This window comes from Cupriavidus sp. 2KB_3 (genome assembly GCF_052115685.1).
Lineage (GTDB): Bacteria > Pseudomonadota > Gammaproteobacteria > Burkholderiales > Burkholderiaceae > Cupriavidus > Cupriavidus campinensis.
In genome coordinates this window covers 57,672-106,142 of the sequence record NZ_JBFRHD010000023.1, presented here as the reverse complement: position 1 = coordinate 106,142, position 48,471 = coordinate 57,672, and the positions used below count along the sequence as shown (strand labels likewise).

At 66.4% G+C, this 48,471-nt stretch carries 44 protein-coding genes (1 of these 44 cut by a window edge); 28 read left to right on the top strand and 16 right to left on the bottom strand.

The window, feature by feature from the left end; genetic code table 11:
• Positions 1-183: 183 nt before the first annotated feature.
• From AB4120_RS22905 to AB4120_RS22885, 5 genes are all read right to left on the bottom strand, one after another.
• Positions 184-831 (bottom strand): C40 family peptidase, encoded by a 648-nt coding sequence (locus AB4120_RS22905; protein ID WP_149135763.1) that lies wholly within the window; start codon positions 829-831, stop codon positions 184-186.
• 71 nt (positions 832-902) lie between these two features.
• Entirely contained in the window at positions 903-1,385 is a 483-nt protein-coding gene (locus tag AB4120_RS22900) for a hypothetical protein (RefSeq protein WP_149135764.1), read from the bottom strand.
• Positions 1,386-1,560: 175 nt separating this feature from the next.
• A complete protein-coding gene (locus AB4120_RS22895) occupies positions 1,561-3,276 on the bottom strand; it encodes a PhoH family protein (RefSeq protein ID WP_149135765.1) in 1,716 nt (571 codons plus the stop codon).
• A gap of 336 nt (positions 3,277-3,612) precedes the next feature.
• Positions 3,613-4,074, bottom strand: a complete 462-nt coding sequence (locus AB4120_RS22890; protein WP_149135766.1) for a peroxiredoxin — start codon at positions 4,072-4,074, stop codon at positions 3,613-3,615.
• A 177-nt stretch (positions 4,075-4,251) separates the two neighbouring features.
• Positions 4,252-4,638, bottom strand: coding sequence for an Mth938-like domain-containing protein (locus AB4120_RS22885; protein ID WP_149135767.1), 387 nt, complete (start codon positions 4,636-4,638; stop codon positions 4,252-4,254).
• 243 nt (positions 4,639-4,881) lie between these two features.
• Here AB4120_RS22885 and AB4120_RS22880 point away from each other — a divergent pair, with 243 nt between their 5' ends.
• The 11 genes from AB4120_RS22880 to clpB all read left to right on the top strand — a co-directional run bounded on the left by AB4120_RS22880 (position 4,882) and on the right by clpB (position 17,614).
• Positions 4,882-6,111, top strand: a complete 1,230-nt coding sequence (locus AB4120_RS22880) for a pyridoxal phosphate-dependent aminotransferase (protein ID WP_144200690.1) — start codon at positions 4,882-4,884, stop codon at positions 6,109-6,111.
• Between the two features lie 54 nt (positions 6,112-6,165).
• On the top strand, positions 6,166-7,476 hold the full coding sequence (locus AB4120_RS22875; RefSeq protein WP_149135768.1) for a homoserine dehydrogenase: 1,311 nt from the start codon (positions 6,166-6,168) through the stop codon (positions 7,474-7,476).
• Between the two features lie 13 nt (positions 7,477-7,489).
• Positions 7,490-8,935, top strand: coding sequence for a threonine synthase (gene thrC / locus AB4120_RS22870; protein ID WP_149135769.1), 1,446 nt, complete (start codon positions 7,490-7,492; stop codon positions 8,933-8,935).
• A 176-nt stretch (positions 8,936-9,111) separates the two neighbouring features.
• On the top strand, positions 9,112-10,320 hold the full coding sequence (locus AB4120_RS22865; RefSeq protein WP_262389644.1) for a molybdopterin molybdotransferase MoeA: 1,209 nt from the start codon (positions 9,112-9,114) through the stop codon (positions 10,318-10,320).
• Positions 10,321-10,338: 18 nt separating this feature from the next.
• Positions 10,339-10,596 (top strand): molybdopterin converting factor subunit 1, encoded by a 258-nt coding sequence (gene moaD, locus AB4120_RS22860; protein ID WP_441642894.1) that lies wholly within the window; start codon positions 10,339-10,341, stop codon positions 10,594-10,596.
• A 1-nt stretch (position 10,597) separates the two neighbouring features.
• Positions 10,598-11,128, top strand: a complete 531-nt coding sequence (locus AB4120_RS22855) for a molybdenum cofactor biosynthesis protein MoaE (protein ID WP_149135772.1) — start codon at positions 10,598-10,600, stop codon at positions 11,126-11,128.
• Positions 11,129-11,509, top strand: coding sequence for a fluoride efflux transporter CrcB (gene crcB / locus AB4120_RS22850; protein ID WP_149135773.1), 381 nt, complete (start codon positions 11,129-11,131; stop codon positions 11,507-11,509). It abuts the gene before it with no gap.
• Positions 11,510-11,819: 310 nt separating this feature from the next.
• Positions 11,820-13,994 carry a 3-hydroxybutyrate oligomer hydrolase family protein gene (locus AB4120_RS22845; protein WP_441642893.1) on the top strand — a complete coding sequence of 725 codons (2,175 nt, stop codon included), beginning with the start codon at positions 11,820-11,822 and terminating at the stop codon, positions 13,992-13,994.
• A 165-nt stretch (positions 13,995-14,159) separates the two neighbouring features.
• The gene (locus AB4120_RS22840) at positions 14,160-14,642 is read left to right on the top strand and encodes a DUF2778 domain-containing protein (protein ID WP_149135774.1); all 483 of its coding nucleotides are present in this window, start codon (positions 14,160-14,162) and stop codon (positions 14,640-14,642) included.
• Positions 14,639-14,929 carry a hypothetical protein gene (locus tag AB4120_RS22835; RefSeq protein WP_149135775.1) on the top strand — a complete coding sequence of 97 codons (291 nt, stop codon included), beginning with the start codon at positions 14,639-14,641 and terminating at the stop codon, positions 14,927-14,929. Before AB4120_RS22840 ends, AB4120_RS22835 begins: the two co-directional genes overlap by 4 nt.
• A gap of 96 nt (positions 14,930-15,025) precedes the next feature.
• Positions 15,026-17,614, top strand: coding sequence for an ATP-dependent chaperone ClpB (gene clpB / locus AB4120_RS22830; protein ID WP_441642892.1), 2,589 nt, complete (start codon positions 15,026-15,028; stop codon positions 17,612-17,614).
• Positions 17,615-17,682: 68 nt separating this feature from the next.
• On the opposite strand, the gene AB4120_RS22825 is transcribed toward clpB, so the two are convergent.
• The 7 genes from AB4120_RS22825 to AB4120_RS22795 all read right to left on the bottom strand — a co-directional run bounded on the left by AB4120_RS22825 (position 17,683) and on the right by AB4120_RS22795 (position 25,802).
• Positions 17,683-18,018: a type II toxin-antitoxin system RelE/ParE family toxin gene (locus AB4120_RS22825; protein ID WP_149135777.1), complete on the bottom strand. Its 336-nt coding sequence runs from the start codon at positions 18,016-18,018 to the stop codon at positions 17,683-17,685.
• On the bottom strand, positions 18,015-18,287 hold the full coding sequence (locus tag AB4120_RS22820; protein ID WP_149135778.1) for a type II toxin-antitoxin system Phd/YefM family antitoxin: 273 nt from the start codon (positions 18,285-18,287) through the stop codon (positions 18,015-18,017). The genes AB4120_RS22825 and AB4120_RS22820 overlap by 4 nt, the downstream gene beginning before the upstream one ends.
• Before the next feature lie 79 nt (positions 18,288-18,366).
• Complete coding sequence (locus AB4120_RS22815; protein ID WP_441642891.1) at positions 18,367-19,167, bottom strand: enoyl-CoA hydratase/isomerase family protein; 801 nt, start codon at positions 19,165-19,167, stop codon at positions 18,367-18,369.
• A complete protein-coding gene (locus tag AB4120_RS22810) occupies positions 19,164-20,399 on the bottom strand; it encodes a CaiB/BaiF CoA transferase family protein (protein ID WP_441642890.1) in 1,236 nt (411 codons plus the stop codon). Before AB4120_RS22810 ends, AB4120_RS22815 begins: the two co-directional genes overlap by 4 nt.
• A 71-nt stretch (positions 20,400-20,470) precedes the next feature.
• A complete protein-coding gene (locus AB4120_RS22805; protein WP_441642889.1) occupies positions 20,471-21,448 on the bottom strand; it encodes a Bug family tripartite tricarboxylate transporter substrate binding protein in 978 nt (325 codons plus the stop codon).
• An 83-nt stretch (positions 21,449-21,531) separates the two neighbouring features.
• Positions 21,532-22,452 (bottom strand): LysR family transcriptional regulator, encoded by a 921-nt coding sequence (locus AB4120_RS22800; RefSeq protein WP_149135781.1) that lies wholly within the window; start codon positions 22,450-22,452, stop codon positions 21,532-21,534.
• Between the two features lie 152 nt (positions 22,453-22,604).
• Positions 22,605-25,802 (bottom strand): YadA-like family protein, encoded by a 3,198-nt coding sequence (locus AB4120_RS22795; protein ID WP_441642888.1) that lies wholly within the window; start codon positions 25,800-25,802, stop codon positions 22,605-22,607.
• Positions 25,803-26,369: 567 nt separating this feature from the next.
• On the opposite strand from AB4120_RS22795, the gene AB4120_RS22790 reads away from it, so the two are divergent.
• From AB4120_RS22790 to aceA, 16 genes are all read left to right on the top strand, one after another.
• Complete coding sequence (locus AB4120_RS22790) at positions 26,370-27,374, top strand: sulfate ABC transporter substrate-binding protein (RefSeq protein ID WP_441642887.1); 1,005 nt, start codon at positions 26,370-26,372, stop codon at positions 27,372-27,374.
• 294 nt (positions 27,375-27,668) lie between these two features.
• Positions 27,669-28,709 (top strand): sulfonate ABC transporter substrate-binding protein, encoded by a 1,041-nt coding sequence (locus tag AB4120_RS22785; RefSeq protein WP_441642886.1) that lies wholly within the window; start codon positions 27,669-27,671, stop codon positions 28,707-28,709.
• Positions 28,710-28,752: 43 nt separating this feature from the next.
• Positions 28,753-29,916: an FMNH2-dependent alkanesulfonate monooxygenase gene (gene ssuD, locus AB4120_RS22780; protein ID WP_149135786.1), complete on the top strand. Its 1,164-nt coding sequence runs from the start codon at positions 28,753-28,755 to the stop codon at positions 29,914-29,916.
• Positions 29,917-29,935: 19 nt separating this feature from the next.
• On the top strand, positions 29,936-30,730 hold the full coding sequence (gene ssuC, locus AB4120_RS22775) for an aliphatic sulfonate ABC transporter permease SsuC (protein ID WP_441642885.1): 795 nt from the start codon (positions 29,936-29,938) through the stop codon (positions 30,728-30,730).
• A gap of 31 nt (positions 30,731-30,761) precedes the next feature.
• Complete coding sequence (locus AB4120_RS22770; protein WP_441642896.1) at positions 30,762-31,682, top strand: ATP-binding cassette domain-containing protein; 921 nt, start codon at positions 30,762-30,764, stop codon at positions 31,680-31,682.
• 46 nt (positions 31,683-31,728) lie between these two features.
• On the top strand, positions 31,729-32,583 hold the full coding sequence (locus tag AB4120_RS22765) for an EAL domain-containing protein (RefSeq protein ID WP_149135788.1): 855 nt from the start codon (positions 31,729-31,731) through the stop codon (positions 32,581-32,583).
• Complete coding sequence (locus AB4120_RS22760) at positions 32,580-33,269, top strand: RBBP9/YdeN family alpha/beta hydrolase (RefSeq protein ID WP_149135789.1); 690 nt, start codon at positions 32,580-32,582, stop codon at positions 33,267-33,269. Before AB4120_RS22765 ends, AB4120_RS22760 begins: the two co-directional genes overlap by 4 nt.
• A gap of 108 nt (positions 33,270-33,377) precedes the next feature.
• Positions 33,378-34,322 (top strand): sulfate ABC transporter permease subunit CysT, encoded by a 945-nt coding sequence (gene cysT / locus AB4120_RS22755; protein ID WP_441642884.1) that lies wholly within the window; start codon positions 33,378-33,380, stop codon positions 34,320-34,322.
• Between the two features lies 1 nt (position 34,323).
• The gene (cysW, locus tag AB4120_RS22750; protein ID WP_149135791.1) at positions 34,324-35,256 is read left to right on the top strand and encodes a sulfate ABC transporter permease subunit CysW; all 933 of its coding nucleotides are present in this window, start codon (positions 34,324-34,326) and stop codon (positions 35,254-35,256) included.
• Positions 35,253-36,335: a sulfate/molybdate ABC transporter ATP-binding protein gene (locus tag AB4120_RS22745; protein WP_149135792.1), complete on the top strand. Its 1,083-nt coding sequence runs from the start codon at positions 35,253-35,255 to the stop codon at positions 36,333-36,335. Before cysW ends, AB4120_RS22745 begins: the two co-directional genes overlap by 4 nt.
• Before the next feature lie 52 nt (positions 36,336-36,387).
• Positions 36,388-37,335: a CysB family HTH-type transcriptional regulator gene (locus tag AB4120_RS22740; protein WP_144200634.1), complete on the top strand. Its 948-nt coding sequence runs from the start codon at positions 36,388-36,390 to the stop codon at positions 37,333-37,335.
• 322 nt (positions 37,336-37,657) lie between these two features.
• Complete coding sequence (locus tag AB4120_RS22735) at positions 37,658-38,815, top strand: sensor histidine kinase (RefSeq protein WP_441642883.1); 1,158 nt, start codon at positions 37,658-37,660, stop codon at positions 38,813-38,815.
• 35 nt (positions 38,816-38,850) lie between these two features.
• Entirely contained in the window at positions 38,851-39,666 is an 816-nt protein-coding gene (locus tag AB4120_RS22730; protein WP_149135794.1) for a LytR/AlgR family response regulator transcription factor, read from the top strand.
• A gap of 81 nt (positions 39,667-39,747) precedes the next feature.
• Positions 39,748-40,164, top strand: coding sequence for a gamma-glutamylcyclotransferase family protein (locus tag AB4120_RS22725; RefSeq protein WP_149135795.1), 417 nt, complete (start codon positions 39,748-39,750; stop codon positions 40,162-40,164).
• A gap of 133 nt (positions 40,165-40,297) precedes the next feature.
• Complete coding sequence (locus tag AB4120_RS22720; protein ID WP_441642882.1) at positions 40,298-41,305, top strand: alpha/beta fold hydrolase; 1,008 nt, start codon at positions 40,298-40,300, stop codon at positions 41,303-41,305.
• A gap of 299 nt (positions 41,306-41,604) precedes the next feature.
• Positions 41,605-42,900: an isocitrate lyase gene (gene aceA, locus AB4120_RS22715; protein WP_149135797.1), complete on the top strand. Its 1,296-nt coding sequence runs from the start codon at positions 41,605-41,607 to the stop codon at positions 42,898-42,900.
• A 90-nt stretch (positions 42,901-42,990) separates the two neighbouring features.
• Here the strand turns inward: aceA and AB4120_RS22710 are convergent, their stop codons facing one another.
• From AB4120_RS22710 to AB4120_RS22695, 4 genes are all read right to left on the bottom strand, one after another.
• A complete protein-coding gene (locus AB4120_RS22710) occupies positions 42,991-44,313 on the bottom strand; it encodes a glucoamylase family protein (RefSeq protein WP_441642881.1) in 1,323 nt (440 codons plus the stop codon).
• Positions 44,314-44,670: 357 nt separating this feature from the next.
• Entirely contained in the window at positions 44,671-46,287 is a 1,617-nt protein-coding gene (locus AB4120_RS22705; protein ID WP_441642880.1) for a DUF3131 domain-containing protein, read from the bottom strand.
• Positions 46,288-46,492: 205 nt separating this feature from the next.
• Positions 46,493-46,927 carry a universal stress protein gene (locus tag AB4120_RS22700; protein ID WP_092289374.1) on the bottom strand — a complete coding sequence of 145 codons (435 nt, stop codon included), beginning with the start codon at positions 46,925-46,927 and terminating at the stop codon, positions 46,493-46,495.
• A gap of 135 nt (positions 46,928-47,062) precedes the next feature.
• A complete protein-coding gene (locus AB4120_RS22695) occupies positions 47,063-48,019 on the bottom strand; it encodes a LysR family transcriptional regulator (protein ID WP_144200620.1) in 957 nt (318 codons plus the stop codon).
• 155 nt (positions 48,020-48,174) lie between these two features.
• Here AB4120_RS22695 and AB4120_RS22690 point away from each other — a divergent pair, with 155 nt between their 5' ends.
• Positions 48,175-48,471: the 5' portion of a haloacid dehalogenase type II gene (locus AB4120_RS22690; RefSeq protein ID WP_441642879.1), read on the top strand. The gene runs 405 nt beyond the window's last position; only the first 297 of its 702 coding nucleotides appear in the window; it begins with the start codon at positions 48,175-48,177; its stop codon lies off the right edge, out of view.

The following is a 48,471-nucleotide window of genomic DNA, read 5'->3' as shown; positions in this document are numbered from 1 at the left end:
TGTCTATTTCATGGCGTTTGGCGATCTCACCATAGCCTGCCTGACCGTCCAGGTAGCTCTGGATAACTGTCAGCCTGAACTGCTCCGAGTACCGATACATGAAAAAACACCCCAAAAGTTGGTGTCCAACTTTTGGGGTGCAGTTCATCGCGCCTGGCTTTTTTTACGCCTTCTACTAGCGGATTATTGCCGTGCGAAGGCGGCGATGGGGTCGTCGTCTTCCGGCGCGGGCGCAGGCGCGGGCGAGGGGGCCGCTGGCGCGGGCGCCGGCATCATCGGCAAATTACTAGCAGCCACTACGCGGCGGGCACCGTTGTAGCGGGAGGCCCAGTAAGACTTGCCCATGTCCTCGAGCCGCACCGTGCCGCCGGTGGCGGGCGCGTGGACGAAGCGGTTCTGGCCGACATAGATGCCCACGTGGGAATTGGCGCGTCCCGTGGTGTTGAAAAACACGAGGTCGCCGGAGGCCACCTGGCTGCGGTCCAGCGACGAGCCGCGCTGGCCCATCTGCTCGGTCGTACGCGGCAGGTTCACGTTGGCGGCGCGCTGCACCACGTAGCGGACCAGGCCGCTGCAGTCGAAACCGGAATCGGGGGTGTTGCCGCCGTAGCGGTAGGGCGTGCCGACCAGCGACATCGCCTGGATCGAGATTTCCTCGAGTCCGGCGCTCGGGTCGATCATTGGCTTGCCGGGCGCCCGGGGCACGGATGCGCCTTGCCGGGCCGGCGGTCCGCCGGCGCATGCCGCCAGCAGCAGCGCGGCGGCGCTCACTGCGAGGGCCGCGGTGCGGGAGGCATCGAGAGAGAAAAGGCGAAGCGGGCGCTGCGGCATCCTTCTTTTTGTTTGGTTGCCGGGTCACGCGTCCGCCCGCGGTGTAGCGCGGCTAGCGCATCGTTAAAGCATTACCAGCGAAGCTGGGCGTTGCGCGTGCCGGTGCTGATCTTCATGGACTTGGCCTGACCCTTGTAGGTCGCTTCGATATTGTAGCTGCCTTCAGGCGCACGTATCAGGCAGCGGGGGCCGCCAGCCTTGAAATTGGCTACCGGCTGGCCGTCGCGTGTCAGATTGACGTCAACTTCCGACAGATACTCGCCATTCGGGCCCTGCGTGAACAGGATGCCCATATTGAAGTTCTTTTCCTGCTCGGCCAGTTTGGCGCGCTCGTCCTCGGCCACGCCGCCGCACACATAGCTGACCGGGCCCATGGTGCGGATAACCATTTCCTCGGCTGCCCGGGCCGGACGCCAGGTGGCGGCGATAACCAGCGAGGTACCGATCAGCGTTGCCGCCAGGATACGGCGCCGCCGTGTGGCGCGCGATTGGCGGGAAAACAGGGTCCGTGGATTGCCGGACAGGTAGGGATTGAACGACTGTGGCTTGTCCATCGACGCCTCCGTATCGACATGAACACCGGACGATCATAGCGCTGCCGCCGCATTTTGGCTGTCAGCCAAAGCCCGACGCGAGATGGCGATATGGCCGGGCATCCACGTGGACGCCCGGATCCGGGTAAAAAAGGAGACGAACGCCGCCCGGCGGACAATGCCGGGCGGACGGTACTTAAAGAACGTCCGCCGCGTGGTCGGCCAGGCGCGAGCGTTCGCCGCGCGCCAGCGTGACGTGGCCGCTGTGGCTCCAGCCCTTGAAGCGGTCCACCACGTAGGTCAGGCCCGACGAGCCCTCGGTCAGGTACGGCGTGTCGATCTGGGCGATGTTGCCCAGGCAGACGATCTTGGTGCCGGGGCCGGCGCGTGTGACCAGCGTCTTCATCTGTTTCGGCGTCAGGTTCTGGGCCTCGTCGATGATGACGAACTTGTTCACGAATGTGCGGCCGCGCATGAAATTCATGCTCTTGACCTTGATGCGCGAGCGGATCAGCTCCTGCGTGGCCGCGCGGCCCCAGTCGCCGGCGGAGTCATCGCTCTTCTGCAGGACTTCGAGGTTGTCGTCGAACGCGCCCATCCAGGGCTGCATCTTCTCTTCCTCGGTGCCCGGCAGGAAGCCGATGTCCTCGCCCACGGGCACGGTGGCGCGGGTGACGATGATCTCGTTGTAGAGCTTCTGGTCCAGCACCTGCTCCAGGCCGGACGCCAGCGCCAGCAGCGTCTTGCCGGTACCGGCCTGACCCAGCAGCGTGACGAAGTCGATGTCCGGGCTCATCAGCAGGTTCAGCGCGAAGTTCTGCTCGCGGTTGCGGGCCACCACGCTCCACACGTTGTTCTTGTTGTGGGTGTAATCCTTCAGCGTCTGGAGCAGGGCGGTCTTGCCGTTGATTTCCTTGACCTGCGCGTACAGCGGCAGGCTGCCGTCCATCGGCTCCAGGTAGACGAACTGGTTGACCAGGAACGACGGCACCAGCGGCCCCGTCAGGCGGTAGAACATGGCGCCGGACTTCGGGTCCTGCCAGCTTTCCACGCCCTTGCCGTGCTTGGCCCAGAAGTCGTTGGGCAGCTGCATCACGCCCGCGTAGAGCAGGTCCTTGTCTTCCAGGACTTGGTCGTTGAAGTAGTCCTCGGCCGGCAGCCCCAGCGCGCGCGCCTTGATGCGCATGTTGATGTCTTTCGACACCAGCACGACCTGGCGCTCCGGGAACTGCTGCTGGAGCGCGCTGACCACGCCCAGGATCTGGTTGTCGGCCTTGCCCTGCGGCAGGCCCTCGGGCAGCTTGATCTCGTTCAGGCGGGTCTGGAAGAACAGCTTGCCCTGCGCGTCACGGTTGCCGAGCGTGGCCAGCGGCAGCCCGTCGTCGAGCACGCCGTCGGTGCCGCCGACCAGCGAGTCGAGCGTGCGGCTGACCATCCGCGCGTTGCGGGCGACTTCGCTCATGCCCTTCTTGTGGTTGTCCAGCTCCTCGAGCGTCATCATCGGCAGATAGATGTCGTGCTCCTCGAAGCGGAACAGCGAGCTCGGGTCGTGCATCAGCACGTTGGTGTCCAGCACGAACAGCTTGCTGGGCCCCTCGGACTTGCGTGCGCGGCGCGTGGGGCCGGCCGCCGGCTTGACCAGGCTCACGGCCGGCGCGGACGGGGCGGTCGTGGCTGGCGCCGGGGTATCGGGGGTGCGGGCGCGCGTGGTGCTGCCGGCGCGGCCGCGCGTGGCGGGCGCCTGGAGGTCGCCCGTGTCACCGTTCGGGCCTGACTCGAGCAATGCCTCGCGCTCGAGCGCCGGCACAGGTTTCTTACCCTGCGCGGCTTTGGCCTTGGGCAGTGAGACCGGTGCGAATTCGCTCGGGTCCAGCAGTTGGGCAGGCTTGGCGGGCATGGTAGGCAGCGGCATGCTTGGACATCCTTTCAGGGGGGCGGAAAAGGGCGGGCAGCGGGGCGACGCGCGGGAACTGGCGCACGCTTCGGTGCATGCCGGGGCGCGACGGCCGCAAACAAAAAAGCCGCCATGCCTGGTGAACAGGTGTGGCGGCTTCTTCGCGGACCCCGGACACGGCAGGTCCGCTACCAGCCCGGGGACTTTCTCTCCTGGGCCGGAACGGTACAACAGCGTGGCAACTGGGATCTGAACGCATTACGGGCCAATGTATCCGAACGTTTTCGGTTTGGCAATGACCCTGCGGACGGAGTGTTGCGCGGTGTTGCAGCCGTGCCAGTGGCGCCCGGCGGACTAGATCTTGCGGATGAGTTCGAGGACTTCGTCCACGTGGTTCGGCACCTTGATGCCGCGCATCTCGTGCCGCAGGATGCCCTTGCCGTCGAGGATGAAAGTGCTGCGCTCGATCCCGCGCACTTCCTTGCCATACATCTTTTTCATCTTGATGACGTCGAACAGGCTGCAGAGCGCCTCGTCGGCGTCCGAGATCAGCTCGAAGGGCAGTTCGAGCTTGGTCTTGAAGTTCTCGTGAGACTTCAGGCTGTCGCGCGAGATGCCGAACACCACGGCGCCGGCCGCCTCGACCTCGGCGTACTGGTCGCGGAAGTTCATCGCTTCGGTGGTGCAGCCCGGCGTGTTGTCCTTCGGGTAGAAGTACAGGACCACGGTCTTGCCGCGCTGGCCGGCAAGATGGAACTCCCCGCCGGTAGCGGGGGCGCGGAAGTCCGGAACGGCCTGGTTGAGACTGACTGTCATGCTGGTGGCTCTCCTGGATGGCGGTGCATCATCGGTGATGGCGGCCCGTTTGTTGTGGGGGTGGACCCGGGCTTGTGCCATGGCGGGTGCAGTTTGGGGCAGTCGGCCAGACTTCAAGCGTGGCGTGCGCTCAACCTCGGCAGGTTGTCGGCCGATATTCGCACCAGGGGGCCGGCTCTAGGCCTCGTCGACCGGCTCCACCAGCAGGATCGCTGCCACCTTGCGGCCCTCGGCCATCAGGATATTGTAGGTGCGGCATGCAGCCTGGAGATCCATGGCGTCCACGCCGATGTGGCGGCGGGCCAGCGCGGCGGTCAGGCGCGGGTGAGGAAAACGCAGCTTGTTGCCGGTGCCCAGCAAGACCACTTCTGCCTGTTTATCGAGCAGGACGTCGAAATGGGCGGGTTCCAGGTCCTCGAAACGGGCCACCGGCCACGGCTCGACCGGGCCTTCCGGCATGACCAGCACGGACTGGTCGTGGCGGACCAGGTTGATTTCGATATACCCGGGACCGTAGCTGGTCACGGTATTGAGATTGTTGGGTTTGTCGGCGTGGAGTTTCAAGAGGGGGCTCGCGGTGGCAGGATCGTGCGCCCGGCGCGGGAAAGCGTCGCTGCAATGCAAGAATCCATGCCGAAGTCTGTCATAATCCGATAAATTATAGCTTTTGCCTCCCTGTCTGCCACGCGCCGGGCACATCACCGCGGATGCGCCGCCTTCCGCCAGACTTGCCAGGACATTCCAGAAGATTCCGAAAATCCGCTGCCACGGAGACCGGCAGCCTGCCCTGACATCGCCAACACCGCCGTGAAACCCATCCAGAAATCGAACAAGCTCCAGAACGTTTGCTATGACATCCGCGGCCCGGTGCTGGAAAAGGCCCGGCAGATGGAGGAGGAAGGGCACAAGATCATCAAGCTGAACATCGGCAACCTGGCCGTGTTCGGTTTCGATGCCCCGGAAGAGATCCAGCAGGACATGATGCGCAACCTGCCCAATTCGGCCGGTTACTCGGACTCCAAGGGCATCTTCGCGGCGCGCAAGGCCATCATGCACTACACCCAGGAGAAGAAGATCCAGGGCGTGGGGCTGGACGACATCTACGTGGGCAACGGCGCCTCCGAGCTGATCGTGATGTCGATGAACGCGCTGCTCAACAGCGGCGACGAGGTGCTGGTGCCGGCGCCGGACTACCCGCTGTGGACCGCCGCCGTGAGCCTGTCCGGCGGCACCCCGGTGCACTATATCTGCGACGAGGCCGACGACTGGATGCCGGACCTCGACGATATCCGCAGGAAGATCACCCCGAACACCAAGGCGATCGTCGTCATCAATCCGAACAACCCCACCGGGGCGCTGTATTCGGACGAGCTGCTGCAGGAGATCGTCGCCATCGCGCGCCAGCACGGCCTGATCATCTTTGCCGACGAGATCTACGACAAGGTGCTGTACGACGGCCATTCGCATACCTCGATCGGCGCGCTGTCCACGGACGTGCTGACGGTGACCTTCAACGGCCTGTCGAAGAACTACCGCTCGTGCGGCTACCGCGCCGGCTGGATGGTGGTGTCGGGCGACAAGCGCCCGGCGCAGGACTATATCGAGGGCCTGAACATGCTGTCCTCGATGCGCCTGTGCGCCAACGTGCCGGGCCAGTGGGCCATCCAGACCGCGCTGGGCGGCTACCAGAGCATCAACGACCTGGTGGCCGAGGGCGGCCGGCTGCGCCGCCAGCGCGACCTGGCCTATGAGCTGATCACCCAGATCCCCGGCGTGAGCTGTGTCAAGCCCAAGGCCGCGCTGTACCTGTTCCCCAAGCTCGACCTGTCGATGTACCCGATCCAGGACGACCAGGAATTCATCTACGAACTGCTGCAGGAATCGAAGGTGCTGCTGGTGCAGGGCACTGGCTTCAACTGGGGCGCGCCGGATCACTTCCGGATCGTGTTCCTGCCGCATGAGGAAGACCTGCGCGAGGCCGTGACCCGCGTCGGCCGCTTCCTCGAAACCTATAGAAAACGTCACGGCACGGCCTGAGCCGCCGCGGCGCCCCCGTTCATCCCGCATCAAGCAACCCAGAGTCAGACGTCCATGCAACCCATTAAAGTCGGCCTTCTCGGCATCGGTACCGTTGGTAGCGGCACGTTCAACGTGCTCAAGCGCAATCAGGAAGAAATTCGTCGCCGTGCAGGCCGCGGCATCGAGATTGCGATGGTGGCCGACCTCAACACCGAGCGCGCCCGGGAACTGACCGGCGGCGAGGTGGAAGTCGTCAGCGATGCCAACGAGGTGGTCACCCGCCCCGAGATCGACATCGTGGTGGAGTTGATCGGCGGCTACGGCATTGCCCGCGAGCTGGTTCTAAAGGCCATCGAGAACGGCAAGCACGTGGTCACCGCCAACAAGGCGCTGCTGGCCGTGCATGGCAACGAGATCTTCGAGGCCGCACGCCGCAAGGGCGTGATCGTGGCGTTCGAGGCCGCCGTGGCCGGTGGCATCCCCATCATCAAGGCGCTGCGCGAGGGCCTGACCGCTAACCGCATCCAGTGGATTGCCGGCATCATCAATGGCACGACGAACTTCATCCTGTCCGAAATGCGCGACAAGGGCCTGGACTTCGACGTGGTGCTCAAGGAAGCCCAGCAGCTGGGCTATGCCGAGGCCGACCCGACCTTCGACATCGAGGGCATCGACGCCGCCCACAAGGTCACGCTGATGAGCGCCATCGCCTTCGGCATGCCGGTGCAGTTCGACAAGGCCCACGTGGAAGGCATCACCAACCTGTCCGCCACGGACATCAAGTACGCCGAGGAACTGGGCTACCGCATCAAGCTGCTCGGCATCACGCGCCGCCGCGAAGAGGGTGTGGAGCTGCGCGTGCATCCCACGCTGGTGCCGGCATCCCGCCTGATCGCCAATGTGGAAGGCGCGATGAACGCCGTGCTGGTGCAGGCCGACGCCGTGGGCGCCACGCTGTACTACGGCAAGGGCGCCGGCGCCGAGCCGACCGCCTCGGCCGTGATTGCCGACCTGGTAGACGTGACGCGCCTGCATACGGCCGATCCGAACCATCGCGTGCCGCACCTGGCGTTCCAGCCGGACGAGCTGTCCAGCGTGCCGGTGCTGCCGATCGAGGAAGTCACCAGCTCCTACTACCTGCGCATGCGCGTGTCCGACGAGACCGGCGTGCTGGCCGAGATCACGCGCATCCTGGCCGAAGGCGGCATCAGCATCGACGCGATGCTCCAGAAGGAGTCGCGCCAGGGCGAGCCGCAGACCGACATCATCATCCTGACGCACCTCACGCGCGAGAAGCACGTGAACGCCGCCATCCGCGGCATCGAGTCGCTGCCGACGGTGCTGTCCGCCGTGACGCGCCTGCGCATGGAAGAACTGAACTAAGACGCCCTCGCTCATGCAATACCAATCGACGCGCGGCCATGACATGCCGCAATCGTTCTCCGAGATCCTGCTGGGCGGCCTGGCGCCGGACGGCGGGCTCTACCTGCCAAAGCAGTACCCGCAGGTTACGGCCGACGAACTGGAAGCCTGGCGCAAGCTGTCCTACGCCGACCTGGCGTTCGAGGTGCTCTCGCGCTTCTGCGATGACATCCCCGCCGACGACCTGCGCGCGCTGACGCGCAAGACCTACACCGCCGAGGTGTACTGCAACGCACGTCCGGGCGACAACACGGCGGACATCACCCCGCTGCGCACGCTGGGCGAGGAAGGCGGCACGCCGCTGCAACTGCTGGGCCTGTCGAACGGCCCGACGCTGGCCTTCAAGGACATGGCGATGCAACTGCTCGGCAACCTGTTCGAGTACGCGCTGCGCCGGGCCGGCCTGAAGCTGAACATCCTCGGGGCAACCTCCGGCGACACCGGCAGCGCGGCCGAGTACGCGATGCGCGGCAAGGATGGCATCCGCGTGTTCATGCTGAGCCCGCACCGCAAGATGAGCGCGTTCCAGACCGCGCAGATGTTCAGCCTGCAGGACCCGAACATCTTCAACCTGGCCATCGAAGGCGTGTTCGACGACGCCCAGGACATCGTCAAGGCGGTGTCGAACGACCACGCGTTCAAGGCGCGCCAGTCCATCGGCACGGTCAATTCGATCAACTGGGCGCGCGTGGTGGCCCAGGTGGTCTACTACTTCAAGGGCTGGCTGCTGGCCACCGATGGCCCCGGCCAGAAGGTGTCGTTCTGCGTGCCGTCGGGCAACTTCGGCAATGTCTGCGCCGGCCATATCGCGCGCATGATGGGCCTGCCGATCGACAAGCTCGTGGTTGCTACCAACGAGAACGACGTGCTGGACGAGTTCTTCCGCACCGGCACCTACCGCGTGCGGACCTCGGCGCAGACTTACCACACGTCGAGCCCGAGCATGGACATCTCCAAGGCCTCGAACTTCGAACGCTTCGTGTTCGACCTGCTCGGCCAGGACGGCGACAAGCTTGCCGAGCTGTTCCGCGACGTGGACACCAAGGGTGGTTTCGACCTCTCCGGCACGCCGGAATTCGACCGGATCCGCCAGTTCGGCTTCGTCTCGGGCCGCAGCACGCATGAGGACCGCCTGGCCACCATCCGCGACGTGCATACGCGTTACGGCGTGACCATCGACACCCATACCGCCGATGGCGTGAAGGTGGCGCGCGAGTACCTGACGCCGGGCGTGCCGATGGTAGTGCTGGAAACGGCACTGCCGGCCAAGTTCGCCGACACGATCCGCGAGGCGCTGGGCCATGAGCCCGAGCGGCCCGCCGCGTTCGATGGCATCGAGGCGCTGCCGCAGCGGTTCGAGGTGATGCCGGCGGACGCCGCGCAGGTCAAGGCGTATATCGCCCGCCACACCGGGCTGTAAGCGACACCCCCTCGGCGACCGACCGGCGCCCAACTCGCTACAATCGGGTTTGCCGGGCCCGCTGCCACGGCCCCCAGGCTTCACGCCGGGGGCTGTTTTTCATGGGCCAACCTGATTTCAGTCACGCTCACATGACCCAAGCCCCCACCCAAACTGCTGCCGCCAACCGTCCGCCGATGCTGACCATGGCCGAGGCCCTCGCGGCCCTGATGGCCGGCGTGCGTCCGCTGACCGCCACCGAGACCGTCGACACGCTCGACGCCAACGGCCGCGTGCTGGCCGCGCCCGTGACCAGCACGCTGCGCGTGCCGCCCGCCGACAATACCTCGATGGATGGCTACGTGATGCGCGCCGCCGACGTGCCCGCGCCGGGCACGCGCCTGCCGGTCTCGCAACGGATTCCGGCCGGCCACGTGGGCACGGCGCTGGCCGCCGGCACCGCCGCACGCATCTTCACGGGCGGCCTGATCCCGCCGGGCGCCGATGCCGTGGTCATGCAGGAGCAATGCGTGGCCGATGGCGACGCGGTCATCGTCAATCATGTGCCGGCTTCGGGCGAATGGATTCGCCGCGCGGGCGAGGACATCGAGACCGGCGCAGAAATCTTGCCGGCCGGCACGCGGCTGACGCCGCAGGCGCTGGGACTGGCGGCCTCGGTGGGGCAGGCGAAGCTGGACGTGGTGCGCCGCGTGCGCGTGGCCGTGTTCTTTACCGGCGACGAACTGGCGATGCCCGGCGAGCCGCTCAAGCCGGGCGCCATCTATAACTCCAACCGCTTCACGCTGCGCGGCCTGCTCGAAAACCTGGGCTGCGAAGTGTCCGACTTCGGCATCGTGCCGGACACGCTGGCCGCCACGCGCGACACCCTGTGCCGCGCTGCCGAGGGGTGTGATCTGATCATCACGTCCGGGGGTGTCTCGGTGGGCGAGGAAGACCATATCCGGCCGGCCGTACAGGCCGAAGGGCGACTGGACCTCTGGCAGATCGCCATCAAGCCCGGCAAGCCACTGGCCTTCGGTCAGGTGGCGAACGGCTCGGATAGCCCGGCGCACTTCCTCGGCCTGCCGGGCAACCCGGTGTCGAGCTTCGTGACCTTCCTCCTGTTCGTGCGGCCGTTCATCCTGCGCCTGCAAGGCGTGGCCGATGTCACGCCGCGCCGCCTGCCGCTGCGCGCCGATTTCGACCTCGAACGCGGTGACCGCCGCAACGAATTCCTGCGCGCGCGTCTGAACAACGCGGGCGGCCTGGACCTGTTCCCGAACCAGAGTTCGGGCGTGCTGACGTCCACGGTCTGGGGCGACGGGCTGATCGACAATCCGCCCAACCAGACCATCCGCCGCGGCGACACCGTGCAATTCATCCCGTTCGACGGCCTGCTGGGCTGACGCGCGGAGCCAACCATCATGCAAATCGAACTCCGATACTTCGCCAGCGTGCGCGAGCAGGTGGGGCAGGGCGCCGAGCGCGCCGAGGTGCCCGCCAGCGTACGCACCGTGGGCGACCTGCGCGGCTGGCTGCGCGAGCGCGGCGGCCACTGGGCCGAGGCGCTGGCCGAAGGCCGCGCCCTGCGCATGGCCGTGGACCACGCCGTGGCCCGTGCCGACACCCCGCTGGCCGACGGCTGCGAGGTGGCGTTCTTTCCGCCCGTGACCGGAGGCTGAGATGAGCGCACGCGTACAGCACGACGATTTCGACCTCGGCGCGGAAGTGGCGGCGCTGCGGGCCGGCAATCCGGGCGTGGGCGCCGTGGCCAGCTTTATCGGCACCGTGCGCGACGTCACGCACGGCACGGCGGTGCGCACGATGGAACTCGAGCACTATCCGGGCATGACCGAGAAGTCGCTGGAGCGCATCGAAGCCGCCGCGCGCGAGCGCTGGCCGCTGCTTGGCGTGACCATCGTGCATCGCGTGGGGCTGTTGCAGCCGCTGGACCAGATCGTGCTGGTGGCCGTGGCCTCCGCGCACCGGGGCGATGCCTTCGCCGCATGCGAGTTCATCATGGACTACCTGAAGTCCGAGGCGCCGTTCTGGAAGAAGGAAGAAACGCCCGAGGGCGCGCGCTGGGTCGATGCGCGGGTCTCGGACGATGCGGCGCTGCGCCGCTGGGGCATCGAATCGTTTAACGCCGACTCATCGAGCAACGCATCGAACAACGCATCAAACAACACGTCGAACAATAACAAGGAAGGCTGAATGGGTCCGCTTGGATTTGTGGCGGTGGGCGCCGGCGCTGCCGTGGGCGCCTGGCTGCGCTGGGGATTTTCCGTGCTCTGGAATGCGGCCAACCCGGCGTTGCCGTATGGCACGCTGGCCGCCAACCTGGTGGGTGGCTATCTGGTCGGGATCGCGGTGGCGTTCTTCCAGTCGCACCCGGGCCTTTCGCCCGAATGGCGGCTGCTGGCCGTCACCGGCTTCCTGGGCGGTCTGACCACGTTCTCGACGTTCTCGAGCGAGGTGGTCGGCAACCTGATGGCGGGCGACTATCGCTGGGCGCTGGCCCACGTGGTGATGCACCTGGGCGGCTCGCTGGTGCTCACGGCCCTCGGCATCTGGACCTGGCGCACGCTCGCCTGAGCGTTTTTCCTTTTCCGTCAAGCACTTGGCCGGCCCGATGCCTGTGTATCGGGTCGCACATACAGGTTCCGGCAATGGCGCTATAGCTGGCATTCGACTGACTGCCTGCTCGCATCCAAACGCCTGAACCGTCTACTATGTCCCGGGAGGGACGCATACGGCGCTCCGCGCGGGCGTGTTCCCGATCGCCCCCCGTCGCACCTCGGCGCCCCTCGTCGTATTGCATTTGCGGTCTGCAGTTTGCGGTTCGTTGGTTTTGTTTCTGTTTTACCGATCCGGCCCCGCCGGCATACATAACAGGAGACACCCCATGACGCACAGCCTTGCAACGCGCGCAGGAAAACTACTAGTCGATCCACGATGCCAGACTGCCATCGCCGCCGCCGTGGCGGTGCTGCTGATTGGCGCCTGCGGCGGGGGCGGCGACAACAATAACGGCGGAGGCGGGGGCGGCCCCACGACGCAGAACCCGAACAACCGGCCGACCTTCGTAGTGGGCACCATCGGCGTGCAGAACTACGACGGCAATACCGACGACCTGCTGACCGCCGGGCTCGGCAAGGACGGCCTGATCGCCACGGCCACCGCGCCGGTGCCGGCCGATCCCGCCGCGCCCACGGCGGCCGAGCTGCGCCGCATCGCCATCTTCAATAACTACCGCGCCATCGTCGATACCAACCCGCTGGGCGGCTACGGCTCGCTGTACGGGCCGAACGTCGATGCCCAGGGCAACGTCACGGCCAGCCAGGGCAAGGTGCCCGGCACCGAGTACATCGCTTTTGCCGACGATGGCAGCGGCCAGCAGAATGTAACGGTCATGGCGCAGATCCCGACCAATTTCGATCCCGCCAATCCGTGCCTGATTTCGGCTACCTCGTCGGGCTCGCGCGGCATCTACGGCGGGATTTCGGTCGGCGAATGGGGCCTCAAGCGTGGCTGTGCCGTGGCCTACACCGACAAGGGCACCGGCGCGGCGCCGCACGACCTCGACTCGGACACCGTGCCGCTGATCAACGGCACCCGCCAGGCCCGTACCGGCGCCGGCAAGCTGGCCCAGTTCGCGGCGCAGCCGGGCGCGCAGTCGCTGGCGGACTTCACCACCGCCAATCCGCACCGGCTGGCCTACAAGCATGCCCACTCGAAGCAGAATCCGGAAGCCAACTGGGGCCTGAACACGCTCCAGGCCATCGAATTCGCCGTCTGGGCGATCAACGACAAGTTCGGCACCGTGGGGTCGGACGGGGTGCGGCAGGCATCCATCGGCAAGGACAAGATCCTGGTCATTGCCTCGGCCGTCTCCAACGGCGGCGGCGCGGCCATCGCGGCAGCGGAGCAGGATACGAACGGCCTGATCGACGGCGTGGCCGTGGGCGAGCCGAACGTGAACATGCCCGCCGTGCCGGCCATCACGGTGAAACGCGGCGGCGTGACGGTAGGGTCATCGGGCCGGCACCTGTACGACTACACCACCACGGCGAATCTGTTCTCGCTCTGCGCGGGACAAAAAACTCTACCGGCACCGTTTACGACCAGCCCGGCGCTACAGGGTGGCAATCGATGTACGTCGCTGGTGAGCGGTGGCCAGTTGGTGGGCGCGGATCTCATCACCCAGTCCAGTGATGCCTTGGACCGGTTGCACGCCGCCGGCTGGGAGCCAGAGTCGGATGTGCTTCATGCATCGCTTTCATCGCTCGAAGTGGCTAGTTCGATCTCGGTGACGTACGCCAACTCCTACTCGCGTGCCAGCGTGACCGACAAGCTGTGCGGCTACACGTTCGCCTCGCCGGGCGGCGGCACTCCCACCCCTGTGACCATCCCGCCCAACACATTGGCCCTAACCTTCGCCAACGGCAACGGTGTGCCGCCGAGCACGGGGGCGACGCCGACCACGGGGATCACGCTAATGAACGAGAGCGCCCAAGGTGGCGCGATCCGCGACTTCGTCTCGATCAATGCTGACGGCACTCAGGACGCCAACCTGCCCGGCGCCAACTGCCTGCGCGACCTGCTGACCAACAGCGCCGCGCTCCAGGCGGGCATCGGCCAGACGCTGCGCACCGGCAACCTGCGCGGCAAGCCGGCGATGATCGTGCATGGCCGCAGCGACGGCCTGCTGCCGGTCAACCACACCTCGCGGCCCTACCTGGGGCTGAACAAGGTGGCGGAGGGCACCGCCAGCAAGCTCTCTTATATAGAGGTGACCAACGGCCAGCACTTCGACGCCTTCATCGACGTGCTGCCCGGCTACGCCAACACCTTCATCCCGCTGCACGTGTACCTGAACCGGGCGCTGGACGCCGTGTACGCCAACCTGCGCAGCGGCACCACGCTGCCGCCGTCCCAGGTGGTGCGCACCACGCCGCGCGGCGGCACCGCCGTACCGGCACCGCAGATCCTGCCCGCCAACGTCCCCCCGATTGCCGCCACCCCGGCTGCGGGGGATGTGATTTCGGTGAGCGGATCGACGGTTAACGTGCCGAACTAGTCCTGTAAGTGCTTTAAGCGCAACGTTTCCCATCGAGATGCTCGCCACCTCGATGGGAGCGTTCTGATCTGCGTCAGTTTGACGGGCAGCTTCGAACAGGTCCTATGGGGGCGGGCGCGCCCCTAAGCCAACCTCGATGCTCTTTTCACAAAGGCGCATCGAGTCATGATCGATCTGACGTTTTATCTCAACGACCGGCCCATGAGTCGGCTTCGGGCCGGCGTACTCGATGTGCCGGCATTCTCGGGACGAGATGGGGACATCAATAGTTATCTTGCCGCCTGTCGCAAGAACTCCGGTCCGATCACGCCTGGCACTTATTACGTGTTAGACCGGCCCTCTGGCGGGCGTTTGAGATGGTTTCGGGAGCAAAATCCGTTTTCGACCGACAGGCGCAGGTGGTTCGCCCTCTTCGCCGCGGATGGAAGAGTGGACGATGTCTCGCGATTCTGTGCCGAAGTGGAGCGCGGGGAGTTTCGCCTCCACCCTAACGGTTCGCAAGGCATCAGTGAAGGTTGCATTGCTGTCAACTGCCACACCGATTTTGACCGCCTGAGGGCTTTGCTCAAAGCATCGACTGTCTGCCGGATTCCCAACACGGATATTGCCTGCTACGGCAGACTCACGGTCAAGAGGTCCACGCCGTGACGGCGGTCTTAAAGGCACTTGTCAAAGTCGTGTTGCTGGCCGCGTGGCTTGTGCTTTTTCCTCTGTACCTGACTGCCAAGTGGCTGGATTACTCGGAGGTCATTTCTATTCCTCCGTGGCTCGGACAGTGGTTGTTCGACCATTACCGGCGTTTCGATCCCGCTGAGGACGGATACAACTTCGAAGCGTTGTTGTATTGGCTTCCCTCGTTTCTGACGACGCTGGTGGTCACTGCGGTCGCCATATGGCTTTGGCGCCACCGCTCAAAATCTGCCCGTCAGCCTTGAAATGTCAAGTCAAAGCCCTATCTTTCCGAAGTAACGTGTCCGGGCCGGGCCATCCCGCGCAACAGGACACACTTTCCTAGAGAGAGAGGGATCCGAATGCGACTCGATAAATTCACCACCCGGTTCCAGGAGGCGCTTGCTGACGCGCAGAGCCTGGCGCTGGGGCATGACAACCAGTACATCGAACCGGTGCACCTGCTGCGCGCGCTGCTGGCGCAGAACGATGGCGCCGCGCGCACGTTGCTGGCGCGGGCCGGCGTGAACGTCAGCGGCTTGCAGACCGCGCTGGACGCCGCCATCAAGCGGCTGCCGCAGGTGCAGGGCACCAACGAGGTCCAGGTGGGCCGCGACCTCAACAACCTGCTCAACGCCACCGAGAAGGAAGCCATCAAGCGCAATGACCAGTTCATTGCCAGCGAGCTGTTCCTGCTTGCCGTGGCCGACGACAAGGGCGAGGGCGGCCGCATCGCGCGCGAGCATGGGCTGTCGCGCAAGTCGCTCGAGGCGGCCATCCAGGCCGTGCGGGGCGGCGACACGGTGCAGAGTGCCGATGCCGAATCGCAGCGCGAGGCGCTCAAGAAATACACCGTTGACCTGACCGAGCGCGCCCGCGCGGGCAAGCTCGACCCGGTGATCGGCCGTGACGACGAAATCCGCCGCGCCATCCAGATCCTGCAGCGCCGTACCAAGAACAATCCGGTGTTGATTGGCGAGCCGGGCGTGGGCAAGACCGCCATCGTCGAAGGGCTGGCCCAGCGCATCGTCAACGGCGAGGTGCCCGAGACGCTCAAGAACAAGCGCGTGCTGGTGCTCGACATGGCCGGCCTGCTGGCTGGCGCCAAGTATCGCGGCGAGTTCGAGGAGCGGCTCAAGGCCGTGCTGAACGACGTGGCCAAGGACGAAGGCCAGACCATCGTCTTCATCGACGAAATCCACACCATGGTCGGCGCGGGCAAGGCCGAGGGCGCCATCGATGCCGGCAACATGCTCAAGCCGGCGCTGGCGCGCGGCGAGCTGCACTGCATCGGCGCGACCACGCTCAACGAGTACCGCAAGTACATCGAGAAGGACGCCGCACTGGAGCGCCGCTTCCAGAAGGTGCTGGTGGAAGAGCCGAGCGTGGAGGCGACCATCGCCATCCTGCGCGGCCTGCAGGAAAAGTACGAACTGCACCACGGCGTGGAGATCACCGACCCGGCCATCGTCGCGGCGGCGGAACTCTCGCACCGCTACATCACGGACCGCTTCCTGCCGGACAAGGCCATCGACCTGATCGACGAGGCCGGCGCGCGCATCAAGATGGAGATCGACTCCAAGCCGGAGTCGATGGACAAGCTCGAGCGCCGCACGATCCAGCTCAAGATCGAGCGCGAAGCCGTGAAGAAGGAGAGCGACGAGGCGTCGCGCAAGCGGCTGGAGCTGATCGAACAGGAAATCGAGCGGCTCGGGAAGGAATATGCCGACCTGGACGAGATCTGGCGCGCCGAGAAGGGCGCCGCCCAGGGCGCGGCCGCGCTGAAGGAGGAGATCGAGAAGATCAAGCTCGAGATCACCCGGCTGCAGCGCGAGGGCAAGCTCGACAAGGTGGCGGAACTCCAGTACGGCAAGCTGCCGGAACTGGAAGGCAAGCTGCAGGCGGCGACCAAGGCAGAGGCCAGCGAGCAGAAGCAGCCGAACAAGCTGCTGCGCACGCAGGTGGGTGCCGAGGAAATCGCCGAGGTGGTCAGCCGCGCCACCGGGATTCCGGTCGCCAAGATGATGCAGGGCGAGCGCGACAAGCTGCTGAAGATGGAAGACCGGCTCCACGCCCGCGTGGTGGGCCAGGACGAGGCCGTGCGGCTGGTGTCCGACGCCATCCGCCGCTCGCGCGCCGGCCTGGCGGACGAGAACAAGCCCTATGGCTCGTTCCTGTTCCTGGGGCCGACCGGCGTCGGCAAGACCGAGCTGTGCAAGGCGCTGGCCGAGTTCCTGTTCGACTCGGAGGACCACCTGATCCGCATCGACATGAGCGAATTCATGGAGAAGCACAGCGTGAGCCGGCTGATCGGCGCACCCCCGGGCTATGTCGGCTACGAGGAAGGCGGCTACCTGACCGAGGCGGTGCGCCGCAAGCCGTACGCGGTGATCCTGCTCGATGAAGTCGAGAAGGCGCACCCGGACGTGTTCAACGTGCTGCTGCAGGTGCTGGACGATGGTCGCCTGACCGACGGCCAGGGCCGTACGGTCGATTTCAAGAACACGGTGATCGTGATGACCAGCAACCTGGGCTCGCACCTGATCCAGTCGATGTCCGGCGAGCCGCAGGACGTGGTGAAGGGTGCGGTCTGGCAGGAGGTGCGCACGCATTTCCGGCCCGAGTTCCTGAACCGGATCGACGAAGTGGTGGTGTTCCACGCGCTGGACCAGCAGCACATCGAGTCCATCGCCCGCATCCAGCTGCAACGGCTGCAGGCGCGCCTGGCACGCATGGACATGACGCTGGACGTGACCGAGGCGGCGCTGGAGAAGATTGCCAGCGCAGGCTACGACCCGGTGTTCGGCGCCCGGCCGCTGAAGCGCGCGATCCAGCAGCAGATCGAGAACCCGGTGGCCCGCGCCATCCTCGAAGGCAAGTTCGCCGCCAAGGACGTGGTGCCGGTGGACTACGCCGACGGCGAGTTCACGTTCGGGAAGATGGTGGACTGAGCGGCCGGCTAACCTGCTGGTACAGAAAAGCCGCCCGGAGGGGATACCCTCCGGGCGGCTTTTCGCATCTAGTTGCCTTCTGGAACGGCTCGCAGAAGCCTGCGGGAAAGGAAGGTGCGCATGTCGCGGCGTACGTCGCAGACGATGTGGATGTACAGCACGTCGGCCCTGACCTCGTAGAGGATTCGGTTCATGCCAGAAATGACCTGCCGGTACTGCCGGAGGCCCAGGTCCGCCAGTTCCTCAGGGATGGCGCCGCCTTCAGGAAAGGTCTGGATCGAGCGAACGGAGTCCTTGATGCCCTGCAAGGTCTCCTGCCAGCTTGCCTTGCCGAAGCGCCGGACGATGTAGCGGCGCAGTTCGTGCAGATCCTCTTCCGCCGCTGCAAGGAAGACGGCCCTCACGCGGTATCGTCCCCATCCAGGTCGGCGAAGACATCCTCCGCATCACGAAAACGCTTGCGCTCGATGTCCCGGGCGCCCATCGCCAGCAGCTTTAGCAGGGCCAGGGTTTCTTCCTGTTCCTCAAACGTGCGCACATCCATGACCACGAGCTTGGCCTCGCCGTTCTGAGTGATCAGCATCGGCTCGCGCGACGCCGAGATGTCTTTGACAATCTCGGCGGCGTGGCTCTTTAGGTAGCTGATAGGTTTGACCTGGGTGGAGAATTTCACGGCTTGGCTCCCGCGGTCCATGGTTGATGGGGCCAAATATAGACCAAATATGGTCTTGTCCGCAAGATTCTCTTCAGCGTCAGCTTCCCCGCCACACCGGCGAGCGCCGGTTCACGAACGCATCCACCCCTTCGCGGAAGTCTTCGCTGCCATAACACTGCCGGACCAGGTCGTCGGTGTCCGCTACGGCGGCCACGGTCTGGCGGCGCAGGGCTTCCTTGACCACGGTCTGGGTGACGGGGGCCAGGGCGCCGAGGCGGTCGCACAGGGCGGCGACTTCGGCTTCCAGCGCTTCGGGCGCGTGCACGCCTTCGAGGAAGCCGCAGGCCAGGGCGGCGTCCGCGTCGAGGATCTGGGCCAGCAGCAGCATGCGGCGCACCGGTTGCAGGCCCCAGGCGGCACGCAGGCGGGTCAGGTTCAGTGCCGACAGCGTGTTGCCCAGCGTGCGCGCGATCGGCACGCCGAAGCGCGCCTTGGGCGTGGCGAGGCGGAAGTCGCAAGCCGTGACGATGGCAAGCCCGCCGCCCACCGCCCAGCCTTCGACGACCGCCACGGTAGGCATCGGCAGTTGTTCGACCAGCCGGATGCCTTCGTCAATGCGTGACTCGTAATCCACGCCATCGTCGCCACTGGAAAACTGCTGGAACTGGGCGATGTCGGTGCCGGCCACGAACGCCTCGCCGCCGGCGCCGCGCAGCACCACCACGCGGGCGCCGGCCGTGCCCTGCGCGGCCAGCGTGCGGCAGTGCCCGGCCAACTGCTCATACATCGCCCAGGTCATCGCGTTGCGCGCGGCGGGGCGGTCGAAGGTGAGCGTGGCGATGCCGCCCGCCACCGTCAGCGTGACCTGCCCGTCCGGGGACGGCAGCGGGGCGCTCATGATCCGAACGCGCCGGCCGTCGCCAGCGACTCTTGTTCGTCCTTCGAGAGGCCCAGCTCGGCCAGGATTTCCGCGGTGTGCTGGCCCAGCAGCGGCGGCGGGCGCCGCACCTGCTGGGGCGTGCCGCCCATCTTCACTGCGAAGCCGATATTGGGCACCTTGCCCTCGATCGGATGGTCGATCTCGATGCGCATCTGGCGATGCTTGCCGTGCTCGCTGTCGAACGCCTGCGGGTAGGTCAGGATCGGCCCCGCCGGGATGCCCACGGCGAGCAGCCGCTCGATCCATTCATCGCAACTCGCCTTGGCGAAGCTCTGCTCCAGCTCGGCGATCAGCGCCGGCCGGTTGGCCAGCCGCAGCGACACGCTGGCGAAGCGCTCATCCTTGAGCAGGTCGTGCCGGTCCAGCGTCTGGCACAGCAACTGCCACAGCTTCTGGTTGGTGGCGCCCATCACGAAGTAGCCATCGGCGGCCTTCATGGCCTGGTAGGGCGCGCTCATGCGGTTGGCTGTACCCAGCGGCTCGGGCTCGCGCCCCGTGCCCCAGTACTCGCAGGTGTCCCACACCGAGAACGCCAGCGCGGAGTCGAACAGTGACGCATCCACGTATTGCCCCTTGCCTGTCTGCTTGGCGCCGATATAGGCCGCCAGCATGCCGTAAGTGGCGAATAAAGCACATCCGATATCGGCCACGGGCACGCCGGCCTTCACCGGCGCCCCGCCCGGATAGCCGGTCACGCTCATCACGCCCGACATGGCCTGCGCCATCAGGTCGAAGCCGGGCCGGCCCGCCCACGGGCCGCTCTGGCCGAAGCCCGAGATGCTCACGTACACCAGCTTGGGATTGATCTTGGCCAGCGTTTCATAGTCGATGCCGAGCCGCTTCATCACGCCGGGGCGGTAGTTCTCGACCAGGATGTCGGCGGTTTCCGCCAGCCGGTAGAGCACCTCGCGGCCAGACTCGGTCTTGAGGTCCAGCGTCACGCTGCGCTTGTTGCGGTTCATGTTGAGGAAGCCCATGCTGTCCGGCCCCTTCATCTTGAAACCCATGGCGCCGCGGGTCTGGTCGCCGCCGTCAGGCGGTTCGATCTTGATCACGTCGGCGCCGAGGTCGGCCAGCAGCATGCAGGCGTAGGGGCCGGCCATGACCTGGCTCACGTCGAGCACGCGCACGCCGGCCAGCGGCAGGGAGGTGGCCGGCGCCGGGCCGCCGGGTTGGCTGAGATCTGTCATCGGAGGCATCCTGAATTCGTGGAGGAGAGGGGGGTGAGGGTGGCGTGCGCGGGCACGCCGTCCCGCAGCCATCAGCTTTCGGCCTTCACGCCGGCGTCCTTCACAACCTTGGCCCACTTGCTGGACTCGGACGCGATAAAGGTGCCGAACTGCTGGCTCGTGCCACCGGAATCCTCCGCGCCGAAGCTCTTGAGCCGCTCGGTCACATCGGGCATGAGCAGCACGCGGTTGACGTCCTCGTTCATGCGCTGCACCAGCGCCGGGGACATCCCTTTCGGCCCGACCAGGCCGTACCACGACGCGGCGTCCAGCCCGGGAAAGCCGGACTCCGCCAACGTCGGCACATTGGGATGGCTGGCCGCGCGCTTGAGCCGGGTCTGGGCGATGGCGATGACCTTGCCCTGCTGGATGAAGGGCGTGGCGGCGGTCATGGTGTCGAACGCGTAGTCGATCTGGCCGCCGATCAGGTCCGCCACGAGCGGGCCGGAGCCTTTGTAGGGCACATGCACCACATCGAGCTTGGCCTGCAGCCGGAACATTTCCAGCGCCAGATGCTGGGCCGAACCGATGCCGGACGAGCCGAACGAGATCTGCCCCGGCTTCTGGCGGCACAGCGCGACGATATCCTTCACCGTACGCACCTTCTGCTCGGGACGGCAGGTCAGCATGTTGGGGGTGACACCGACCATCGAAATCGGCGTGAAGTCGGCGCGCGGGTCGTACTTGACGTCCAGCAGCGCCGGGCCGATGGCATGGCTGTTGACGTGCGCCATCAGCAGCGTGTTGCCGTCAGGTGGCTGTTTCGCCACATAAGCCGCGGCAATCGCCCCGGTGGCGCCGGGTTTGTTCTCCACCAGCACGCTGGTGTTCCACATCGCGCCGAGCTTCTGGCCGATGACCCGCGCCAGCACGTCGGTGCCGCCGCCCGGGGCGAAGCCCACCACGATGCGCACCGGGCCGGCCACATCGGCCGCCCGCGCCAGGCTGGGCATCAGGCCCGGCACGGCCAGTCCGGCCACGGCTCCGAGTAGGAATTGTCTGCGCTGCATTGCCTGTCTCCATCCTTTGATCGTTATGGAGCCATCATCCGCAATGCGCCCGGCGTGGGCTATCGCTATTTGGGGGATTCTGGTTACGCGTTTTGCGCAAGCACCTTGAGCACGCCCAGCCCCGCCGAGGACAGCGCGTCCGCCGGGCGATGGCACAGCACGAACTGCCGCTGCGCCCAGGGGGCGTCGATGGGCAGGCGCACAAAGCGGCTGCCGCCCGCCACCTCGGCCGCGACGGCCTCCGGCATCACGCCGCAGCCCAGGTTCTGCGCCACCAGCGCGGCGATGCTGTCGAAGCCGCCCACACGCATGCGCATGCGCAGCACCCGCCCGGCTTCCTCGGCCAGCCGTTCCAGCCCGAGCGAGATGGCCGAGCCTTCGCCCAGCACGATCAGGTCGCAGTCGAGCACATCATCCGATGTCACCTGGGCGTGCCCGGCCAGCGCATGGTCGCGCGCCACCACCAGCACCAGCCGGTCATGCCGGTAGGGCGCGGTCGGCAGGTCGATCATGCCGAGGCTGCCTTCGTAGATGCCGATATCCACGGTGCCGCGCCGCAGCGACTGCTGCACCTCGAGGCTGTTCATCTCCTGGAGGTCGATGCGCACACCGGGGCAGGCGGCGGCACAGCGCTGGATATCGAAAGGCAGGAACTGGATCACGGCTGACTTCGGCGCAGCAACGCGCACCACGCCAAGATCGCCGCCAATAAAGGAGGCCGCATCGTCCTGCATGCGCTGCACGGTGTGAGTGATGCCGCGCGCGTGGGCCAGCAGCGCGCGGCCGGCCTCGGTCAGCGCCATGCCGTGGGGCAGGCGTTCGAACAGCGCCACACCGAGTTGGGCTTCGAGCTCCAGCACGCGGCGCGAGGCCGCGGCCGGGGCCAGGTGCAGGCGCTCCGCGCCCCGTGTGATGCCACCGAGTTCGGCCACGGCGATGAACAGCTGGACGGTCGTGAGATCGAAATGCAGCCGGGGGCTGCGCAAGGGCAGGGGGGACGTCACGATGGGCGGCGTTGGGGACTGGCCATGGGGAGCCATCGATTGTCCGCCGATCCGGGGCCGCCGGCCACTGCGGTTTTCCCGTGCCGGCGCGCAAGAAAAAGCCCGCCTCCGTGAGGGGGCGGGCTTTGCTGGTGCTGCTCGGAGATCGTGGCTTACCAGTGGAAGCCGGCGGAGACCGTCGAGCCGTAGTTGCCGCGCGTGTTGGAGGACACGATGGCCTTGTAGACCCACTTCCCGCTGCTCGACATCTTGGATACGCCCAGCGCGACCGCGGATTCCCCGCTGTACGCGGATGCCCCCAGCGCCGCCATGCCCTTGCCCGGCTTGACGGCCTGCGGCAGGCCCGCCATGGCCATCGCCGACGCCGTGCCGGCATTGGCGTCGCGGCGCACCGCACCTACCTGCCTGTTGGTGTAGGCGTTGGCCTGGTTCAGCGTCTGGCTGTTTCCCTGGCTGGCGTAGCTCCGCATCTGGCCGAGGTTGACGGCGTCGGTATCCTGCGTGCCGGCGGCCACGTTGACGATCTGGCGTTCGGCATCCGCGTTGCCAACCGAGACGGTGTCGGCACGGTCGGCAACCGAGCCGGCGCCCAGCGCCACGCTGTTGTCAGCGCTGGCCTTGGCATCGGCACCCACGGCTACGGCGGCGTTGCCGCTGGCCTCACCGTAGCTGCCGATCGCCACGCCACGGCTCTCCGACCGGACGATGGCGGCGTCGCTGCCGTCGGACTTGCCATCCGCCTGGAAGTAATGGCTCGCGCCGCCACCCTTCGCCAGTTGTTGCGTCAGGCTGAAGATCTGACTGCCGTTGACCGCGTCGGTGCTGCCGGCGCCAATCAGGCCGTCGGCCACGCCAGTGAGCTGGCGCGCGCCTTCCGTGCCGGCCACGTTCACCACCTTGCCGCCCTTGTCGGTCGCCACGTTGATGTCGCCGGTTGCGGCGTCCTGCTTGACCAGGCCGATCGTGCCGCTGTTGATATTGTTGGTGATCTGGGTGATCGAACCCTCGACATTGGTCACGCGATTGTCGAGGTTCGTGATAGCGCCGCCCACGTTGTTGACGGTGGTGCCGCCGACGGTGTAGGTCGGCCCGGAGATGCTACCGTCGTTGTTGACCGCCGACCCGCCACCCAGTGCCGTGGCAATGGAACTGCTCACGCCGTGGAGCTGGCCGCCGTTGACGGCGAACAGGCTGCCGGCTGCGACCGTGCCGTTGGCCACGCCACGCAGCTGCCGGGCGCCGGCGGTGCCGGTCAGATCCATCAGCAAGCCGTCCTTGTCCTTGGCCACGGTGATCTCCTTGGTCGTCGCGTCCTGCTTGACGAGGCCGGCCATGCCGTTGTTGATCGTGTTGGCGAGGTCCGTGATGTCGCCCTCGACGTTGGTCACGCGGCCGTCGATCGTGGTGACGCGGCCATCGAGATTGGTGATGGCACTGCCCACGTTGTTGACGGTAGTCCCGCCAACCGTATAGGTCGGTGCCGACACAGTGCCATTGCTGTTGACCGTAGCCCCGCCGCCCAGCGCGGTGGCAACCGAGCTGCTGACGCCATGGAGCTGGCCGCCGTTGACAGCGTGCAGGCTGCCGGCCGCAACCGTGCCGTTGGCCACGCCACGCAACTGGCGGGCGCCGGCGGTGCCGGTCAGGTCGACCTGCGTGCCGGCCTTGTCGCTGGCGACGGTGATCGCCTTGGTGGTGGCGTCCTGCTTGACCAGGCCGACGGCGCCATTGTTGATGTTGCTGGTGAGGTTCGTCACCGAGCCTTCGACGTTGGTCACGCGGCCATCGATGTTGGTCACCCGGTTATCCACGGTGGTGACGCGCCCATCGAGATTGGTGATGGCGCCGCCCACGTTGTTGACGGTGGTGCCGCCGACGGTGTAGGTGGGCGCCGAGATGGAGCCGTCGTTGTTCACCGCCGAGCCGCCGCCCAGCGCGGTGGCAACCGAGCTGCTCACGCCATGGAGCTGGCCGCCGTTGACAGCGTGCAGGCTGTCGGCTGCAACCGTGCCATTGGCCACGCCGCGCAACTGGCGGGCGCCGGCGGTGCCGGTCAGGTCGACCTGCGTGCCGGCCTTGTCGCTGGCCACGGTGATCACCTTGGTGGTGGCATCCTGCCGCACCAGGCCGGTCGTGCCGTTGTTGATACTGTTGGTCAGGTTCGTGACCGAGCCTTCGACGTTGGTCACCCGGCCGTCGACCGTTGTCACACGATTGTCCACGGAGGTCACGCGGCCATCGAGGCCGCTGATGGCGCTGCCCACGTTGTTGACGGTGGTGCCGCCAACCGTATAGGTCGGTGCCGACACGGTGCCATTGCTGTTGACCGCAGCCCCGCCACCCAACGCAGTGGCAACCGAGCTGCTGACGCCATGGAGCTGGCCGCCGTTGACAGCGTGCAGGCTGCCGGCCGCAACCGTGCCATTGGCCACGCCACGCAACTGGCGGGCGCCGGCGGTGCCGGTCAGGTCGACCTGCGTGCCAGCCTTGTCGCTGGCCACGGTGATCGCCTTGGTGGTGGCGTCCTGCCGGACCAGGCCGACCGTGCCGCTATTGATACTGTTGGTGAGGTTTGTAACCGAGCCTTCGACATTGGTCACGCGATTGTCCACAGTGGTCACGCGGCCATCGAGATTGGTGATGGCGCTGCCCACGTTGTTGACGGTGGTGCCGCCGACGGTATAGGTCGGCGCGGCAATGCTGCCGTCGGTATTGACGGCGGCGCCGCCGCCAAGGCTTGATGTAACGCCCCTCAACTGGCCCACGTTGACGGCGTCGGTATTTTCCGTGCCGGCCGCCATGTTCGTGACCGTGCGCAACAAGCTTGCACTGCCGACGGCCACCGAGTTGTTGCGCGTGGCGGTGGAATAGGCGCCGAGCGCGACGGAGTTCTCGCCGCTGGCGACGGCGTGCACGCCAAGCGCAGTGGCATTCGTATTGATGGCCTGGGCGTTGGGGCCAAATGCGCTGGTCATCGCGGCAGTCGCCCTGGAATCGGCGCCAACCGCCGTGCCGGCGTGTCCGGTGGCTATTGAACCATTGCCGAGCGCCATGCTGTCTGTGCCGCTGGCAAGCGTTCTGGCGTCGAATGAACCGGAGGAGCCGAGCGCAATGGCGCCCGTGCCGCTTGCAGTGGCCTGGGGCCCGATGGCGATCGCGTCATTGCTGCCAGTTGCCGTGCCGCCATCCACCGAGCCGGCTTTCGATTCTTCCGCACACAGGATGGAAGCGCTGATCGCCAAAAACGCCGCTGCGGACTTGAGTCTGCGGCCGCCTGACTTGGCGGCTTCCGAGGCCGCAACATAGGTGCCGGTCTTGTCGCACCAGATACTCTTGTATGACTTGTTCATGATATTCACTTCCTACCTTCAAGGTCTAAGGGGGCCGGGCAGTCTTCAGATCTTTTCGACGCATTGAAGGCGTCCCGCATGCAGCGAATAATGGATGTCAGAGGCACTCACATAAATCGTAGAAACCTTAAAAAAGGCGACATGTGCGGCCTTCCCGGACCGTGGGTTCGGGGCAAGGGGCAAGGGAGGGGGAGGCCGGTTTGGCCCACTGCATGGCAAATGCTTGATGTGGGTCAAGGTGAGTCGGACGCTGCGTCGTTACGATGGCATCCGTCATGGAGATGCGGGGGCGCTCTTCATGACTTGTCTACCCGTTTCCGGAAATGGAAACTTGGCCCGCGATGCTTCTCCGGCTTCGCGGGCTTTCTTTTTTGGGCGCCGCCCCGGCGCCCGTCGGGTGGAATATGTGCATATTGCTGCCCGTTCTTATGCGGATTTCATGCTTGGATCGGCGAAACCATTCGTTCCGTTCAGAAGACCCCGTCGGTAGTCTCTAACCCTGACAGAAGCCCGGAAGCCATCCGGGCCGGTTTCCACGCCATTGACACCTGACGGGAGCAAGACAAGATGATTCGCAAGCTGGCCATCGGCCTCGCCGTACTCTCCGCACTCGGCGCCGCCCAGACCGCCTCGGCCACTAATCTGCTGAACGTATCGTATGACCCCACGCGCGAGCTGTATGTGGATGTGAACGCGGCCTTCGCCAAGGCCTGGAAGGCGCAGGGTGGCGATGCCGTGACGATTCGCCAGTCGCACGGCGGTTCGGGCAAGCAGGCCCGCTCCGTGATCGACGGGCTGGACGCCGACGTGGTCACCCTCGCCCTCGGCTACGACATCGACGCCATCGCCGAAAAGGGTTTGCTCAAGCCGGACTGGCAGAAGCGCCTGCCGCACAACGCCTCGCCGTACACCTCGACCATCGTGTTCCTGGTGCGCAAGGGCAATCCCAAGCAGATCAAGGACTGGGGCGACCTGATCAAGCCGGGCGTGCAGGTCATCACCCCGAACCCGAAGACCTCGGGCGGCGCGCGCTGGAACTACCTGGCCGCGTGGGGCTATGCGCTGCGCCAGCCGGGCGGCAATGACGCCAAGGCCAAGGAGTTCGTCTCGGCGCTGCTCAAGAACGTGCCAGTGCTCGACTCGGGCGCGCGCGGTGCCACCACCACCTTTGTGGAACGCGGCCTGGGCGACGTGCTGATCGCCTGGGAGAACGAGGCCATCCTGGCCATCAAGGAACTGGGACCGGACAAGTTCGATATCGTCGCGCCGTCGGTCTCGATCCTGGCCGAGCCGCCCGTAGCCGTGGTGGACAAGGTGGTGGACAAGAAGGGCACCCGCAAGGCGGCCGAAGCCTACCTCCAGTTCCTCTACACCGACGAGGGCCAGGAAATTGCCGCGAAGAACTACTACCGGCCGATTTCCGAGAAGGTGGCGGCCAAGTACGCGGCCAACTTCCCGAAGGTGAAGCTGTTCACGATCGACGAGGTATTTGGCGGCTGGCAAAAGGCCCAGAAGACGCACTTCGCCGATGGCGGGTCGTTCGACCAGGTCTACCAGCCGGGCCGGAAGTAAATCCGTAACGGGGCCGCGCCACCGCGCGCGCTGCCCCGGCCCATCGGGAAGACCCCATCAGGAAGACCCCATCAGGAAGACCCACCAAGGAGCGCCCGATGTCTGCCAGCCAGTTCCGCATCGCCCCCCGGCGATGTCCCGCCTGACCTGAATCCCCGCGGCCGCGCCTGACGCGCGCCGCATTCCCGGAAGACCGCTTGCCCGATGCCGCTGTTCGCCAGCCGGCAGGGAGGCCTGTCGTCCGTGGCTCGTCATTTTCAGATTTCTCTCATAGACAGATCCAGGACAACTCGCATGACATCGCCCATCGCTCGCTCCCTCTCTAAACGCCGCCGCCTGCTGACGGGTGCGCTGGTACTCGCCACCGGCCTGGCCTACGGGCTGCTGGCCGCGCCGGTACAGGCCCAGTCGCAGACCGTGAACCCGAAGCTGCTGCGCATTGGCTACCAGAAGTACGGCACGCTGACGCTGCTCAAGGCGCGCGGCACGCTTGAGAAACGTCTTGCGCCGCAGGGCATTACGGTCAAATGGACCGAGTTCCCGGCCGGCCCGCAGCTGCTGGAGGGGCTCAACGTGGGCGCCGTCGATTTCGGCACCGTGGGCGAGGCCCCGCCGATCTTCGCGCAGGCCGCCGGCGCGCAACTGGCCTACATCGGCAATGAGCCGCCCGCGCCGACCGCCGAGGCCATCGTGGTGCCGAAGGGCTCCGCGCTGAAGTCCGTGGCGGACCTGCGCGGCAAGCGCGTGGCGCTGAACAAGGGTTCGAACGTGCACTACCTGCTGGTGAAGCAGCTGGAGGCAGCCGGCGTGGCCTACAGCGAGATCCAGCCGGTCTACCTGCCGCCCGCCGATGCGCGGGCCGCCTTCGAGCGCGGCGCGGTGGACGCCTGGGTGATCTGGGACCCGTTCCTGGCCGCCGCCGAGAAGCAGCTGGGCGCGCGCGTACTGATCGACGGACGCAGCGCGGATGGCAAGAACGTGGTCAGCAATCACCAGTTCTACCTGGCCTCGCGCCCCTACGCGCAGGCCCGGCCGGACGTGGTGACCACCATCCTCGACGAACTCGCGCAACTGGGCCAATGGGCCGAGAAGCATCCGAAGGACGCCAGCACGGTGCTGGTGAAGGAAACCGGCCTCGACGCCACCGTGCTCGACCTCGCCGTTTCAAGGTTTTCCTATGGTGCGAAACCGGTCACGGCCGCCGTGCTGGCCGAGCAGCAGCGCATTGCCGATGCCTTCCACGCGCTCAAGCTGATTCCCAAGCCGATCCAGGTGGCCGATGCCGCCTGGACGCCGCCGGCTGGCAAGGCGCCGACCCAGCAGGCACAACGCTGATCCCCGCTGATCCCCCATATCTAGACAAATCACGAGGCCCGACATGCAACTGTTTTGGTTCATCCCCACCCATGGCGACAGCCGCTACCTGGGCACGTCCGAAGGCGCCCGCGAGGTCAGCTTCGACTATCTGAAGCAGATTGCCGTCGCCGCCGATACGCTCGGCTACGAAGGCGTGCTGATTCCCACCGGGCGCTCCTGCGAAGACCCGTGGGTGGCGGCGTCCGCGCTGTCCGCCGTGACGCGCCAGCTCAAGTTCCTGGTGGCCGTGCGGCCCGGGCTGATGACGCCGACGCTGGCTGCGCGCATGGCGGCCACGTTCGACCGGCTCTCCGGCGGGCGGCTGCTGGTGAACCTGGTGACGGGTGGCGATGTGGCCGAGCTGGAGGGCGATGGCCTGTTCCTCGACCATGCGGCGCGCTACGAGGCATCGGCGGAGTTCATCCGCATCTGGCGTGACGTGCTGGCCGCCAGCCATGACAGCGGCCAGATCGACTTCAGCGGCAAGCACCTGACCGTGAAGGGCGCCCGGGTGCTGTACCCGCCCGTGCAGCGCCCGCATCCGCCGGTGTACTTTGGCGGGTCGTCCGAGGCCGCGCATGAACTGGCGGGCGAGCAGGTCGATACCTATCTGACCTGGGGCGAGCCGCCGGCAGACGTGGCAAAGAAGCTGGCCGATGTGCGCGCCCGCGCCGCGAAGCATGGCCGCACGGTCAAGTTCGGCATTCGCCTGCACGTAATCGTGCGCGAGACCGACGATGCCGCCTGGGCCGCCGCCGAGGACCTGATCAGCCGGCTCGACGACGAGACCGTGGCGCGCGCGCAGGCCGTGTTCGCCAGGATGGATTCGGAAGGGCAGCGCCGCATGGCCGCGCTCCACGCGGGCGGGGCCAAGCGCACGCGCGAGGCGCTTGAGATTAGTCCTAACCTGTGGGCCGGCGTGGGCCTGGTGCGCGGCGGGGCCGGCACGGCACTGGTGGGCGATCCAAAGACCGTGGCGGCGCGTATCGAGGAATACGCGGCGCTGGGCATCGACACCTTCGTGCTGTCCGGCTACCCGCACCTCGAGGAAGCGTACCGCTTTGCCGAGCTGGTGTTCCCGCTGCTGCCGCGCACCGTGCGGGAGAAGCTGCCGGGGCAGGTGCTGTCCGGGCCGTTCGGCGAAGTGATGGCCACCGGCATCGTGCCGCGTGCGTCGCAGAGCTAGCGCGGGGGAGGGTCTCAAGATGTCTCAACGTAAACGCATTGCCGTGCCGACCATCAACGCGCAGGCCATCGCGCCGTGGATCGTGCCAGTGTTGCTGATTGGCGTGTGGCAGGCGGCATCGCAACTGGGCTGGCTGTCCAACCGCGTGCTGCCGGCGCCGCTGGCCGTGGTGGAGGCCGCATGGACGCTGGCCGTCTCCGGCGAGCTGTGGCGCCATGTCTGGGTCAGCACCTGGCGCGCGGTGGTGGGGCTGGCCGTGGGCGGCGGGCTGGGCCTCGCGCTCGGGCTGCTGACCGGCACCTTCCGCACCGCCGCCACGCTGCTCGACAGCACGCTCCAGATGGTGCGCAACATCCCCACGCTGGCGCTGATTCCGCTGGTGATCCTCTGGTTTGGCATCGACGAGACCGCCAAGCTGTTCCTGGTGGCGCTGGGCGTGTTCTTCCCGGTGTACCTGAACACGTATCACGGCATCCGCGCGGTGGACCCGGGGCTGGTGGAGATGGCGCGCAGCTACGGCTTGTCCGGCTGGCGGCTGTACCGCGAGGTGATCCTGCCCGGCGCGCTGCCGAACATCCTGGTGGGCGTGCGGTTTTCGCTCGGCCTGATGTGGGTGATTCTGATCGTTGCCGAGACGATCTCTGCGCAGTCAGGTATCGGCTATATGACGATGAACGCGCGCGAGTTCCTGCAGACCGATGTGGTGCTGGTGGGCATCCTGCTCTACGCGCTGCTCGGCAAGCTGGCGGATGTGCTGTCGCGCGCGCTGGAGCGCTTCTGGCTGCGCTGGCATCCGGGCTACCAGTCCGCCTGATATCGGCATGACAACGAACAAGGAGTCGATGATGCATACCCATCCGGTGGAACAGGCGGCGCTGGCCTACCTCGACGCGGGGCTGGCCGCCCGTGCCCCGACGCGCCCGGCGATCCGCGATTCCCGCGATACCCGACCTTCAGGGGGGGTGTCCCTGCGCGTGGAGCAGGTGGTCAAGCGCTACAACGGCCGGGAGGTGCTGCACGGCATTGACCTCCAGGCGCAGCCAGGCGAGTTCGTGGCGATCGTCGGGCGCAGCGGCTGCGGCAAGAGCACGCTGCTGCGGCTGGTGGCGGGGCTGGAGGCTACCGATGGCGGCGCCGTGAACATCGACGGCAGCGAGGCCCCCCACGCCCGTGGGGGCCGGGCGGTGCGCGAGGATATCCGCGTGATGTTCCAGGACGCGCGGCTGCTGCCGTGGAAGCGCGTGCTGGACAACGTGGCGCTGGGCCTGCCGCGCACGCGCCGCGACGACGCGGCCAACGTGCTGGCCCAGGTGGGGCTGGCCGAGCGTGCCGGCGAATGGCCCGCGCGGCTCTCCGGCGGCCAGCGGCAGCGCGTGGCGCTGGCGCGGGCGCTGGTCCACCATCCGCGCCTGCTGTTGCTCGATGAGCCGCTCGGCGCGCTGGACGCGCTCACGCGCATCGAGATGCAGGGGCTGATCGAATCGCTGTGGCGCCGGCTCGGCTTCACGGCGCTGCTGGTCACGCACGATGTGTCCGAGGCGATTGCCCTGGCCGACCGCGTGGTGCTGATCGAGGACGGCCGCATCGCGCTGGACCAGCGCGTGGACCTGCCCCGGCCCCGCCAGCGCGGCGCGGCGGCGTTCGCGGAACTGGAGGCGGCGGTGCTCGACCGCGTGATGCGGAAGGCGGACCCGGCCGCAGAGACCCCCACGGAAGTATCGACCTCGCAGAATCTTCATGCCCCGTTGGCGGAGGAGCTTCTATGATGATCCATCAGGCCATCCACGCACCGGCGTTGCCGGCGGAGTTGCCATGACCCTTTCGACGCAAGCCCTGTCTTCGTCGGCCAGCCCTCTGGCCACCTATCTCGACACCCTGCCGCGTGTGCCGGTGCCGGGGCGCGAGCTGTGGCGCGACGCCCGGGGGCAGGTGCAGGGCCAGTATTTCAACTGCTCGCTGACCAGCGCGTTCGAGCCGCTGGTGACGCTGGCGGCGCGCGAGGTGGTGGCCCACGAGGGCTCCATCCGCACCTATGCCGAGGACGGCGTGGGGCTGGCGGCGTGGAAGCTGTTCGCGATGGCGGCGGACGATGCCTCGCTGGTCTCGCTGGACCGCCTGTCGCGGCTGGTGCACGCCATCAACTACTTCGCCGCCGAGGGCTCCCATCAGCTTGTCCTGAATGTTCACAACCGGCTGCTCGCCGCCGTGGCGGACGACCATGGCGCGGCGTTCCGGCGTGCGCTGGAGTCCTTGGGGCTGCCGATCGATCGTTTCGTGATCCAGGTGCCGGCCAGCGCCAATGACGACCTGCCGCTGCTGCTGCACGTGGTGGGCAACTACCGGCGCAATGGCTTCAAGGTGAGCCTGCAGGCATCGGACCCGGCCGAGGCCGGCGCGCTGATGGCGCACGCGCTGCCGGACTGGCTCAAGCTGGACATGCGCCGCACCTGGACGGACCGCCAGCTGGCCGGCCTGCGTGCGAGCGCCGATACCGCCGGCGTGACGCTGATCGGCCGGCGCGTGCAGGACGACGTGGCCGTGGCGCGGCTGCAGGACGCGGGCATCGCGCTGGGGCAGGGCGTGGCGGTGGCCGGGGAGCCGGTGTCGGCACGTCACTTGCATGCATCGGATCATCCATCGAACCCCGCGCAAAGGGAGCCCGCATGACAGCATCGATCGCTTCGTTGTCCGCCTTGTTGTCGGATAGCACGGCCGCGCCGCGCCTGGCGGTGCCGCGCGGCTTGCAGATCCTGACCGTGCCCGGGCTCCATGGCAGTGGGCCGGCCCACTGGCAGAGCCGCTGGGAAGCGAAGTTTCCGGACTGGCAGCGGATCGACCAGCATGACTGGGGGCGGCCCAGCCTGCCGCTCTGGGCGGAACGGGTCTCGGAAGGCATCTCCCGAGCCCAGCGCGTGGCGCCGCGCGGGGCGGTGCTTGTGGCGCACAGTTTTGGATGCCTGGCCACGCTGCGCCAGGCCGTGCTGGACCCGGCCGGCGTGGCCGGCGTGCTGCTGGTGGCGCCGGCCGATCCGGACAAGTTCGGCGTGGCTTCGCTGCTGCCGACCTCCCGGCTGCCGTTTCCGACCATTCTGGTGGCCAGCCGCAACGATCCGTGGATGCACCAGCGCACCGCCTTCAGCTGGGGCACGTTGTGGGGGAGCGAACTGATCGATGCCGGCCACCTCGGCCACATCAATGCCGATTCGGGGCTGGGCGAGTGGCCAGAAGGGCAGGCCTTGCTCGCCACATTGCTGCAAAGAATCGAGTCCGATGGACGGATTTTGGCTTCAGGTGACGGATCGGACACCTGGGAAGCCTCTGCCGAGGTCGGTCCGACCGTCCCTTATATTTAAAACGATTAAAGAAATGCGTAAAGATTCGTTCTGTTTATAAGGGCGCATCTGCAAAATTTGTCTCGTACCCCGGCGCCTTATGCGCCGGCTTCATAAAGACGAGACGACATGCCCCCATCGATCACCCTGGCGGCCCCTGCACCCACCGACGCGCCGCGCCGGCCGGCCCGCTCCGGCACGCAACGGTTTACCGTGCTGCCCGGCTTCGGCCTGTCCCTGGGTTTCACCATCTTCTATCTGACGCTGATCGTCCTGATCCCGCTGTCGGCCACGTTCCTGAAGACCTTCACGATGACGTGGGACGCGTTCTGGACCACGGTGACCGCGCCGCGCGTGGTGGCGTCTTATCAGTTGAGCTTCGGCGCGTCGCTGGTGGCGGCCATCATCAATACCGTGTTCGGGCTGGTGGTGGCGTGGGTGCTGGTGCGCTACCGCTTTCCGGGCAAGCGCCTGATCGACGCGCTGGTGGACCTGCCGTTCGCGCTGCCCACCGCCGTGGCCGGTATCGCGTTGACGGCGCTGTTCGCGGGCAATGGCTGGATCGGCAAATACCTGGAGCCCCTCGGCATCAAGGTGGCGTTTGCGCCGCTTGGTGTGGTGGTGGCGCTGACCTTTATCGGCCTGCCGTTTGTCGTGCGCACGGTGCAGCCGGTGCTGGAAGACGTGGAGCGTGAGCTTGAGGAAGCCGCCGCCAGCCTGGGCGCGTCGCGGCTCCAGACCTTCTGGCGCGTGATTCTGCCGGCCATCCTGCCGGCGCTGCTGACCGGCTTCGCGCTGTCGTTCGCCCGGGCCACGGGCGAGTACGGCTCGGTGGTGTTCATCTCCGGCAACATGCCGATGGTGTCCGAGATTGCCCCGCTGATGATCTATTCGAAGCTGGAGCAGTACGACTACGCCGGCGCTACCGCCGTGGCGGTGGTGATGCTGGTGATTTCCTTCGGGCTGCTGCTGTTGATCAACCTGTTGCAGGCGTGGACGCGCCGTTCCCAGTCGGGCCGCCGCGCTTCGGCGCTGCCTGATGGTCCCCACCACGGCAATCCGGAGGCGAGCTGACATGGCCGGCGCAATTTCCCGACTCGGCGCCACGCAAGGGGCCAACCCCGGCGCCCCGCATCGCCACGACGCCACCGGCGAAGCCCCGTGGGTACGCTACACGCTGATCACGGTGGCGGTACTGTTCCTCGGCCTGTTCCTGTTCATCCCGCTGGCTTCGGTGTTCTATGAGGCGCTGAAGAAGGGCGTCGACACCTACTTCGCCGCGCTGGTGGAGCCGGACGCCGTCTCGGCGATCCAGCTCACGCTGCTGGTGGCCGCCATCGCCGTGCCGCTCAACGTGGTGTTCGGCGTGGCCGCCGCCTGGGCCATCGCCAAGTTCGAATTCCGGGGCAAGCAGCTGCTGACCACGCTGATCGACCTGCCGTTCTCGGTCTCGCCGGTGATCTCGGGCCTGATCTACGTGCTGATGTTTGGCGCGCAGGGCTGGTTCGGCCCGTGGCTGGAGGCCCACGACATCAAGATCATGTTCGCGGTGCCGGGCATTGTGCTGGCGACGATCTTCGTCACCTTCCCGTTCGTGGCGCGCGAGCTGATTCCGCTGATGCAGGCCCAGGGCAGCGAGGAGGAGGAGGCCGCCATCGTGCTGGGCGCGTCCGGCTGGCAGACCTTCCGGCATATCACGCTGCCGAACATCCGCTGGGGCCTGCTGTATGGCGTGATCCTGTGCAATGCGCGGGCGATGGGCGAGTTTGGCGCGGTATCGGTGGTCTCGGGCCATATCCGCGGCCTGACCAACACCATGCCCCTGCACGTGGAAATTCTCTACAACGAGTACAACTTCGCGGCCGCGTTCGCGGTGGCGTCGCTGCTGACGCTGCTGGCGCTGGTCACGCTGGGCATCAAGACGCTGGTGGAAATCCGCGCCGGCAGGGAACATCAGGACGAGGGCGCGAGCCGCCCCGCGCCGACACTGCAAGGGCAGCCATCATGAGCATTCAGGTCAGGAACGTACAGAAGCACTTTGGCGATTTCGTCGCGCTGGACAACGTCTCGCTCGACTTCGACGAAGGCGAGCTGACCGCGCTGCTGGGCCCCTCGGGCTGCGGCAAGACCACGCTGCTGCGCATCATCGCCGGCCTGGAGCGCGCCGATGCGGGCCAGGTGGTGCTGGGCGGGCTGGATGCCTCCGCGCAGCACGTGCGCCAGCGCAATGTCGGCTTCGTGTTCCAGCATTACGCGCTGTTCAAGCACATGAGCGTGTTCGAAAACGTGGCCTTCGGCCTGCGCGTGAAGCCGCGCGCCGAGCGGCCCTCGGAAGCGAAGATCCGCGAGAAGGTGAAATCGCTGCTGGAGCTGGTGCAGCTCGACTGGCTGGCCGACCGCTACCCGGCGCAACTCTCGGGCGGGCAGCGCCAGCGGATTGCGCTGGCCCGCGCGCTGGCCGTGGAGCCGCGCGTGCTGCTGCTCGACGAACCGTTCGGCGCGCTGGACGCCAAGGTGCGCAAGGAACTGCGCCGCTGGCTGCGCCGCCTGCACGACGAACTGCACGTGACCAGCGTCTTCGTCACGCACGACCAGGAAGAGGCGCTGGAGGTGGCCGACCAGGTGGTGCTGATGAACCACGGCCGCGTGGAGCAGTCCGGCACGCCCGAGGCGGTCTACAACCATCCGGCCACGCCGTTCGTGTTCGGCTTCCTCGGCAATGTGAACCTGTTCCATGGCCGGCTGGAAGTGGGCGATACCGGCGGCCTCCTGCACACCGGCGAGGCGATTCTGCCCGTGGTGGGCAGCGGCCACGAGACCGCCGGCGACGCGGTGGCCTACGTCCGTCCGCATGATCTGGACGTGGAGCGCTACGCGCCGGGCACCGATGGCATCGCCGTCACGCTGCGCCGCGCGCTGACGCTGGGGCCGGTGGCCCAGCTGGAACTGGAACGCGAGGACAACCAGGACGTGATCGAGGTGGCGCTGCCGCTCGAACGCTTCCGACACGCCGGGTTCCGGGAGGGCGAGTTGCTGGCGGTGCGTCCGCGCCAGTTGCGCGTCTTCACGGCCGGCACCCGTAACTGATCGTGATCGCCCCCTATCAACAGAGCAAGAGAGCCCACCGAGGAGCGCCTCCATGAACTTCCAGCAACTGAGATCGATCCGCGAGGCAGTGCGCCGTCAGTTCAACCTGACGGAAGTGGCCAATGCGCTCTACACGTCACAACCGGGCGTGTCGCGCCAGATCCGCGAACTTGAGGAAGAGCTGGGCGTGGAGATCTTCGAGCGTTACGGCAAGCGCCTCACCGGGCTGACCGAGCCGGGCCGCGAGATCGTCCGTATCGTCGAACGGCTATTGCTTGAGGCCGAGAACCTGCGCCAGGCCGGCGACGAGTTCGCGGGCCGCCATACCGGCCGCCTGACCGTAGCCACCACGCACACGCAGGCGCGCTATGCACTGCCGAAGGTGGTGCAGAGCTTCCGCCGTGAATATCCCCATGTGACGTTAGCGCTGCAGGAAGCATCGCCGTCCCATATCGTCGAATTGCTGCTGACCGGGCAGGCCGATATCGGCATCGCCACGGAGGCGGTGGCCAACGAGGCCGGACTGACCTCGTTCGAGGCCTATAGCTGGCAGCACGTGCTGGTGGTCTCGCCCGAGCACCCGCTGACGCGGCTGCCCGAGCCGACGCTGGAGGACATCGCCAATTTCCCGATCATCACCTACGACGCCGGCTTTACCGGGCGCCGCAAGATCGACGGGGCGTTTGCCGAGGCCGGTCTCCAGCCGGAAATCGTGCTGACGGCGATGGATGCCGACGTGATCAAGACTTACGCCGAGCTGGACCTGGGCGTGGGGATCATCGCGTCGATGGCCTACGACGCCCGCAAGGATGCCGGCCTGGTGCGGATTTCCGCCGACCATCTGTTCGAGCCGAACACGACCAGCGTGGCCGTGCGGCGGGGCGCGTACCTGCGCGGCTACGCGCACGCGTTCATCAATATGTTCGCGCCGCATCTGTCGCGCGATACGGTGTCCACGGCGCTGGCCGAGAGCGCCAATCGCCCGGCGCTGGCCGCCTGATCCTGCGCGGACGGCATTCAAACGGCCGTTTGCGGCCAATCTGCCCCGATCCCGCCCCAGAACCTGCCTCCCGGTCGGCCCGGCGCACACTTCGCGCCGTGTGCCGCCGTTTCGTCGCACGGTGCTTCCTTCCTCGCCGCGTCCGGCGTAAAGTGCCCTCACGCAGACCGCCTTTTAAGCAAATTGCGATAACAGGCGGATGCATGCTGCAGTGCATCATCAGAATGCCACGCGGCCACTGCCGTGAACTACGAGGAGGGAAGACCATGCGGCAAATCCATGATGCCGGGGATGGGTGCGTCGGCCCGGCGAGCGGCCGCCCATGAAGCGCTGCCTCTCCACCGCGCTGCCATCGCGGCTGAATATCCTTGGCCGCGACTTGCTGTTCGTGCTCTGCATGAACACGGTGATCGCCGTCAGCCTGAATTACGGCTTCCAGACGGGCGGCACCTTCGCGCACAATTTTCTCTATAGCCAGTTGATCGGCCTGTCGATCTGGGTCTTTATCGACGTGCCGCGCGTACTGATCTGGTGGAACGACCGCCCGCGCCGCTGGCCGTTCATGTGCCTGGCCGTGGTGGCCGTGCCGCTGGGCGTGGTGCTCGGCAGTTGGGCCACACGCGAACTGCTGGGGCTGCCGATCAAGTCGCAGGCCGAGGCCGGCGACATGCTGCGCATGTGCCTGGTGGTGGGCATGCTGGCATCGGCGAGCATGATCTATTTCTACTGGTCGCGCGAGAAGCTGGCCTACCTGGAACGCCAGGCCGCGCTGGACGCGCTCCAGCGCGAGGAATCCGAAAAGCAGCTCGTGCGCGCCCAGTTGATGGCGCTGCAGGCGCAGATCGAACCCCATTTCCTGTTCAACTCGCTGGCCAACCTCGATGGGTTGATCGCCACCGATCCGCGCGCGGCGCGGCAACTGCTGCAACGGCTGATCGGCTTTCTGCGCATGTCGCTGCAACACACGCGGGCGGAGCAGTGCACGCTGAAGCAGGAGTTCGAGTTGCTGCGCAGCTATCTCGATATCCAGGGCATGCGCTTTGGCGCGCGGCTCGATTTCCAGATCGAGTTGCCACCGGCGCTGGCCGAGGCCGAGATTCCGCCGATGCTGATCCAGCCGCTGGTGGAGAACGCGGTGACGCATGGCATCGAGCCGTGCATGCGTGGCGGGAAAATCACATTGTCTGCCCGGGATGCCGGCGACGGCAGTGTGCAGGTCATCATTGCCGATACCGGCGTGGGCTTCTGCCAGGGCCACAGCAAGGGCTCGGGCATGGGCCTGACCCATGTGCGCGAGCGCCTGGCGCGGATTTTTGGCGTCACGGCCAGCATGCAGATGGAAGAAAACACCCCGCGCGGCGTGGTGGTGCGGGTGACACTGCCACTGGTGCGGCGGACCGATCCCACGCTCGCACCCATGCGCGCCCACGCGCCAGGCGGTGCACCGGCCATGGCCACGCCTGCCGTGTCCAGTTCCTGATTCCCTTCTGCCTCCCCGAGTCCGACCCCGACCCCATGAGTCCGACCCTGCTGATCGCTGACGACGAACTGCTGCTGGCCCGCGTGCTGGCGTCCGAACTGGCCGGCCTCTGGCCCGAGGCCAATATCGTCGCCGTGGTTCATGACGGTGTGGCGGCGCTCGATGCCGCCCGTGAACATCGGCCTGACGTGGCCTTCCTCGACATCCGCATGCCCGGCATGAGCGGCATGGACGTGGCGCGCGAACTGATCGAGTTCGACGACCCACCGCTGGTGGTCTTCGTCACCGCCTATGACCAGTTCGCGCTGGAAGCCTTCGAGCGCGCCGCCGTGGACTACGTGCTGAAGCCGGTGCAGCGCGAGCGCCTGGAGGCCACGGTGTGCCGGCTCAAGGCGCGCATGGAGGCCCGGGACAGCAGCCACGAGACCCATGACGTGGGCGCGATGGTCGATGCGGACAAGCTCGCGCAGCTGCTGCACCGGCTCGAGTCGCTCGAAAACCAGACCCCCGCGCGTTCCGCTGGGCAGTATTTGCGCTTCATCAAGGCGCTGGTGGGGCAGGAGGTCCGCATCATTCCCGTGGACGAAGTGGTCTACCTCGAAGCCACCGACAAGTACGTGAACGTGGTGTCCACCAGTGGCGAGGCGCTGATCCGCACCAGCCTGCGCGAGCTGGCCCAGCAGCTGGACCCGGACCGCTTCTGGCAGATCCATCGCGGCACGGTGGTCAATATCGACTGCGTGGCGAGTGCGATCACCCAGTCCCTGGGCCGGCTCTCGCTGCGCCTGCGCGACCGCGAGGAAGTGCTGCCGGTGGCGCGGCAGTACGCCCATCTGTTCAAGCAGATGTAGGGCGGCACGCCGCCGCAATCCACCATATTTCCTCTACCATGGCCGCTTTGCGACTGGCCATTTTCCTGAGGAGACGTTTCGATGCCCCGCGTTTTCGTCTACGGCACGCTGCGTGCCGGCGAGGTCAACGACCTGAACCGCGCCGCCACGCGCCACGGCATTGCCCCGCCGACGCTGATCGGCACAGGCGTGCTGGCGGGCCGGCTTTATGACTTCGGCACCTATCCGGGCCTGGTGCCGGACGCGGCGGCCGGGCCGGTGACCGGCGATCTCTACGACATCCCCGACGCGCTGCTGCCCGTGCTCGACGAAATCGAGGAGGTCTACCCGGGGCAGGCCACGCTGTTCCTGCGCGAATCCTGCATCGTGGACTGCAACGGCGCCCCCATCGAATGCCTGCTGTATCCGGTGGCCGACGCCGCCGTGGCCGGGCTCGCCCGCATCGACAGCGGCGACTGGGTGGCCTACCGCAAGGCGCGCGATGGCGTGATGGCCTGATCCGCGAACTTGCTCCGTTTTTGTCACGTTTCAAACAGCGCCGCACGGCTCGCGGCGCTGCGGCGTTCGGCGTAGCATGGATCGACGATGACAGCACCGGCTGTCATCGCGCCATCCCCGGAGCCTGCCGCCGATGCCTGCCAGCCATCCCCTTCATATAGATAGAGAGATAGAGCGAGACGGGCCGCAGCCGTATCCCTATCCGCATCCTGCCTGCCGCTTCCACGTCCAGTCCGGCACCGTGCGCCTGGCCGCCACGGCGTGGGGCGATCCTGCCAGGCCGGTGGTGGTGCTGGTGCACGGCTACCCGGACAACAGCCACGTCTGGCAAGGCGTGGCGCAGGCGCTGGCCGACCGCTTCCATGTGATTGCGTACGACGTGCGCGGCGCGGGCGGCTCAGACGTGCCGTCGCGCGTGGACGACTACCGGCTGGAGCGCCTTGCCGACGATTTCATCGCGGTGATCGATGCCGTGGCGCCGGATCGGCGCGTGCATCTGGTTGGCCATGACTGGGGATCGATCCAGGGCTGGGAATTCGTGACCGACCCGCGCCTGTACGGGCGCATCGCGTCGTTCACCTCGTGCTCGGGGCCGTGCCTCGACCATGCCGCCAGCGCGCTGCGCACACCGGGGCGGCGCACCTGGGCGCAGCGGCGCGCCACGCTGCGGCAGGCGCTGGCCTCCTGGTACATCGTCTTCTTCCATATTCCAAAGCTGCCCGAGTGGCACTGGCGCCTCTGGCTCGGGCGCGGCTGGACGCACTGGCTGCGCCATACCGAGGGGCTGTTCGCGCCGCCCAATCCTACGCAGACCGCCGATGGCATCCATGGCCTGCGGCTCTATCGCGCCAACTTCCGCGCCCGGCTGCGCGCCCCGCGCGAGCGCCGCGCCCACGCACCGGTGCAGGTCATCGTGCCGACGCTGGACCGCTACGTGCGTCCCGCACTCACCGAGAACCTCGGCAAATGGGTGGCCGACCTCTGGCGCCGGCAGGTGGAGGCCCACCACTGGCTGCCGCTGGCCCAGCCCCGCCGCATGGCGACGATGGTCAGCGAATTTGTCGACCATCTGGAAGGGGCGCCGGCGTCGCCAGACCTCGCAAAAGCGCGCGTGTCGTCGTCGGCTGCCAATATTTCATGATGTGGAAAGCTGTTTTGGTGCGCAAAAATACATGGGTGCGCGGCACAACGGTCATTTCTCATCATGGAAGATTGCTTGCCGCATCGTGAAATTTTGTTGACAACATATTGATTGATAACGAATAAAAATCTCTGCCTGATGGTGATTGAGCGCTTGTTGCGACGCGGGAAGCTTCCCTACACTCTTATATAAGACACATGACCTGAGACGCTAAAAACACGGCGACGCAGGGTGTCACAAGATCCGAAGCCAAGTACCCGAATTTTCGCCAACTACCATCTGTCATCAGGAGAGTGAACATGACTTCCCGCCAACAACAAATCGACGCCCTGCAAAAAGACTGGGACACCAACCCCCGCTGGAAGGGCATTCAACGTCACTACACGGCTGAAGACGTGGTGCGCCTGCGCGGCTCGGTCCAGATCGAGCACACGCTGGCCCGCCGTGGCGCCGAGAAGCTCTGGCACCTGCTGAACACCGAGCCGTTCGTCAACACGCTCGGCGCGCTGACTGGCAACCAGGCCATGCAGCAGGTGAAGGCCGGCCTGAAGGCGATCTACCTGTCCGGCTGGCAAGTGGCCGGCGATGCCAACCTGGCCGGCGAGATGTACCCGGACCAGTCGCTGTACCCGGCCAACTCGGTGCCGATGGTGGTCAAGCGCATCAACAACACCTTCCAGCGCGCCGACCAGATCCAGTGGAGCGAAGGCAAGGGTGACACGGACTTCTTCGCCCCGATCGTGGCCGATGCCGAAGCCGGTTTCGGCGGCGTGCTGAACGCGTTCGAACTGATGAAGTCGATGATCGACGCGGGCGCCGCCGGCGTTCACTTCGAAGACCAGCTCGCCTCGGTGAAGAAGTGCGGCCACATGGGTGGCAAGGTGCTGGTGCCGACGCGTGAAGCCGTGGCCAAGCTGACGGCCGCGCGCCTGGCAGCCGATGTCTCGGGTACCCCGACGCTGGTGATTGCCCGGACCGACGCCGAAGCCGCCGACCTGCTGACCTCGGACGTGGACGAGCGCGACCAGCCGTTCCTGACCGGCGAGCGCACCGTGGAAGGTTTCTATCGCACCAAGCCGGGCATCGAGCAGTCCATCGCCCGTGCGCTGGCCTACGCCGAAGTGGCTGACCTGGTGTGGTGCGAAACTGGCAAGCCGGACCTGGAGTTCGCCAAGAAGTTTGCCGAGGCCGTCCACGCCAAGTTCCCGGGCAAGATGCTGGCCTACAACTGCTCGCCGTCGTTCAACTGGAAGAAGAACCTCGACGACGCCACGATCGCCAAGTTCCAGAAGGAGCTGGGCGCGATGGGCTACAAGTTCCAGTTCATCACGCTGGCCGGCTTCCACTCGCTCAACTACTCGATGTTCAACCTGGCCCACGGCTACGCCCGCAACCAGATGAGCGCGTTCGTGGAACTGCAGGAGAACGAGTTCGCCGCGGCCGAGAAGGGCTTCACTGCCGTCAAGCACCAGCGCGAAGTGGGCACCGGTTACTTCGACGCCGTGACGCAGACCATCGAAGGCGGCCAGTCGTCGACGACCGCGCTGAAGGGCTCGACCGAAGACGAGCAGTTCTTCGACAAGAAGGTGGCCTGATTTCCGGCTAGTCGCCGATAAGGCGATAAAACGCCGCGCCGTCCGGTAGGGGACGGCGCGGCGTTTTTCATTGGGGGGGCGAATGCCGGACTACGGCTGCGCCGGAATGCTGAATTCCTCGATCTCCAGCAGGGGCTGCAGGATGTGTCCCCATTCCTTGTCCACGTAGCCGCGCAGCTTGCCATCGGTCAGATAGTTCGCCACGGCGCCCAGTGCCAGCGAGTTGTCGAGGTACAGCGCGCAGTTGGAGACGACGCCGGTCTGCACGTCGACACTGTCCATCAGCCCGTAGGTCGGGTGGTCCAGCGTGGGGAAGTTGGTGATCAGCTTGCGCATGGCGTCCATCACGGCCTCGGGCTCGTATTCGATCAGCGACAACACGGAATAGGGCGATACCACCGGGCCGACACGGGTGGTTGTGCGCTGTCCGTCCGGGCGGTAGCCGCCAGCCACGGACAGCGGCGGTGCGCCGTACTCGGTGTAACCGCCCGTGGCCGGAATGGTGGCGGGCGAGAAGCCCCAGTAGCCGAACTGGTCGAGCCCGTACTGGATCTGCGCCTTGGCCATGTTCGGATGCGAACGCGCCCAGCTGTTGGTACCCCATTTCTGCTCGTTGATCATGATTGGCACGGCAAACGTCTCGAACACGGAGCCGCCCCAGGTCGGGATGAAGGACTGGCCCCCGAAGCTGCGCGAGGCCTCGTAGACGCGCACGCCTTCATAGGTGCGGTACTTCGACTGGTCGACGGTGCGCTCGGACCATTCCGGCACCCGGTCGAGGTGGAAATACTGGCTGCGTGGGACATTGCCGAGCGCAATGGCCGCATAGCTGATCAGCCGCGTCTCGCTCATCAGGTCATAGGTGCTCCCCGAGTTCTGCTGCGTGGCGGGGTTGTAGTTGATGTAGAACTGCTGCTTCGTCGGGTGCAGCATGGTGTCGAAGCGCATCTGGGCGAGGATGGCGCCAGCTTGCGCGGCGAGTTCCGGGAAGGCCTGCTTGGCCATGGCCAGGCCGGTGGCCACCCAGGCATTCTCGATGACGCCCACGTCACCGTCCGGCACGCCCGTGGTGCTGTTGAGCGAGCCGAGGAACAATCCGCCCGGCGCGCCCTTGTCCCTGGCCTGCTGCTGCAGCACGGCGATGGCGGGCAGCATGCGCGCCATGCGCTGGCTGGCGTCTTCCGGCGTAATCAGGCCAAGGTCCCGCGCGGCCACAAGGTTCGAGATATACGACGCCAGCTCGCCGATGAACATCCAGTTGACCGCGTTCATCTTGTCCTCGGCGTTGACGCATGCCTTGTTCGACGGGAACGCCGGCTTGGTCTCCATCGCCTCGATGGACTTCCACAGCGACCTCGCATAACTACGCGCTTCGGCCTTCAGGGCCGCCTGCGGGTCGGGCAGCACGGGCACGGCGGGCACTACTTCAGAAGGCGGGATCCCGGTAGGTGTGGGAGCAGGGGTGGGGACTGGTGTCGGGGCAGGGGTGGGGGTTGGCTGGGGCGCCGGGGAGGGCACCAGCTCGGCGCCGGTATCCCCCCGCGCCTGGGTGCCCGGTTGGACCGGCGGGGCCACCGGCTCGTCGCTCCCGCCGCCTCCGCAGGCTACCAACAAGGCGCTGAGGCCGATGCAGATGGCCCGGCGGGCCAGTGGGTGTGCGGATGGGGCAAATGCCATGATGCGCTCCGAGCGAGAATGTTCTGATGAACCATTCTCGTCCGCGACGACGATCACGATAATCGCAATTCGTCCATTTCTTGGCCCTGATGTTCAGGACTGCGCCGGAATGCTGAATTCCTCGATCTCCAGCAGCGGCTGCAGGATGTGTCCCCATTCCTTGTCCACGTAGCCGCGCAGCTTGCCATCGGTCAGGTAATTGGTCACGGCGCCCAGCGCCCAACCGACGTTGCCGGCAAGCAGGCACTTGGAGACGGTGCCGTTTTCCACGTCGACACTGTCCATGAGGCCGTACTGCGGATGGTTCAACGTGGGGAAGTTGTCGAGCAGCTTCTTCATGTTGGCCATCACCGCTTCAGGGTCCTCCTCGATCAGCAGCAGCACCGAGTAGAGGGACACCACGGGGCCGGCACGAGAGGCCGTGTGTTGCCCGCGCGGGTTGTAGCCCGAGCCGCCCAGCGAAGCCGGCGGCGTGCCGTACTCCGTATACCCGCCGGTGGCCGGCACGGAAGCGGGCGAGAAGCCCCAGTAGCCAAAGGTGTCGAGGCCGTACTTGATCTGCGCCTTGGCCATGTTCGGATGCGAGCGTCCCCAGTTGTTGGGGCCCCATCTGGATTCGGAAATCACCACGGGCACCGCGAATGATTCGAACACGGAGCCGCCGTTGGTGGGCATGAAATGCAGGCCGCCATAGGAGCGGGTGCCTTCATACACCCGCACGCCCTCGTAGGTGCGGAACTTCGCCGGGTCCGGGGAGCGCTCGCTCCAGCTAGGTACGCGGGGGATACTGAAATACTGGCTGCGCGGCACGGTGCCGAGGGCGATGCCCACATAGGCCAGCAGCCGTGTCTCGCCGAGCAGGCCGTAGGTCATCCCCGAAAATTTCTGCGTCTTGGGGTTGAAGGAGATTTCGTATTGCTGCTTTTGCGGGTGCACCATGGTCTCGAAGCGCATCTGTCCGAGGATGGCGCCAGCCTGCGCGGCGAGTGCGGGGTACGCCTGCTTGGCCATGGCAAGGCTGACCGCCAGCCAGGCGTTCTCGATCGACCCCACATCGCCGGCAGGCACGGCTGTCCGGTTGTCCGTGGTGCCATGGAACAGGCCGCCGGGCGCGCCATTGCGCCGGGCCGTCTCTTGCAGGACGGCGAGGGAACTTAGATGTCGCGCCACGCGCCGTTGGGCTTCGGCGGCGTCCAGCAGGCCAAGATCGCGCGCGGCGGTCACGTTCCAGATGAACTGGCCGAGGTTGCCGGTGAACACCCAGCCCACCGGGCTGGCCACGCCCCTGGCATTCACGCAGGACTTGTTGACGGGCAGCGCGCGCCCCGGGTCCAGCGTTTCCGCGGATCTCCACAAGGCTTCGGCGTACACGCGCGCCTGCGCTTTCAGTACCGCGTCCCGCGTGATCACTTCGGTCACGATGGGCGGCGCTGGATCGGGAATGGGCGGTATCGGCTGCGGCTCGGCCGGGACGACGGGTGTCTCGGGTGTCGCGGGCGTGGGGTCCTGCGGCGGGTCCGGCGGCGTCGGCACGGGTGGGACGCCGGGCGAGAGCGGGGCAGGGCCCGCCTCCGGCTGGGTCACGGAGATGTCCGTGCCAGCGGGTTCCGAATCGTCGCCGCCGCCACCACAGGCGGCCAGCAACGCACTTACGCCAATACAGATCGCGCGGCGCGTCAGCGGCCGGACGCAAAGCTCGAGTGCCATCATGCTCTTCCCAGTTGGAAATGAATGACGGGATTCTCGTCAACGGCAGGGGTCAGGAAAATCGCAGTTCGTCCAATTCCTGGCGCCAATTCGGATATTTCTGGCGTGATTGCGATGCGATCGTGACGCATGAAACAACAAGGCCGCGCAGGTTGCCGTGCGCGGCCTTGCTGTGTACTGACGCGGCCGGGTGCCGCGGTTCAGCGTGTCATCGATAGACGATGACCGGGATGTCGGTGTGGGTCAGGACTTTTTGCGTTTCGCTGCCGAGCAGCAGGCCGGACAGACCGCGCCGCCCGTGCGAGGCCATGAAGATCACGTCGCAGCCATGGCGTTCCGCCGCGTCGATGATGCCGAGGTAGGGCACGGCGAAGGTGGTCATGTCGGCGTCAAACGGCAGGCCATCGGCCACGGCGGCGGTCTCGATCTCCTTCAGGTAGAGCCGCGCCTGATTCTCGATCCGGTCCCGGAAGGCTTGTGGAGCCTCCACGACAATCTCGCTAAACGGCGTGTAGGGATATTCCTCCAGACAGACATAAGCGGTGACCCGGGCGCCAATCGCCTTGGCCAGCTCCAGGCCGCCATTGATGGCCTTCTTGGAGAGTTCCGACCCGTCGGTGGGCAACAGGATGTGCTTGAACATGCCATACCTCCCTTCACGAATTAACGATTTCACGATAAGGCGGGGCAGGCCAGACGGCGCCTGTCTGATTCGATTGTAGTCAGTGTGAAGCAGCCGCCATTGCGGAATATCAAGGTTTTCCGTGAGTGAAACCACCTATGCCACGGCGGCGGATGCCTCGGCGGCGGCGCTGGTCGGCGCCTGCTCGGCACGGCGCCAGTAGGCCGGGTTGCCGTAGGTGTGTTTCAGATGGTCGATGAACAGCCGCACGCGCAGCGGCAGGTGCTTGCGCTGGGGAAACACCGCGTGGATGCCGATGGGGGGTGCCTGGAAGTCGTCTAGCACGGTGACGAGCCGGCCGCTGGCGATTTCCTGGCCCACTTCCCACCAGGACCGCCACGCCAGGCCATGGCCTTCGAGGCACCAGGCGTGCAGCACGGCGCCGTCGGTGCATTCCATATTGCCGCCCACCTTGACGGTGACCGCGCGCCCGTCCTGCTGGAACACCCAGCCGCGCTGCACGTTGGCGCTGGCCCCGAAGGCCAGGCAATTGTGGCGCGACAGGTCCTCGGGCAGCTTCGGCGTGCCGGCGCGGGCCAGATAGCCGGGTGCAGCCACCACCACACGGCGGTTTTCCGCCAGGCGGATCGAGACCAGGCTGGAGTCGGGCAGGTCGCCGAGGCGAATGGCGCAGTCGAAGCCCTCGTTGACGAGATCGACCACCCGGTCGGAGAGGTCGAGCGTGAGCGTCACGTCCGGGTGCGATTCGATGAACAGCGGCACCACCGGCGCCACGTGCTTGCGGCCGAAGCCGGCCGGGGCGGTCACGCGCAGGTGGCCGCTGGCCTTGACGCCGCCGGCGGACACGCTGGCCTCGGCGTTGTGGAGGTCGTTGAGGATGCGCTGGCAGTCCTCGAGAAAGGCGGAGCCTTCGAAAGTCAGCGTGATCTTGCGCGTGGTGCGTACCAGCAACTTCACGCCGAGCCGTTCTTCCAGCGCATCGATGCGGCGCCCGATGATCGCCGGTGCCACGCCCTCGGCGGCGGCGGCGGCGGAGAGGCTGCCACGTGACGCGACCGACACAAAAGTCTCCAATTGCTTGAAATGATCCACGAAAGCTCGCCGGTTAATACACAGTCTTGTGCGGATCGGCCAAGATTAGTTGCACAAAAGTAAAAGATCAAGTGACCCGGTGCGACTTTGCCGCACTGCAACGACTGACTACAATCGGATGCATTCAACGGTGTACAGGCCCATTCAGTCCCTCCATGAACAAGATCCGCGCGGTGGTGTTCGATGCCTACGGCACGCTGTTCGACGTGTATTCGGTCACGGCGCGCGCGGAGCAGCTGTTTCCCGGCAAGGGGGAGGCCCTGGCGCTGTTGTGGCGCGAACGCCAGATCGACTACACCCGGCTGCGCACCATGGCCGCGCCCGACGGCGCCCTCTACAAGCCGTTCTGGGCGCTGACCGTGGATGCGCTGCGCTACGCCGCCGAGCGCCTCGGGATGAAGCTGGACGAGGCCACCGAGGCGCAGTTGCTCAAGGAGTACGCCTGCCTCTCG

Excerpts from the sequence above, each read along its gene's own strand:
- AB4120_RS22905 (WP_149135763.1), bottom strand. The coding sequence starts at position 831 with ATGCCGCAGCGCCCGCTTCGCCTTTTCTCTCTCGATGCCTCCCGCACC.
- AB4120_RS22900 (WP_149135764.1), bottom strand. The coding sequence starts at position 1,385 with ATGGACAAGCCACAGTCGTTCAATCCCTACCTGTCCGGCAATCCACGG.
- AB4120_RS22895 (WP_149135765.1), bottom strand. The coding sequence starts at position 3,276 with ATGCCGCTGCCTACCATGCCCGCCAAGCCTGCCCAACTGCTGGACCCG.
- AB4120_RS22890 (WP_149135766.1), bottom strand. The coding sequence starts at position 4,074 with ATGACAGTCAGTCTCAACCAGGCCGTTCCGGACTTCCGCGCCCCCGCT.
- AB4120_RS22875 (WP_149135768.1), top strand. The coding sequence starts at position 6,166 with ATGCAACCCATTAAAGTCGGCCTTCTCGGCATCGGTACCGTTGGTAGC.
- thrC (WP_149135769.1), top strand. The coding sequence starts at position 7,490 with ATGCAATACCAATCGACGCGCGGCCATGACATGCCGCAATCGTTCTCC.
- AB4120_RS22865 (WP_262389644.1), top strand. The coding sequence starts at position 9,112 with ATGCTGACCATGGCCGAGGCCCTCGCGGCCCTGATGGCCGGCGTGCGT.
- moaD (WP_441642894.1), top strand. The coding sequence starts at position 10,339 with ATGCAAATCGAACTCCGATACTTCGCCAGCGTGCGCGAGCAGGTGGGG.
- AB4120_RS22855 (WP_149135772.1), top strand. The coding sequence starts at position 10,598 with ATGAGCGCACGCGTACAGCACGACGATTTCGACCTCGGCGCGGAAGTG.
- crcB (WP_149135773.1), top strand. The coding sequence starts at position 11,129 with ATGGGTCCGCTTGGATTTGTGGCGGTGGGCGCCGGCGCTGCCGTGGGC.
- AB4120_RS22845 (WP_441642893.1), top strand. The coding sequence starts at position 11,820 with ATGACGCACAGCCTTGCAACGCGCGCAGGAAAACTACTAGTCGATCCA.
- AB4120_RS22840 (WP_149135774.1), top strand. The coding sequence starts at position 14,160 with ATGATCGATCTGACGTTTTATCTCAACGACCGGCCCATGAGTCGGCTT.
- clpB (WP_441642892.1), top strand. The coding sequence starts at position 15,026 with ATGCGACTCGATAAATTCACCACCCGGTTCCAGGAGGCGCTTGCTGAC.
- AB4120_RS22815 (WP_441642891.1), bottom strand. The coding sequence starts at position 19,167 with ATGAGCGCCCCGCTGCCGTCCCCGGACGGGCAGGTCACGCTGACGGTG.
- AB4120_RS22810 (WP_441642890.1), bottom strand. The coding sequence starts at position 20,399 with ATGACAGATCTCAGCCAACCCGGCGGCCCGGCGCCGGCCACCTCCCTG.
- AB4120_RS22805 (WP_441642889.1), bottom strand. The coding sequence starts at position 21,448 with ATGCAGCGCAGACAATTCCTACTCGGAGCCGTGGCCGGACTGGCCGTG.
- AB4120_RS22795 (WP_441642888.1), bottom strand. The coding sequence starts at position 25,802 with ATGAACAAGTCATACAAGAGTATCTGGTGCGACAAGACCGGCACCTAT.
- AB4120_RS22790 (WP_441642887.1), top strand. The coding sequence starts at position 26,370 with ATGATTCGCAAGCTGGCCATCGGCCTCGCCGTACTCTCCGCACTCGGC.
- AB4120_RS22785 (WP_441642886.1), top strand. The coding sequence starts at position 27,669 with ATGACATCGCCCATCGCTCGCTCCCTCTCTAAACGCCGCCGCCTGCTG.
- ssuD (WP_149135786.1), top strand. The coding sequence starts at position 28,753 with ATGCAACTGTTTTGGTTCATCCCCACCCATGGCGACAGCCGCTACCTG.
- ssuC (WP_441642885.1), top strand. The coding sequence starts at position 29,936 with ATGTCTCAACGTAAACGCATTGCCGTGCCGACCATCAACGCGCAGGCC.
- AB4120_RS22770 (WP_441642896.1), top strand. The coding sequence starts at position 30,762 with ATGCATACCCATCCGGTGGAACAGGCGGCGCTGGCCTACCTCGACGCG.
- AB4120_RS22765 (WP_149135788.1), top strand. The coding sequence starts at position 31,729 with ATGACCCTTTCGACGCAAGCCCTGTCTTCGTCGGCCAGCCCTCTGGCC.
- AB4120_RS22760 (WP_149135789.1), top strand. The coding sequence starts at position 32,580 with ATGACAGCATCGATCGCTTCGTTGTCCGCCTTGTTGTCGGATAGCACG.
- cysT (WP_441642884.1), top strand. The coding sequence starts at position 33,378 with ATGCCCCCATCGATCACCCTGGCGGCCCCTGCACCCACCGACGCGCCG.
- cysW (WP_149135791.1), top strand. The coding sequence starts at position 34,324 with ATGGCCGGCGCAATTTCCCGACTCGGCGCCACGCAAGGGGCCAACCCC.
- AB4120_RS22745 (WP_149135792.1), top strand. The coding sequence starts at position 35,253 with ATGAGCATTCAGGTCAGGAACGTACAGAAGCACTTTGGCGATTTCGTC.
- AB4120_RS22740 (WP_144200634.1), top strand. The coding sequence starts at position 36,388 with ATGAACTTCCAGCAACTGAGATCGATCCGCGAGGCAGTGCGCCGTCAG.
- AB4120_RS22735 (WP_441642883.1), top strand. The coding sequence starts at position 37,658 with ATGAAGCGCTGCCTCTCCACCGCGCTGCCATCGCGGCTGAATATCCTT.
- AB4120_RS22730 (WP_149135794.1), top strand. The coding sequence starts at position 38,851 with ATGAGTCCGACCCTGCTGATCGCTGACGACGAACTGCTGCTGGCCCGC.
- AB4120_RS22725 (WP_149135795.1), top strand. The coding sequence starts at position 39,748 with ATGCCCCGCGTTTTCGTCTACGGCACGCTGCGTGCCGGCGAGGTCAAC.
- AB4120_RS22720 (WP_441642882.1), top strand. The coding sequence starts at position 40,298 with ATGCCTGCCAGCCATCCCCTTCATATAGATAGAGAGATAGAGCGAGAC.
- aceA (WP_149135797.1), top strand. The coding sequence starts at position 41,605 with ATGACTTCCCGCCAACAACAAATCGACGCCCTGCAAAAAGACTGGGAC.
- AB4120_RS22705 (WP_441642880.1), bottom strand. The coding sequence starts at position 46,287 with ATGATGGCACTCGAGCTTTGCGTCCGGCCGCTGACGCGCCGCGCGATC.
- AB4120_RS22700 (WP_092289374.1), bottom strand. The coding sequence starts at position 46,927 with ATGTTCAAGCACATCCTGTTGCCCACCGACGGGTCGGAACTCTCCAAG.